General features: G+C 63.3%; 67 protein-coding genes (1 of these 67 only partly in view). 1 reads left to right on the forward strand and 66 read right to left on the reverse strand.

The window, feature by feature from the left end; genetic code table 11:
• Positions 1 to 71: 71 nt before the first annotated feature.
• Genes AAAX35_RS04410 through rpsP form a run of 8 tightly spaced genes read right to left on the reverse strand, consistent with a single transcriptional unit; the run spans position 72 to position 6543 of the window.
• Positions 72 to 947 (reverse strand): pyruvate, water dikinase regulatory protein, encoded by an 876-nt coding sequence (locus AAAX35_RS04410; RefSeq protein ID WP_349116866.1) that lies wholly within the window; start codon positions 945 to 947, stop codon positions 72 to 74.
• A 34-nt stretch (positions 948 to 981) separates the two neighbouring features.
• Entirely contained in the window at positions 982 to 3078 is a 2097-nt protein-coding gene (gene glyS / locus AAAX35_RS04415; RefSeq protein ID WP_349116867.1) for a glycine--tRNA ligase subunit beta, read from the reverse strand.
• Positions 3079 to 3081: 3 nt separating this feature from the next.
• Complete coding sequence (locus AAAX35_RS04420) at positions 3082 to 3993, reverse strand: glycine--tRNA ligase subunit alpha (RefSeq protein ID WP_006236091.1); 912 nt, start codon at positions 3991 to 3993, stop codon at positions 3082 to 3084.
• A gap of 59 nt (positions 3994 to 4052) precedes the next feature.
• Entirely contained in the window at positions 4053 to 4616 is a 564-nt protein-coding gene (gene lepB, locus AAAX35_RS04425; RefSeq protein WP_035138578.1) for a signal peptidase I, read from the reverse strand.
• A 2-nt stretch (positions 4617 to 4618) separates the two neighbouring features.
• Positions 4619 to 5377, reverse strand: a complete 759-nt coding sequence (trmD, locus tag AAAX35_RS04430; protein ID WP_349116868.1) for a tRNA (guanosine(37)-N1)-methyltransferase TrmD — start codon at positions 5375 to 5377, stop codon at positions 4619 to 4621.
• 10 nt (positions 5378 to 5387) lie between these two features.
• Complete coding sequence (gene rimM / locus AAAX35_RS04435; protein WP_271736561.1) at positions 5388 to 5879, reverse strand: ribosome maturation factor RimM; 492 nt, start codon at positions 5877 to 5879, stop codon at positions 5388 to 5390.
• Between the two features lie 34 nt (positions 5880 to 5913).
• The gene (locus AAAX35_RS04440) at positions 5914 to 6159 is read right to left on the reverse strand and encodes a KH domain-containing protein (protein WP_171021534.1); all 246 of its coding nucleotides are present in this window, start codon (positions 6157 to 6159) and stop codon (positions 5914 to 5916) included.
• A gap of 42 nt (positions 6160 to 6201) precedes the next feature.
• Positions 6202 to 6543, reverse strand: a complete 342-nt coding sequence (gene rpsP / locus AAAX35_RS04445; protein WP_022094749.1) for a 30S ribosomal protein S16 — start codon at positions 6541 to 6543, stop codon at positions 6202 to 6204.
• Between the two features lie 240 nt (positions 6544 to 6783).
• Between rpsP and dinB the strand changes: the two genes are divergently transcribed.
• Entirely contained in the window at positions 6784 to 7998 is a 1215-nt protein-coding gene (gene dinB, locus AAAX35_RS04450) for a DNA polymerase IV (RefSeq protein WP_349116869.1), read from the forward strand.
• 93 nt (positions 7999 to 8091) lie between these two features.
• On the opposite strand, the gene rsfS is transcribed toward dinB, so the two are convergent.
• The 58 genes from rsfS to AAAX35_RS04740 form a co-directional block, all read right to left on the reverse strand.
• Complete coding sequence (rsfS, locus tag AAAX35_RS04455; protein ID WP_022094751.1) at positions 8092 to 8547, reverse strand: ribosome silencing factor; 456 nt, start codon at positions 8545 to 8547, stop codon at positions 8092 to 8094.
• 27 nt (positions 8548 to 8574) lie between these two features.
• The gene (yqeK, locus tag AAAX35_RS04460; protein ID WP_193221482.1) at positions 8575 to 9108 is read right to left on the reverse strand and encodes a bis(5'-nucleosyl)-tetraphosphatase (symmetrical) YqeK; all 534 of its coding nucleotides are present in this window, start codon (positions 9106 to 9108) and stop codon (positions 8575 to 8577) included.
• An 87-nt stretch (positions 9109 to 9195) separates the two neighbouring features.
• Positions 9196 to 9873: a nicotinate-nucleotide adenylyltransferase gene (gene nadD, locus AAAX35_RS04465; protein WP_089573445.1), complete on the reverse strand. Its 678-nt coding sequence runs from the start codon at positions 9871 to 9873 to the stop codon at positions 9196 to 9198.
• 3 nt (positions 9874 to 9876) lie between these two features.
• Positions 9877 to 11343 (reverse strand): GTPase ObgE, encoded by a 1467-nt coding sequence (gene obgE / locus AAAX35_RS04470; RefSeq protein WP_022094754.1) that lies wholly within the window; start codon positions 11341 to 11343, stop codon positions 9877 to 9879.
• 85 nt (positions 11344 to 11428) lie between these two features.
• Positions 11429 to 11686: a 50S ribosomal protein L27 gene (rpmA, locus tag AAAX35_RS04475; protein ID WP_006236075.1), complete on the reverse strand. Its 258-nt coding sequence runs from the start codon at positions 11684 to 11686 to the stop codon at positions 11429 to 11431.
• 33 nt (positions 11687 to 11719) lie between these two features.
• A complete protein-coding gene (gene rplU, locus AAAX35_RS04480) occupies positions 11720 to 12094 on the reverse strand; it encodes a 50S ribosomal protein L21 (protein ID WP_035138585.1) in 375 nt (124 codons plus the stop codon).
• Between the two features lie 67 nt (positions 12095 to 12161).
• The gene (locus AAAX35_RS04485) at positions 12162 to 12974 is read right to left on the reverse strand and encodes a TIGR03936 family radical SAM-associated protein (RefSeq protein ID WP_349116870.1); all 813 of its coding nucleotides are present in this window, start codon (positions 12972 to 12974) and stop codon (positions 12162 to 12164) included.
• On the reverse strand, positions 12971 to 14848 hold the full coding sequence (locus AAAX35_RS04490) for a TIGR03960 family B12-binding radical SAM protein (RefSeq protein ID WP_349116871.1): 1878 nt from the start codon (positions 14846 to 14848) through the stop codon (positions 12971 to 12973). Before AAAX35_RS04490 ends, AAAX35_RS04485 begins: the two co-directional genes overlap by 4 nt.
• 10 nt (positions 14849 to 14858) lie before the next feature.
• The gene (locus AAAX35_RS04495) at positions 14859 to 15788 is read right to left on the reverse strand and encodes a hypothetical protein (RefSeq protein ID WP_349116872.1); all 930 of its coding nucleotides are present in this window, start codon (positions 15786 to 15788) and stop codon (positions 14859 to 14861) included.
• A gap of 18 nt (positions 15789 to 15806) precedes the next feature.
• Positions 15807 to 17033: an FtsW/RodA/SpoVE family cell cycle protein gene (locus tag AAAX35_RS04500; protein WP_052044188.1), complete on the reverse strand. Its 1227-nt coding sequence runs from the start codon at positions 17031 to 17033 to the stop codon at positions 15807 to 15809.
• A gap of 9 nt (positions 17034 to 17042) precedes the next feature.
• On the reverse strand, positions 17043 to 19112 hold the full coding sequence (gene mrdA / locus AAAX35_RS04505) for a penicillin-binding protein 2 (RefSeq protein ID WP_349116873.1): 2070 nt from the start codon (positions 19110 to 19112) through the stop codon (positions 17043 to 17045).
• Positions 19113 to 19125: 13 nt separating this feature from the next.
• A complete protein-coding gene (locus AAAX35_RS04510; protein ID WP_022094761.1) occupies positions 19126 to 19692 on the reverse strand; it encodes a rod shape-determining protein MreD in 567 nt (188 codons plus the stop codon).
• 11 nt (positions 19693 to 19703) lie between these two features.
• On the reverse strand, positions 19704 to 20645 hold the full coding sequence (mreC, locus tag AAAX35_RS04515; RefSeq protein ID WP_082421788.1) for a rod shape-determining protein MreC: 942 nt from the start codon (positions 20643 to 20645) through the stop codon (positions 19704 to 19706).
• A 78-nt stretch (positions 20646 to 20723) separates the two neighbouring features.
• Entirely contained in the window at positions 20724 to 21755 is a 1032-nt protein-coding gene (locus AAAX35_RS04520) for a rod shape-determining protein (RefSeq protein WP_006236061.1), read from the reverse strand.
• A 127-nt stretch (positions 21756 to 21882) separates the two neighbouring features.
• Positions 21883 to 23187 (reverse strand): tetratricopeptide repeat protein, encoded by a 1305-nt coding sequence (locus tag AAAX35_RS04525; protein WP_055309859.1) that lies wholly within the window; start codon positions 23185 to 23187, stop codon positions 21883 to 21885.
• Between the two features lie 11 nt (positions 23188 to 23198).
• Positions 23199 to 23741, reverse strand: a complete 543-nt coding sequence (locus tag AAAX35_RS04530; RefSeq protein WP_349110255.1) for a peptidylprolyl isomerase — start codon at positions 23739 to 23741, stop codon at positions 23199 to 23201.
• Between the two features lie 107 nt (positions 23742 to 23848).
• Positions 23849 to 24991 carry a zinc ribbon domain-containing protein gene (locus AAAX35_RS04535; protein WP_349114039.1) on the reverse strand — a complete coding sequence of 381 codons (1143 nt, stop codon included), beginning with the start codon at positions 24989 to 24991 and terminating at the stop codon, positions 23849 to 23851.
• A gap of 103 nt (positions 24992 to 25094) precedes the next feature.
• The gene (locus tag AAAX35_RS04540) at positions 25095 to 27818 is read right to left on the reverse strand and encodes an HAD-IC family P-type ATPase (protein WP_349116874.1); all 2724 of its coding nucleotides are present in this window, start codon (positions 27816 to 27818) and stop codon (positions 25095 to 25097) included.
• A 304-nt stretch (positions 27819 to 28122) separates the two neighbouring features.
• Complete coding sequence (locus AAAX35_RS04545; protein ID WP_349116875.1) at positions 28123 to 29187, reverse strand: peptidoglycan recognition family protein; 1065 nt, start codon at positions 29185 to 29187, stop codon at positions 28123 to 28125.
• Positions 29187 to 29492, reverse strand: a complete 306-nt coding sequence (locus AAAX35_RS04550; protein WP_161160241.1) for a hypothetical protein — start codon at positions 29490 to 29492, stop codon at positions 29187 to 29189. The genes AAAX35_RS04545 and AAAX35_RS04550 overlap by 1 nt, the downstream gene beginning before the upstream one ends.
• Positions 29493 to 29502: 10 nt before the next feature.
• Positions 29503 to 29916 carry a hypothetical protein gene (locus AAAX35_RS04555; protein ID WP_217107474.1) on the reverse strand — a complete coding sequence of 138 codons (414 nt, stop codon included), beginning with the start codon at positions 29914 to 29916 and terminating at the stop codon, positions 29503 to 29505.
• Positions 29917 to 29936: 20 nt separating this feature from the next.
• The gene (locus AAAX35_RS04560) at positions 29937 to 30104 is read right to left on the reverse strand and encodes an XkdX family protein (RefSeq protein WP_349116876.1); all 168 of its coding nucleotides are present in this window, start codon (positions 30102 to 30104) and stop codon (positions 29937 to 29939) included.
• On the reverse strand, positions 30104 to 30430 hold the full coding sequence (locus AAAX35_RS04565) for a hypothetical protein (RefSeq protein WP_349116877.1): 327 nt from the start codon (positions 30428 to 30430) through the stop codon (positions 30104 to 30106). Before AAAX35_RS04565 ends, AAAX35_RS04560 begins: the two co-directional genes overlap by 1 nt.
• 170 nt (positions 30431 to 30600) lie before the next feature.
• Positions 30601 to 31785, reverse strand: a complete 1185-nt coding sequence (locus AAAX35_RS04570; protein ID WP_349116878.1) for an RNA-directed DNA polymerase — start codon at positions 31783 to 31785, stop codon at positions 30601 to 30603.
• A 364-nt stretch (positions 31786 to 32149) separates the two neighbouring features.
• Positions 32150 to 32620 (reverse strand): hypothetical protein, encoded by a 471-nt coding sequence (locus AAAX35_RS04575; RefSeq protein WP_349116879.1) that lies wholly within the window; start codon positions 32618 to 32620, stop codon positions 32150 to 32152.
• A 104-nt stretch (positions 32621 to 32724) separates the two neighbouring features.
• The gene (locus AAAX35_RS04580) at positions 32725 to 33633 is read right to left on the reverse strand and encodes a DUF6273 domain-containing protein (RefSeq protein ID WP_349116880.1); all 909 of its coding nucleotides are present in this window, start codon (positions 33631 to 33633) and stop codon (positions 32725 to 32727) included.
• A gap of 9 nt (positions 33634 to 33642) precedes the next feature.
• A complete protein-coding gene (locus tag AAAX35_RS04585) occupies positions 33643 to 34377 on the reverse strand; it encodes a hypothetical protein (RefSeq protein ID WP_349116881.1) in 735 nt (244 codons plus the stop codon).
• The gene (locus AAAX35_RS04590) at positions 34374 to 34787 is read right to left on the reverse strand and encodes a hypothetical protein (protein WP_349116882.1); all 414 of its coding nucleotides are present in this window, start codon (positions 34785 to 34787) and stop codon (positions 34374 to 34376) included. Before AAAX35_RS04590 ends, AAAX35_RS04585 begins: the two co-directional genes overlap by 4 nt.
• A gap of 3 nt (positions 34788 to 34790) precedes the next feature.
• Entirely contained in the window at positions 34791 to 38045 is a 3255-nt protein-coding gene (locus AAAX35_RS04595; RefSeq protein ID WP_349116883.1) for a phage tail protein, read from the reverse strand.
• A complete protein-coding gene (locus AAAX35_RS04600; protein WP_349116884.1) occupies positions 38046 to 38744 on the reverse strand; it encodes a distal tail protein Dit in 699 nt (232 codons plus the stop codon). It abuts the gene before it with no gap.
• Positions 38741 to 41212 carry a hypothetical protein gene (locus tag AAAX35_RS04605; RefSeq protein ID WP_349116885.1) on the reverse strand — a complete coding sequence of 824 codons (2472 nt, stop codon included), beginning with the start codon at positions 41210 to 41212 and terminating at the stop codon, positions 38741 to 38743. Before AAAX35_RS04605 ends, AAAX35_RS04600 begins: the two co-directional genes overlap by 4 nt.
• Positions 41202 to 41399, reverse strand: coding sequence for a hypothetical protein (locus AAAX35_RS04610; RefSeq protein ID WP_147356477.1), 198 nt, complete (start codon positions 41397 to 41399; stop codon positions 41202 to 41204). The genes AAAX35_RS04605 and AAAX35_RS04610 overlap by 11 nt, the downstream gene beginning before the upstream one ends.
• Before the next feature lie 152 nt (positions 41400 to 41551).
• Positions 41552 to 41845 carry a hypothetical protein gene (locus AAAX35_RS04615; RefSeq protein WP_217107465.1) on the reverse strand — a complete coding sequence of 98 codons (294 nt, stop codon included), beginning with the start codon at positions 41843 to 41845 and terminating at the stop codon, positions 41552 to 41554.
• Positions 41845 to 42423, reverse strand: a complete 579-nt coding sequence (locus AAAX35_RS04620) for a hypothetical protein (protein ID WP_349116886.1) — start codon at positions 42421 to 42423, stop codon at positions 41845 to 41847. Before AAAX35_RS04620 ends, AAAX35_RS04615 begins: the two co-directional genes overlap by 1 nt.
• 9 nt (positions 42424 to 42432) lie before the next feature.
• Complete coding sequence (locus tag AAAX35_RS04625; protein WP_349116887.1) at positions 42433 to 42774, reverse strand: hypothetical protein; 342 nt, start codon at positions 42772 to 42774, stop codon at positions 42433 to 42435.
• On the reverse strand, positions 42774 to 43064 hold the full coding sequence (locus AAAX35_RS04630; protein WP_349116889.1) for a hypothetical protein: 291 nt from the start codon (positions 43062 to 43064) through the stop codon (positions 42774 to 42776). The genes AAAX35_RS04625 and AAAX35_RS04630 overlap by 1 nt, the downstream gene beginning before the upstream one ends.
• Complete coding sequence (locus AAAX35_RS04635) at positions 43057 to 43398, reverse strand: hypothetical protein (RefSeq protein ID WP_349116890.1); 342 nt, start codon at positions 43396 to 43398, stop codon at positions 43057 to 43059. Before AAAX35_RS04635 ends, AAAX35_RS04630 begins: the two co-directional genes overlap by 8 nt.
• Positions 43395 to 43790 carry a Gp19/Gp15/Gp42 family protein gene (locus tag AAAX35_RS04640; RefSeq protein WP_349116891.1) on the reverse strand — a complete coding sequence of 132 codons (396 nt, stop codon included), beginning with the start codon at positions 43788 to 43790 and terminating at the stop codon, positions 43395 to 43397. The genes AAAX35_RS04635 and AAAX35_RS04640 overlap by 4 nt, the downstream gene beginning before the upstream one ends.
• Positions 43791 to 43792: 2 nt before the next feature.
• Positions 43793 to 43990, reverse strand: coding sequence for a hypothetical protein (locus AAAX35_RS04645; protein WP_349116892.1), 198 nt, complete (start codon positions 43988 to 43990; stop codon positions 43793 to 43795).
• Between the two features lie 11 nt (positions 43991 to 44001).
• Complete coding sequence (locus AAAX35_RS04650; RefSeq protein WP_195234083.1) at positions 44002 to 44889, reverse strand: phage major capsid protein; 888 nt, start codon at positions 44887 to 44889, stop codon at positions 44002 to 44004.
• A 25-nt stretch (positions 44890 to 44914) separates the two neighbouring features.
• On the reverse strand, positions 44915 to 45373 hold the full coding sequence (locus AAAX35_RS04655; RefSeq protein WP_271737997.1) for a hypothetical protein: 459 nt from the start codon (positions 45371 to 45373) through the stop codon (positions 44915 to 44917).
• 230 nt (positions 45374 to 45603) lie between these two features.
• Positions 45604 to 46875 carry a hypothetical protein gene (locus AAAX35_RS04660; RefSeq protein WP_349116893.1) on the reverse strand — a complete coding sequence of 424 codons (1272 nt, stop codon included), beginning with the start codon at positions 46873 to 46875 and terminating at the stop codon, positions 45604 to 45606.
• Positions 46856 to 48274: a phage portal protein gene (locus AAAX35_RS04665; RefSeq protein WP_349116895.1), complete on the reverse strand. Its 1419-nt coding sequence runs from the start codon at positions 48272 to 48274 to the stop codon at positions 46856 to 46858. Before AAAX35_RS04665 ends, AAAX35_RS04660 begins: the two co-directional genes overlap by 20 nt.
• Positions 48274 to 49476, reverse strand: coding sequence for a hypothetical protein (locus AAAX35_RS04670; protein ID WP_349116896.1), 1203 nt, complete (start codon positions 49474 to 49476; stop codon positions 48274 to 48276). The genes AAAX35_RS04665 and AAAX35_RS04670 overlap by 1 nt, the downstream gene beginning before the upstream one ends.
• A 218-nt stretch (positions 49477 to 49694) precedes the next feature.
• Positions 49695 to 50126, reverse strand: coding sequence for a P27 family phage terminase small subunit (locus AAAX35_RS04675; protein ID WP_349116897.1), 432 nt, complete (start codon positions 50124 to 50126; stop codon positions 49695 to 49697).
• 246 nt (positions 50127 to 50372) lie between these two features.
• On the reverse strand, positions 50373 to 50654 hold the full coding sequence (locus AAAX35_RS04680; RefSeq protein ID WP_118205783.1) for an HNH endonuclease: 282 nt from the start codon (positions 50652 to 50654) through the stop codon (positions 50373 to 50375).
• Positions 50651 to 50851 (reverse strand): hypothetical protein, encoded by a 201-nt coding sequence (locus AAAX35_RS04685; protein WP_349116898.1) that lies wholly within the window; start codon positions 50849 to 50851, stop codon positions 50651 to 50653. Before AAAX35_RS04685 ends, AAAX35_RS04680 begins: the two co-directional genes overlap by 4 nt.
• Complete coding sequence (locus AAAX35_RS04690) at positions 50848 to 50970, reverse strand: hypothetical protein (RefSeq protein WP_256441494.1); 123 nt, start codon at positions 50968 to 50970, stop codon at positions 50848 to 50850. Before AAAX35_RS04690 ends, AAAX35_RS04685 begins: the two co-directional genes overlap by 4 nt.
• A complete protein-coding gene (locus AAAX35_RS04695; protein ID WP_275689377.1) occupies positions 50971 to 51093 on the reverse strand; it encodes a hypothetical protein in 123 nt (40 codons plus the stop codon). It lies immediately after the preceding gene.
• A complete protein-coding gene (locus AAAX35_RS04700; protein WP_349116899.1) occupies positions 51086 to 51370 on the reverse strand; it encodes a hypothetical protein in 285 nt (94 codons plus the stop codon). The genes AAAX35_RS04695 and AAAX35_RS04700 overlap by 8 nt, the downstream gene beginning before the upstream one ends.
• On the reverse strand, positions 51354 to 51542 hold the full coding sequence (locus AAAX35_RS04705) for a hypothetical protein (RefSeq protein ID WP_217107452.1): 189 nt from the start codon (positions 51540 to 51542) through the stop codon (positions 51354 to 51356). The genes AAAX35_RS04700 and AAAX35_RS04705 overlap by 17 nt, the downstream gene beginning before the upstream one ends.
• On the reverse strand, positions 51539 to 51760 hold the full coding sequence (locus tag AAAX35_RS04710; RefSeq protein ID WP_195234077.1) for a helix-turn-helix transcriptional regulator: 222 nt from the start codon (positions 51758 to 51760) through the stop codon (positions 51539 to 51541). Before AAAX35_RS04710 ends, AAAX35_RS04705 begins: the two co-directional genes overlap by 4 nt.
• The gene (locus tag AAAX35_RS04715) at positions 51760 to 52026 is read right to left on the reverse strand and encodes a hypothetical protein (protein WP_217107451.1); all 267 of its coding nucleotides are present in this window, start codon (positions 52024 to 52026) and stop codon (positions 51760 to 51762) included. Before AAAX35_RS04715 ends, AAAX35_RS04710 begins: the two co-directional genes overlap by 1 nt.
• Positions 52019 to 52363, reverse strand: coding sequence for a hypothetical protein (locus AAAX35_RS04720; protein WP_195234072.1), 345 nt, complete (start codon positions 52361 to 52363; stop codon positions 52019 to 52021). Before AAAX35_RS04720 ends, AAAX35_RS04715 begins: the two co-directional genes overlap by 8 nt.
• A complete protein-coding gene (locus AAAX35_RS04725) occupies positions 52356 to 52631 on the reverse strand; it encodes a hypothetical protein (protein WP_349116900.1) in 276 nt (91 codons plus the stop codon). Before AAAX35_RS04725 ends, AAAX35_RS04720 begins: the two co-directional genes overlap by 8 nt.
• Positions 52618 to 52986 carry a hypothetical protein gene (locus AAAX35_RS04730; protein WP_161160819.1) on the reverse strand — a complete coding sequence of 123 codons (369 nt, stop codon included), beginning with the start codon at positions 52984 to 52986 and terminating at the stop codon, positions 52618 to 52620. Before AAAX35_RS04730 ends, AAAX35_RS04725 begins: the two co-directional genes overlap by 14 nt.
• Complete coding sequence (locus tag AAAX35_RS04735) at positions 52979 to 53179, reverse strand: hypothetical protein (RefSeq protein WP_147356478.1); 201 nt, start codon at positions 53177 to 53179, stop codon at positions 52979 to 52981. Before AAAX35_RS04735 ends, AAAX35_RS04730 begins: the two co-directional genes overlap by 8 nt.
• A protein-coding gene (locus tag AAAX35_RS04740) for a hypothetical protein (protein ID WP_349116901.1) crosses the window boundary here: on the reverse strand, positions 53166 to 53296 show its 3' portion. The gene runs 379 nt beyond the window's last position; 131 of the gene's 510 nt are visible here — the last part of the coding sequence; its start codon lies beyond the right edge, outside the window; the stop codon is at positions 53166 to 53168. The genes AAAX35_RS04735 and AAAX35_RS04740 overlap by 14 nt, the downstream gene beginning before the upstream one ends.

Raw genomic sequence — 53296 nt, forward strand, 5'->3', positions numbered from 1 at the left:
TCGCTTTACCATTATCGTGCATTATTTTTAGTTAGTCTTTTTAGACGGGGCTTTTTAGCTACCCCAATAAGCTAGCTTTGTTGGGCTCGACGGGCGGCGCGGCGGGCGCGGGCTTCTTGGATTTCCTCCAAGTGGCTGATGATCTCGGAGGCGCTCTCCTCGATGGCCTTGCCGTCGGTACGTACCACAAAGCAGCCTAGGCGCTTCATGAGCGCACGGGCTTCCTCGAGCTCGCTGTGCACGCTCTCGGGCTCGGCATAGGAGCCGGCAACGGCACGAGCGTAGTCATCGCCCAAGCGGCTATCGCGAATCTCAGAAATAACGTCGACGGTCGAAATCAGGCCGAACAGGCGCATCGGGTCAACCTCGTAAATCGACTTCGGCGGCTCCATGCCATGGGCCAACGGAACATTGGCAACCTTGTAACCTTGATAGGCCAGATACATCGACAGCGGCGTCTTGGACGTGCGCGATACGCCCAGCAGCACGATATCGGCACCTGACAGATCGTCGCAACCGCGCCCGTCATCGTGCTCAACAAAATACTCCATGGCCTCGATGCGATGGAAGTAGCGGTCATCGGTCTTGTGAATCACGCCGGCAACGCCCTTGGGCGGCACACCGATAAGCGACGATAGCACGGCGAGCGTCGGGCCAATCAGGTCGACTGAACGAATATGCAGCATGCCCAGGTAATCGAGCACACGGGCGCGAAGCGCCGGATCGACAATGGTATGGAACACGGCAATATCGCGATGGTCGGCATCGACGCGCGGCCCCACAAATGACTTGACCTGCTCCACGGAAGTCACCTTGGGCAGACGTAAAACGCGAAAAGCCCCTTCATCAAATTGCCCGGACGCCGCAAGCACCACCTCACAAGCGGTATCGCCGAGCGAGTCGGAGATAACGATAACGGTGGGACGAGCGGTGACCGGGCAATCCATGCGGGGCTCCTTTTGCGCTTACGCGCAGGCTGGCTTACTTTTTGCGGGCAAGCTCACCGATGTTGGCAATGCCGGGGAAAACGGCCTCGAAGCGGTTGAGCAGCTTAAGGCGATTATCGCGGAGCTGCTCGTCCTTGTCCATGACCATAACCTCATCGAAGAAACGGTCGATGGGCGCACGCAGGGCGGCGAGGGCGGCAAATGCGGCCGGGTAATCCTCGGCAGCGAGGGCGGCATCTAGCGCGGTCTGAGCGGCCTCGGAGGCATCGGCAAGCGCGAGCTCGACCTCGCCCATCAGGCTGCGGTCGTACTCCACGCCCAGCTCGGGCTTGGAGATATGCGCGGCACGGGCATAGGCCGTAGCCAGGTTGTCAAAGGTCTCGGCATCGTTCTTGCGGGCCTCGTCGAGCGCGGCGCAGCGGGCGAAGAAGACGGACGGGGCAATGATGTGCACCGCAGAGACGGCGGCAACGGTATCGGCCGGGATCTTTTCGTCGCGGGCCATGCTCACCAGGCGGCCATGGAAGAAGTCGCGAACCTGCTGGGCGACCTCGGCGGCGTCGAACTCAATGCCCTGCTCGCTATAGAGCTCGAGGGCGAAGTCGATGAGCGATGTGGGGTCGATCGGCAGACGGTCGCGCAGGATGTTGATGATGCCGATAGCGGCACGACGCAGCGCGTAGGGGTCGGAGGAGCCGGTCGGGGGCTCGCCAATGGCAAAGATACCAGCGATGGTATCGAGCTTGTCGGCGCAGGCCACGATGCAGCCAGCGGTGCCCTCGGGCAGCTCGTCACCGGCAAAGCGAGGACGATAGTGATCGCGAATAGCATGAGCGACCTCGTCGTTCTCCCCCATCGCGGTCGCGTAATAACCGCCCATCACGCCCTGCTGGCTCGTGAACTCGACGACGGCGTTGGATACCAGGTCGGCCTTGCACAGGTGCGCGGCGCGAGCGGCATCGGCTGCCAGGTGAGCACCCAGGTGTGCCTCACGGGCGATAGCGAGCGCGAGCTGCTCGATGCGCTCGGACTTGGCGAGCACGCTACCGAGCTTCTCCTGGAAGGCAACCTTGGCCAGACGCTCACGGAACTCGTCGAGGGAGATCTTCAAGTCCTCCTCATAGAAGAACTTAGCATCGTCCAGACGGGCGCGCACGACGCGCTCGTTGCCGTCGATCACGCGCTCGGCATTCTCGGGCTTGCTGTTAGAAACGACCACGAACTCACGCGTGAGCTTGCCCTCGCCGTCATAGATCGGGAAGTAGCGCTGGTTGGTGAGCATGGACTCGCAGATAATCTCGTGCGGGACCTTGAGGAACTCCTCATCGAAGGTACCGACGAGCACCGTCGGCCACTCGCAGAGGTTGATGACCTCCTCAAAGACCTTCTTGGGCGTGTCGACATGGCAACCGGGGCGAGCGGCCTCGACCTCGGCGATACCGGCAAGGATGGCCTCGCGACGGCGCTCGGCAGAAAGCACGCCGGCGTCCTCGAGCACCTGCTCGTAGACGGCGGGGCTGGCGACCACATGGTCACCGGGGCCAAGCACGCGATGACCACGCGTGGTGTTGCCACTCGTCACGTCGGCAAACGACACGGGCACAACGTCCTCGCCCAGAAGGCAGCAGATCCAGCGGACCGGACGAACAAAGGTCGCATGCTCGTGACCCCAGCGCTGAGAGCGGTAGTTGGGCCACTGCAGGCCAGCGATAGTCTTCTCGCACAGGGCCGTCAGGATCGGGGTGGCCGGGGCGGAAGGGATGTTCTTCTCGGCAAAGACGTACTCACGGCCGTCGGTGTCCTCGCGACGGACCAGATCCTCGGCAGCCACACCGCACTTGCGGGCGAAGCCCTGGGCGGCCTTGGTGGCGTTACCGTCAGCGTCGAAGGCAATGTTGGCCGCGGGGCCACGCTTGACCTCATGGACCTCATCGGTCGCAGTGGCGACGTCGGCCACGAGCGCAGCCAGACGACGCGGGCTCGAGATCACGCGGACCTCCCCATGGGCCAGACCGGCCTCGTCGAGACCCTTGGCGATCATGGTGCCAAGCTGCTTGACGGCATTGTTCAGCGGTGCGGAGGGCATTTCCTCCGTACCGATCTCAAACAGGAAATCCTTAGCGTCTGCCATGGCTTACGCCACCTCGCCTTCCTGGTCGGCATTCTCGTTGACTCCGGCGACCTCGGCCATGTAGGCCTCGCAGCACGCCTTGGCGACGGCGCGGACGCGCAGGATGTAGTTGGCACGCTCGACCGCGGACAGGGCGCCGCGGGCATCGAGCAGGTTGAAAGCGTGGCTGCACTTCATGACGCAGTCATATGCCGGCAGCGGCAGCTTGCGCTCCAGGCAGGAATGGCACTCGGCCTCGTAGTCATCAAACTTCTGACGCATCATCTCGACGTTTGCGACCTCAAAGTTATAGGCACTGAACTCGCGCTCGTTCTCGAGGAACACGTCGCCATAGGTCATGGGCGTGCCGTCGGGCAGGTAGCTCCACACCAGGTCGTAGACCGAGTTAACGCCCTGGGCGTACATGGCGATACGCTCCAGGCCGTAGGTGATCTCGACGGGCACGGGGTCGACCTCGATGCCGCCCACCTGCTGGAAGTACGTAAACTGCGTGACCTCCATGCCATTGAGCCAGACCTCCCAGCCAAGGCCCCAGGCGCCGAGCGTCGGGCTCTCCCAGTCGTCCTCGACAAAGCGGACGTCATGGTCGTTGGGGTCCAGACCGATAGCGGCAAGAGACCCCAGGTAGAGCTCCTGGGCGTTAACCGGAGAAGGCTTGATGAGCACCTGGAACTGATAGTAATGCTGCATGCGGTTGGGGTTCTCACCGTAGCGGCCGTCGGCGGGACGGCGGCAGGGCTGCGCATAGCAGGTGCGCCACTCGGCGGGACCGAGCGAGCGCAGCGTGGTCGCGGTATGGAAGGTACCGGCACCGACCTCGGAGTCATAGGGCTGCATAATGACGCAGCCCTGCTCGCCCCAGTACTGCTGGAGGCGCAGGATGATGTCTTGGAAGGAAAGCGATGAAGCGTTCATGCCTCTAATATCCCCTCGTCGAAACGATTACACGGTTAGGTACTGTACTATAGCGGTTTTTAGTCGATAGCGCCGATGCGGTTGAGCGGCCAGTAGCGCACAAGCGCCACAGCGATCAAATCAGAGCGATCGACGGGACCAAAGTAGCGTGAGTCGGCAGAGTTTTCGCGGTTGTCGCCCATCACCCACACGCACCCGTCGGGAACGGTGTAGGGATAGCTTACCTGAGCGCCGGGCGCTTGGACTGAAAGTGGCCAGCTCATGCCCGTCGTATAGTCCTCGTCGAGCGCCTGGCCGTCAACAACCACCTTGCCATCCTGCAGGTCGACCGTCTGGCCGGCCGTGGCAATAACACGCTTGACAAGAACATCATGCTCGGAGGTGCCATCGGGGTTGTGAAACACCACGATATCGCCCTGCTTGACGGGCTGACCGAGCTCGAGGCTCACCTTTTGTGCCAGGATCTGGTCGCCAATCTCGATCGTGGACTCCATGGAGCCGGTGGGCACCACAAAGGGCTCGACCACAAACGAGCGAATCAAGAAGGTGGCGACCAATGCGATCGCGATGACCGCGATCCACTCAAAAGCGCCCCTCAACGCGGAATGCTGCGATGGAACCATTCTCACTCCTCGCTCTGCGAATACGAAGCGTCCAAAATCTCCTGCGCGTACGCACGCTCCTGGAGCGTAAGGCGCGCCGTCTCGATCAGATCGGGACGCCAGCGGCAGGTGCGCTCGATGGCGTTCTTGCGACGCCAGGCATCGACCTTGGCGTGATCGCCACTCACGAGCACCGGCGGCACGCCTTCGCCGTTGAACTCGGCGGGACGGGTGTACTGCGCGTACTCGAGCAGGCCTCCGTCCTCGGCGGTCGAGAAGGACTCGTCCACATTGCTCATCTCGTCGCCCAGGGCGCCGGGAATCAGGCGTACGACGGCATCGGCAACGACCATAGCGGGAAGTTCGCCACCCGTAAGCACGTAGTCGCCGATCGACAGACGCTCATCGGCATACGCATACGCACGCTCGTCGACGCCCTCGTAGCGGCTACACACAAACAGCAGGCGCTCACTTTTGAGCAGGCGCTCGGCCACATGCTGCGTAAAGGGCTCGCCACAGGGGGTGAAGAACACTACGGTGGGCTTGGGACCCTCGGAGCTGATGGCCTCGATGGCCTCGGCAATAGGCTCGACCTTCATGAGCATGCCCTGCCCGCCGCCGTACGGCTCGTCATCGACGGTACGATGGCGGTCGTGCGTCCAGTCGCGCAGGTTATACGCCTTAAAATCAAAAAGGCCGGCCTTGCGGGCGCGGCCCAAGATCGATGTGGACATGACGGGCTCAAACATCTCGGGAAAGACCGAAAGGGTCTCGATCAGCATGTTGTCCTCCCTACTTGTCCATATCGATCAGGCCGTCCATCACGTGGACGGAAATTGTTCCTGTGTCGGGAAGATCGAGCACGACCTGCTCGATCACGGGAATCAGTACCTCGCCGTACCGATCGCCCTCAACAACCCAAACATCGTTAGCGGGCGTCGACATGATCTCGACGATCGTGCCGAGTAAACCGAAGCGCTCGTCGACCACCTCGCGACCCATCAGGTCGGTATAGGCAGCGTCGAGCGAATCGAGCTCAAAATCGTCACGATTTGCCAGCACGTAGCATCCCGTGATGCCCTCGGCGGCCGTCAAGTCGTCAATGCCCTCAAACGAGACCAGATCGCCATCGCCCGTATCGGTGACGGACACGACCGTGCAAAAGCGGTCGCGCTTAAGCGCCGGCGGCGTCAGGGCGACGCGCATACCCGGCTCTAATACAGAAGGAAGCCCCCGCAGCGGCTGCGCGAGGACCTCCCCCTTCCTTCCGTGCGGCTTGACCACACGGGCGATGTTTTTGTACTGGGACCTCAAGGTCCTAGCCCAGAACCTCTACCTCGACAGCAGTGTCGAGGCGAGCGGCCAGTGCACGGGCGAGCGTGCGAATGGCCTTGATGGTACGGCCACGACGGCCGATGACCTTAGCGACGTCATCCTCGGCGACCGAAACCTCAATCGTAGAGGCGTCGTCACCATCGATGACCTCAAGGCTCACGGAATCCGGGTCGTCGACGATCTGAACAACGAGATATTCGACGAGATCGGCGATGCGATCTGAGAGCATTGCCTCACCCTCGAGCTGTGCAGCGTCAACCTCAGGCACGATTTACTCCTCGGCGCCCTCAGCGGCCTCAGCGGCAGCCTTAGCGGCCTCGGCCTCTTTGGCGAGCTGCTTCTTGGACTTCTTGACGACGGTCTCGGTCTTCTCGCCCTCGTTGGCGGCCTTGACCAGAGCGGCGACGGCGTCGGTGAGCTGAGCGCCCTTGGACTGCCAGTCGGCGATCTTCTCGAGGTCGAGGTTGATAGTCTTGGGGGCGGTCATCGGGTTGTAGCGGCCAACCTCCTCGATGATACGACCGTCACGCGGGGCGCGGGAATCGGCGACGACGACACGGTAGTACGGACGCTTCTTAGCGCCGTGACGAGCAAGGCGAATCTTGACTGCCAAAGGAAACTCCTCCAACCAAGCAGCTTTAGGCTGCAACTACAAACAAACAGTTGAACATAATACGCCATCGACGCGGGCAGGTGAAGTCCGTGAGACCAACTTCTTCGGTGTAGTCGAGGGCAAATCCATATCTTAGACAAGAATTCGGGATTTGCAAGCACATACACGCACCCCACATGAGCTGCGCGGTATACTCATGACATGGAAAGACGCGAACATACATACGGTTATGAGGATGCCATGGGCGTCACGCCGCCTCCCTGGACGGGTCCGGCGGTGGGCCTGATGGACCTTGATGCGTTTTTTGCGAGCGTGGAAATGCTCGATCATCCCGAATGGCGCGGAAAGCCGCTCATCGTGGGCGGAGACGCCGATTCGCGTGGCGTCGTGTCCACGTGTTCGTATGAGGCACGTCGCTTTGGCGTGCACTCTGCCATGGCCTCGGCCGAGGCGCGGCGCTTGTGCCCGCAAGCCATTTGGACGCACGGGCACTTTGATCGCTACCGCGAGGTGAGCGCGCAGGTCATGGCGATTCTCGCCGACGAGACCCCGCGCGTTGAGCGCGTATCCATCGACGAAGCCTTTATCGATATCACACCGGGTCGTTTTGCGCCCGAAGACCCGCTGCTGGTTGCGCGGCGTATAAGCGACCGCGTGGCAGCGCTGGGAGTGACGTGCTCCATTGGCGTGGGCTGCAACAAGACGGTCGCAAAGATCGCAAGCGAGCGGGATAAGCCGTTTGGGCTGACCATCGTGCGCCCCGGAACGGAACAGCGCTTTTTGGCTGCGCTGCCGGTATCTGCCATGAGCGGCATCGGGCGCTCGGCCGAGGAGCGACTGCGCCGCATGCGCATCTACACCCTCGGCGAGCTATCACGTGCACCGGAATCCACACTGGCTACCATTTTTGGCGTCAACGGCGAACGCATGCGCCAGCGTGCGCTGGGACTCGAAATCTCCGAAGTCACGAGTCTCGATGAAGAGCGCGAGGTCAAGTCGGTCAGCAATGAACGCACCTTTGCGAAAGATTTGACTGAGCGCGGGGATATTGAGGCGGCGATTGCGCTGTTGGGAGAGTCAGTGGGACGCCGTCTGCGCCGTCAGGGGCTGACGGGTGCCACGGTAACGCTCAAGCTTAAGTATTCGTATGGCAGCGGGCGTACGGCACAGCGCCGGCTGCCTCATCCGACCGACGATGAGAACATCTTCGTGGCGGTTGCGCTCGAACTGCTCGACAACATCTGGCAGGAAGGCATGCATGTTCGCTTAGCAGGCATCGGCATGAGCGATTTCGACCACCAAGGCGGGATCCAAACTGACCTGTTCTGCGAGATCGATGACCGCGGAGCCCAATCCAGCGACCGCCGCGACCTATCCGTCGCCATCGACGCCGTCCGAGACAAGTTCGGCGACACCGCCCTATCCTTCGGCCGCCAATCCCGCTTCAACGATTAGTCCCTGAGGCAAAATGAAAGCCGGGCAGGTGCGGAAAACCGCAACTGCCCGGCGATATGCGTGAGGGTAGCTAACCCCGTCTCAAATGAGCTACTAGAGGAGGTTGAGGGGGAGCTGGGGGGCGTCTCCCCAGAGTTTCTCGAGGCGGTAGAAGTCGCGGGCTTCGGGAGTGAAGACGTGGACGACAACCGAACCATAGTCCATGAGCATCCAGGTCTTCTGCTCGCGACCCTCGATGGAGAACGGGTGCTCGCCGCAAGCCTCGGCGACCTTCTCCTCGATCTCGTCGACGATAGAATCGACCTGGCGGTTGTTGGTACCGGTGGCAAGCACAAAGTAGTCGCATACGTCGGAAAGCTCGGTCAGGTCGAGCACCTGAACGTCCTCGCCCTTCTTGTCGTAGGCAGCCTGCGCGGCGGCGCGGGCGACATCCTCGGCGGCGACACCGCTCGCGGACAGCGAGGCGGCAGTGCGGTCGGACGTGGCGGCGAAGCTCTTGTGCTCCACACCTTCAAGAATCTGCTCGTCGGTCATGGTCTCGTCGGCCATGGAATACCTCTTTCTAGACAGCCCAAGCTAGCGCAGCTGGGCGTAATGGTTGTAAATCGTAATAGCCGTGGGATAAAGATAGCGCCCGGACTGGATCACATAGACCAGACCCTGCGCAAAACAGGAGAAGAACAACTCATCGAGCGTCGACTCCCCCACCATCTTGCGCAGCGCATGCGCATAGTCACCGTGGCGGTTGGGCTCGATGGCATCGGCCACAAAGACCACCATATCGAGCGGCGTCATGTCGCAGGCACCCACGGTGTGACGGTCGACAGCCTGGAAAACGGCCGGCGACAGCTCGGGGAAAAGCTGCGGAAGCTCATAGGCGGCAACAGGACCATGCAAAAGCGGCGTCGCGGCGGAAGGAGAGCCGGCAATCTTAATGCCGTAATGCAGAGCGCGCGTGACCAGCTCGTCGTCGGAGAGCACTTTGTCCCAGTCATGGATCAGTCCGGCGGCAGCGGCATCAAAGCGGTCAACGCCGTAGACCTCGGCCAGATGAAGTGCGGTCTCGGCAACACCCAGCGAATGCACATAGCGCTTGCGCTTATCCTTCATGCGAACATCGAGCAGCTCTTGAATGCGCTTGAGCAGCGCGCGCTCATCGCCCTCAAACTGATCCTCTACCGACAACGTAGACCCCCATCACTCAAAATCTTCTTGGCCCAAATCGGCATATAGCCTGCGTTTGCGAATGTAGCCGAGCACGGACTCGCTCGTAAGATAGCGCACGCTCATACCGCGAGCAACTCGCTTACGAATGTTCGTCGAGCTGATCGCCAGCGCCGGAATCTGAATATAGCGCACGTCGAACGGCAGCCCCGACTCTTTGATTCGGGCACGCGCCGTATCGATATCAAAGCCCGGTCGTGTCGCCGCAATAAAGGTAGCAAGCTCAGCGATTCGTTCGGCATCATGCCAGGTAACAATATCGATAATCGCGTCGGCGCCCGTAATAAAGTAGAGCTTTACCTGCGGCGGGTAAAAGTCGCGAAGGGCATGAAGCGTATCGGCCGTATAGGTTACACCCGGACGGTCAATCTCGAACCGACTCGCCAAAAAGGCCGGGTTCGCAGCGGTGGCGAGGACCGTCATGGCATAACGGTCCTCGGCAGGCGTCACCGGCTTGTCAAGCTTAAAGGCAGGCGTGCCCGCCGGCATAAAGAGCACGGCATCCAAGTCGAGGGACTCACGCGCCTGCTCAGCGGTCACCAGGTGCCCGTAATGGATGGGATCAAAGGTGCCACCCATAATGCCGAGCCTAAACTCCTGCCCGTCCTCTAGAGGAAGCTCGGGCAGACCGATTCCACCGCGCAGCGACATGGCTTACTCGCCCTCCGAGGTCTCGGCATCGCCCGCGGCATCCGCCGCATCGACAACCTCGACGCCCTCATCCGCAGCATCGGCCACGTCAATGGCTTCAACGGCAACGTCCTCGCCAGCATCCTCGAGCTCCTCGTACTCCGAGAAGTCCTCGGCACCCTCAAAGTCAAAGGCGCGCTGGCAAATGCGGACCTCGTCGCCCGCACGGCAACCGGCCTTCTCGAGCGCGTCGTCAACACCCATACGCGCAAACTTATGCTGCAGGTAAATGACGGCTTCCTCATTTTCCCAGTCGGTCTGGATGACCATGCGCTCGATGGCGCGACCGACCACGCGGAAGGCACCTGGCTCTTCCTGGACAATGCGGAAACGCTTCTCACGCTGCAGGCGGCGGCGCTCCCACTCATCGTCGCGCAGAACGACCGGCTCATCCGAGACAGCCAACTCGGCGCGCAGCTTGGCCACCTGCTCGCCCACGGCAAGCATCAGCGTGTTGAGACCGGCACCCGTCACGGCGGACACGGCAAAGAACATATGCCCATCGTCGAGCGCTGCGCGCTTAAGGTCGGCAATCTTGTCGGCCGTGCCCGGCGCGTCGCACTTGTTGGCAACGACGATCTGCGGACGCTCCGAGAGCTCGGCGCCATACTGCTCGAGCTCGCGGTTGATGATGTGGTAATCCTCGACCGGATCGCGATCCTCAAAACCACCCGTCATGTCGACGACATGCATGATCAGAGCCGTACGCTCAATGTGGCGCAGGAACTGGTGACCCAGACCCTTGCCCTCGCTCGCGCCTTCGATAAGACCGGGGACGTCGGCAACGACGTAAGAATATTCGCCGGCACGCACCATGCCGAGATTCGGCACGAGCGTGGTAAACGGGTAGTCGGCGATCTTGGGGCGGGCGGCACTCATGCGCGCGATGAGCGATGACTTACCCACCGAGGGAAAGCCCACGAGCGCGGCATCGGCCATAAGCTTCATCTCGAGCTCAATCCAGTGCTCCTCGGCCGGCTCGCCCAGCTGAGCGAACGCGGGCGCGCGGCGCACCGACGTCACAAAGTGCGTGTTGCCCAGGCCGCCGGCACCGCCGGGCGCCACGACAACGCGCTCGCCATCATGCACCAGGTCGGCAATCTCAAACATCGGGGTCTGCGTCTCGGGATCGAGCTCGCGCACCACGGTACCCATAGGGACCTTGAGAATCAGGTCCTCGCCGCTCTTGCCGTTACGACGGGCACCCTGCCCGTGCGTGCCGCGCTCGGCGCGAAAGTGATGCTTAAAGCGGTAATCGATCAGCGAAGACAGCTGAGCATCGGCCTGGATGACGACATTGCCGCCACGACCGCCGTCGCCGCCATCGGGGCCGCCCTTGGGGACAAATGCCTCGCGCCTAAACGACATGCATCCGGCTCCGCCGTCGCCGCCGCACACGTTAATGCGGCTGATATCGGTGAACTGTGACAACAGAATCGCCTCCTACAAAAAAGAGGGAGACCCTTGAATCCTAAAACTCAAGTGCCTCCCACATATGTGCTCTATGAAGGGTGAATTACGCGTTCGCGAGCGGGCGTACGCTGACCCTGTGCTTGATACCCTTGTGGAACTCAACGGTACCGTCGACCAGCGCGAACAGCGTGTCGTCCTTACCACGGCCAACGTTCTCACCCGGGTGGATGTGCGTGCCGTGCTGACGGACGAGAATCGTGCCCGTGGTTACCGTCTGGCCGGCATAGCGCTTCGTGCCAAGGCGCTGACCGCGGGAGTCACGGCCATTACGGGAGGAACCGAGTCCTTTTTTGTGTGCCATTGTGTATACCTACTCTTTCGTTACGAGTGTAATCTACTCGGCGACGGGAGCCTCGGCAACAGCCTCAGCCTCTGCCTTGACAGCCTTCTTGGCGCGGGAGGTAGCCTGAACCTTCACGATCTTCAGCTTGGTGAGCTGCTGACGGTGACCCTTCAGACGACGATAGCGCTTGCGCTTGTGGAACTTGAAGACCAGCTGCTTCTCGCCCTTGAACTGCTCAACGATCTGAGCGGTAACCTTGGCCTTGGCCAGCTTGTCGGGATCGGTGACGATCTTCTTACCATCGTTGAGGAAGATAACCGGCAGGGTGACCTTGTCGCCCTCATTGCCCTCGATCTTCTCGACGGTGATGACATCGTCGGTGGCGACCTTGTACTGCTTGCCGCCCGTGTTAACGATTGCGTACATGTTTACTTGCCCTTCATGCATCAGTTAGTGCAACAGCCGAATATAGTAGCAGGCGAAAATACCCCCGTCAACGAGTATGTGGAGCAAATCCACAAGTTCGCACAGGTATGGGGCTGACGAGTCGGCCCTCGTCGTCCTCGCATGCTTGATTCTGACGCTCGACATCGTAGGAGCAGATGGTCACGAGGTCTTGCATACCGGTGGAAACAATAGGTGCATCCACGCCCGGGGTCAAGCCCTGCAACAAAACATCAGCAGCAGAAAGCAAAATCTCCGGACGCATGGAGCCCTCGTTGTCGGCATGGGTGTCGAGCATGAGCACCAAATGGTCCGGGCGCTCCCCCGCCGTGAGCTCATAGCCCACGAGCGTGTGGTCCAAATCCAAGCGCTTGCTCTTTTTTCCGCGCGCGTAGTCGATGCCGTGACCCGCGCGCAGCGTGTCAATCGCACGACGCACCTCGTCGGCGCTTACGGGCGCCTCGGAATCCAAGTGCAGGTCGATGCGATACGACAGGCGCGTGAGCTGCGCCGTCAACGCCGGCGTGCGCACGTCGATGTACGCCGCCTCAATGGGCGCCAGATCGGCCGGAGACGCCGCAGCCAGACGTCCAAACGCCTCGTCGAGCGCCACGAACTCGGTCATAAATAGGTCATACCACTCGCAGGTCGACGACGTACCCACCGGTAGCGCCGAAGAGAAGCCCACGCGCATGTGCGGAGAGAAGCCCTGCGTGACGGCATAGGGAAGCCCCGCACGGCGCACGATGCGCTCAATGGTATGGATTACTTCGAGATGGCCCAGGTACTTAAGGCGATCGCGCTTGCCATAGCGAACACGAAGCCTAAAGAGCGAGGGGTTGTCGGTCAGGCGCTCACTCATGCGCGATCACCCATCAATACATTCTTGGCGTGGAGCGTGGGGCAGATCCCGCAGCCGGTGCACGACGTGCGGGTGCAGTCGGAAGTCGTGACGCCCTCGAGCGAGCGACGGTACTCGCGCTCGAGGAAGCCGCGCGTGCAGCCGGGGCTCACGTGCTCCCACGGCAGGCGCCAGTCCAACTCGTAGGGCAGGTGCACGAGCTCATTGAGGTCGATGCCGTTTTTGGCAGCAGCTTCCTTCCAGTTATCGAGCGAGAAATGCTCTACCCAGGCGTCAAAGCGAGAGCCCGAGCGCCAAGCATCGATGATGACGGGCGTCATGTCACGACCGGCGCGGGACAGCGCGGCCTCGATGAGCGAGGTCTCGGCATCGTGGTAATGAACGCGGACGGCACGGTTGCGAACGCTCGTGACGAGCAGCTTCTGGCGACGCTTGACGTCGTCGTAGTCGAGCTGCGGGCACCACTGGAACGGCGTGGCAGCCTTGGGGATAAAGACCGAAACCGAGATCGACACCGAGATCGAGCCGCGACGAGCCTTGGGCACCACGGAACGACCGAGCTCCAGCACGTGATCGGCCAGATTGGCGATGGCCACGATGTCCTCGTCGCGCTCGCCGGGAAGGCCCATCATAAAGTAGAGCTTCATGCGGTTCCAGCCGGCCTCGAAGGCCGCCTTGGCCGCACGGTCCAGGTCCTCCTCGGTCACGTTCTTGTTAATGATGTCGCGCATGCGCTGGCTGCCGGCCTCGGGCGCGAACGTCAGGCCGCCCTTCTTTTCGCCAGCAACCGACTCGGCCATATCCACGCCAAACGAATCCAGGCGCTGCGACGGAATAGACACGCGAATACCCGTATCCTCCAGGCGACGGTTGAGCCTGCCGAGCACGTCGCGAATGCAGGAGTGGTCGGTCGTGGAAAGCGAGGTCAGCGACACCTCGTCGTAGCCGGTCTTTTCCAGACCCTGAATCACCGACGAGACGATCTGGTCGGCAGAGCGCTCGCGCACCGGGCGATACGTCATGCCGGCCTGGCAAAAACGACAGCCGCGGGCGCAGCCGCGCAGGATCTCGATAGACAGGCGGTCGTGGACCAGCTGCGCATAGGGCACGCACGACTGCGACAGCGGATTCGTGGCGCCGAAATCCTCGACGACGCGCTTGTAGACCACGGTCGGCGCATCCTTGCCCTCACGCGGCACGGTGTAGCCATGCGGCGAGCAGGGCTCGTCGTGACGAACCTCATAGAGCGACGGCACGTAGTTGCCGGCAATGGATGCAAGCTGCTCAACAATCTGCGCGCGCGGGACTCCTTCGTCACGCAGGCGGCGATGCAGCTGACAGGTCTCGAGCAGCGATTCCTCACCCTCACCGATGAGGATGGCATCGAAGAAGGCCGCGTACGGCTCGGGGTTGTACACCGAGGGACCGCCGGCGATGATAATGGGGTCGTCTTCACCTCGGTCGGTCGCCAACAGCGGAATGCCAGCGAGGTCGAGAGCCTCGAGGAAGTTCGTCACCGCCATCTCGTGCGGCACATGCAGGCCGACGATATCGAACGAAGCGACCGGCGCTGCACCCTCGAGCGAGAGCAGCGGAATGCCTGCCTCGCGCATGGCATCACCCATATCGGGCCACGGCACATAGCCACGTTCGCAGGAGATGCCCTCGGCCTGGTTAAGGATGTTGTAGAGGATGGCGATGCCCTGGTTGGGCAGACCGACCTCGTACACATCCGGGTAGATCAGGCAGCAACGGTAGTCGGCATCGGCCTTGGAAAGCGTGCCCCACTCGTGATCGATATAGCGACTCGGCTTCTCGACCTTGGCGAGCAACGGCTCAATTAAATGAAAACAGTCTTGGTATGCAACGCGCAACGGAAAACCCCTAAGCAGCGAGATCTGATGCGTCCTGATAGGACGCCATAGGACGGGTAGCGCCCGCGACGGTGGACACCAGATCGCGAACGCGGGAGAACGTGGCAGTGACCACCTCGTTGGCACGGCTGTAGTCGACATCGCGCTCGTAGAGCGAAACGAGCGCACGGCCCATGCCATAGGTGCCCGCGGCAGCAGTGAGCGCCTTGACGGCAAACCCAATATGCGGCGTCTGCTTGACAAGTGCGCGGGTGACCGCTCGGATCACAAGACCGCCGGCAAGCACGCCCGCGACCTCGTAGCCGCGCTCGGGCTTAATGCCGCGTCCAAAGACGGCAGCGAGCTCAAAGAGCATGCCCACCTGCGCCAGCGCCATAACGGGATAATCGGCACCCGGCAAAAACACCAGCGCACCGGTCGCCATATTGGTGAGCGCACACGAGGTGATAATACGATTGGCCGCCGCGATGCGCATGAAGGCAAAGTTCGCCGCAAAAGCCGTTTCCTTGTCGGTGCGATCGAGAATCCAGCGGGCAAGCGTCTCGAGCAGATACGTCTTATCGGTTGCCGCTACCACGCCGAGCATGGGCGTGGACTCCTCGATAAACGGCACCTCCACAGCAGACTCGGCAAGCACGCACACGGGCGCGCCGGCGATCACGAGCTCCTGCACGGCACTCTCCAAGCGGTCGGAACCACACGAGAGCACCAGTACCACATCGGTATCGGTCTTTGGAGCAATTCGCTCCTCCCCCAGACGCTCGACGCGCACAATGCCCGAGGTCGTCTGCGGCACAAAGGCGTCACGCACCGTCTCGGCCAGAAAGCGCGAGGCGGACGAATCCAGATAGACCGAGACGCGCACCGGCGTATCGGAATCCTTCTTAACGGACGCGCCCATCTTAAAAGCGCGGGTCAGCTTATCTACGGGAATTTTCATAGCAAACCCCTCCAGCGGTTACGCGGCGCCCGAACGATGCCGCCATATGGATTGTACGATACCCACCGTCAACAGCTGAATCATCATCGAAGACGAACCAAAGCTAATAAACGGTAGCGGAATACCGGTAATCGGCATCATGCCGATGCACATGCCGATGTTCTCGAAGGTCTGGAATGCCCACATGCCGACGATACCCACACACGACAGACGCAGGAACAGCGACTCACACTTAAAGGCGACGCGAATCGTCGAAAAGATCAGCAGCACGTAGAGGCACAAGAGAAAAAAGGAACCGCAAAAACCAAAGGTCTCGGACAGGAAGGCGAAGACGAAGTCGGTGTGGAACTCAGGCAGAAAGCCGCCGGCTGACTGCGTCGCATGGCCCAAACCCTTACCAAAGAAGCCGCCCGAGCCAACGGCGATAAGCGACTGCTGCAGGTTGTAGGCATCGTCCGAATCGGCATTATCGGGGTCGATAAAGACCGTCAGACGGTTCATCTGATACTGCTTGATGAGCACATCGTGGCCGAGCAACGAATCAAAGACCGAATCGAGCGCCAGAACGAGGGCCACCAGGCCCACGAGCAGGGCCAGGGTCGACAGCACCCATTCGCGGCGTGCACCGCTCATACAAATGACGATGGCGCCCGAAACCAGCACGACCAGGCCCGAGCCCAGGTCGCCCATGGCAACGACGGCCAAAAACGGAATGGACAGCATGCCGCAGAGCTTGACGTAGTCGCGAACGGTATCGATGCGACCGTTATACTGCGAGCCAAGCGTAGCAATAAAGAAGATGGTGATGAGCTTGGCAAGCTCAACCGGCTGGAATGTCAAGCCGATACCGGGAATCTTGATCCAGCCCGTCATGCCCAGACCGCCCGTATAGGACAGACCCGGAATCTTGGGCGAGAGGATCACGATCAGGTCGATGACGAGCAACGCCGTCGAGAAATTGGAAATACCGCGCAGATCGGTACGCCAGACCAGCACCGCCAGCACCGTACCGATTCCAATTCCCAGCAGATGGCGTGAGAACGAGGCATCGGCCTTAAACTGCGAAGCCGACCAGATAATGATGGCACCGTAGGCGACGAGCGCCACTGTAGCCACGAGCACACCGATATGCACCTTTTGGCGAAACGTGCCGCGCGAGGCCGAAAGTTGCTTGTTGACGCGGTCCAGGCTGCTGCGAGAGCCGGTCTTGGTTGAACGGAACAGATCCGCCGGAGAAAAATCCATCGCAACCTCCTATCGAACCGAAGAATCGCCCGAGGCCGAAGAGGTATCGGGCTCGTCATAAATCACGCCGAGCACGTCGCGCACGACATGCATCGCGGTATCTGAGCCACCGCCGCCCTGCTCCAGGACGGTAGCGATGACATACTTGGGGTCATCGGCCGGTGCATAGGCGCAGAACCACGCGTATTCATCCTCGCCACTTTTCTCGCCCGTGCCCGACTTGCCGTATACCTGCGGCGTCAGGGTGCCAAAGTGCGCCGCCAGGGACGTCGATGCCGTGTAAATCACGTCGTGCATGCCGTTGCGAACAAGAGCCAAATCCGAATCGCTGTTGATCTTGGCCTCCAGGCGCTTCTTCTTGCCCTTGCCATTGTACTTATAGGCATCGCCGTCGCCATCGCGCGACACGGCAGACAAAAATACGTGAGGCACGTACTGTTTGCCGCCGTTGGCAAGACCCATATAGGCGCACGCCATCTGCAGGGGCGTCACCAGGATGTCGCCCTGGCCGATGGCAATGTTGGTCATATCGCCGGCATTCCACTTGCGGTCCTCGGCAGAGGCGTCGGTGAAGTATGACTCTTTCCACTCGGCATCGGGAATACGACCCGCGCCCTCACTCGGCAGATCGATACCGCAGGTCTTGCCTAGGCCCCAGCGACGAAAGACCTCCTGCAGGCCCTCGGGATGTTGCTCGTCATAAAAGAACGCCTTGCCCATGTCGTAGAAGACGGGGTCGCACGAGTTGGCGATACCCGACTGCAGCGTCATGGTGCCGTGGCCAGACGTCAGCCAGCAGCGCTTGCCCCAAGCCTTGCCCAGACCCGTCCAATAACCCGTGCAGTTGGTTGTCTGCGTTGAAGTGTAGGTTCCAAACTCAAGACCGGCCAGTGCCGAGAGCGGCTTGATGGTCGAGGCCGACATGTACTGTCCGCTAATGGCGCGGTTGAGCAGCGGGTGCGAACCCTTGTCATCATTGAGCTCGGTCCACACGTCATTTGAGACGCCGCCGATAAAGACGGACGGATCGAACTTGGGCTGGCTCGCCATGCCCAGGATCTCGCCATTGTTGGGATCGAGACACACCACAGCGCCGTTGCCGGCATTGCTGTAGCCAGTGGTCTTGGCAAGCTCGATAGCGCTCGCCAGCGCCGTCTCACAGGCCTGTTGGATCTTAAGGTCGAGCGTGAGCTTAATGTCGGAGCCGGCCTTCGCGGGCACGGCGCCGGCCTGACCGGTCACATTGCCCGAGGCATCGACCTTGACGGTCTGCTCGCCACGAATACCCTGCAGCAGGTTTTCGTAGTAGCTCTCAACGCCCGCCTGGCCCACGATATCGCCCGACTGGTACGTAATCTTGCCAGCAGAAGCATCATCATCGCCAGAGGTTTTCTTATTCTGGGCCTCGAGCTGCTCGGAGGTAATGGTGCCGGTATAGCCCAAGATATGGCATGCCGTCTCGCCATATGGATACTGACGCTCGGTACGCTCGGCAATCTTGACGCCCGGGAACTCGCCGGCGTGTTCCTTGATATAGGCAACCGTGGAGCGACGGACGTCCGTCGCGATGGTATGCAGGCTCTGAGCGCCCTCTGTATTGTCCTGAATATTGCGAAGGACCGCCACGTAAGGCATTCCAAGCACGTTGGCAAGATGGCGAACCAGAACCTCATCCTCGGCAAGGTCGCGGTAGGCCACGACAGCAAGTGAGGGACGGTTCTGGACAAGCGCCACGCCATTGCGGTCGAGGATGCGGCCGCGCACAGCGGGTGTGGTAACGGTGCGAGTCTGATTACTATTGGCCTGCTTCTCGTAATAGTCCGACGAGACCATCTGCATGCCCCACAGCTTGACGGCGAGCGCCGCAAACATCGCGCCCACACCCGTGGTGAGGATGGAAAAGCGGCCCTTAAAGGCGGTCACCGCGGTATTGCCCTCGCCCTCAGTGGCGCGCGGGGCCGTTCCATGTTGCGTATCGTAGGTAAAACGGGAATCGCCGCGACGCATGATAACCAGCGCGACCACGATGGCCACAACCAGCACGATACCGGCGATAATAACCGTCATCTGGGAAGACATCTACGGGCCTCCCCTATTTGAGCTTGCGGGTCTTGGGCTTAAAGCGCATACCCGTCTGGCGTCCGCCACGTGCGGAGAATCCATAGCCGGACTGCGGCACGACGCCGGACATCAAAAACGGAATGGCAACCAGACCCGTCAGGATCGAGGACGGCAGCGCATGGCCGAAGATCGCCACGACAAAGCTCGTCTCCAAACCCATAAACAGCAAGATGATGCTGTAGATCACATTAATGACGAGCGCAAAGGCGCCCACAGTGACGCCGCGCGCACTCGGGGTACCGCCCGTCTGACCGACGGCGCTGTGCACCAGGGCAAAAGAACCCACGGTCAGCAGGAGCGACATAACGCCCACCGGCACGGCAGCGGACAGGTCATAGAACAAGCCGCTGCAAAAACCGCACACGACGGCACGGGTCGGGTCGCCCGAGAACACGCTTAGGCACACCAGGATAATCATGAAGTTGACGCGACCGCCCGCAATGGAGATCTGCGGTGCCAGGCCTGCCTGCAGCAGCACGCACACGATGGCGGCGATCACAAACGTGCGGGAGCTCATCCCCTGCTCGTGTAGATCCATGGACATGCCCCCTATTCGCTCGAGCCGGAATCGGTCGTCTCGGACGTGTCGGAACTGTCATCCGAGCTCTCGTCCTTCGTCTTGGTCGCAGCGTCGCGCGACGTTCCCTGCGGCGTGCTGTTGGCCGTGCTCACGTCCTCGTCCGAGGCCGACTGTTCGTCGGTCAGCGAGGTGATGACCAGCACTTCCTCGTTGTTCTCGGCCGTCGTCTGGGCGCGCACCACAATGGTGTAGTACACGTCGTTTGCCGATTTCTCAACCGACGAGACGGTGCCGAGCGGTAGACCCTTGGGGAACACGCCGCCAATGCCCGAGGTCACGATGATGTCGCCAACCTTAACATCGGAGTCGACGCTCACGTACTCAAGACGCAGCGTGCCGTCAGCCTGACCCTGCAGCATGCCCTGGGCGCGCGTGTCCTGCACCATGGCGGACACACCCGAGTTCTCGTCGCCAATCAGGCGCACGGTAGAGGTCTTGGCCGATACCTCGATAATCTGGCCGATGACACCGGCAGAACTCGTCACGGGCATGTTGATGGTAAGGCCGTCGGCAGAGCCCTTGTCGATGGTAACGGTCGAGGTCCAAGCATCGCCGGAGGCACCGACAATACGAGCTGCGGTCGATTTAAGGTTGTAGGTCGACTGCAGGCCGACCAGCCCTTCCAGACGCTCAGCGGTCTTTTGAGCCTCGGAGAGCTCGGCAACCTTAGAGGTCAGTTCCTCGTTTTGCTTCTTAAGCTCGTCAAGCGTGTCCTGCGACGCCGTAAGGTTAGAGAACACGTTGCCAATCGCATTGAAGGGAGCCGCCACAGCCGAACCCACAAAGCGCACCGGCGAGGTAATCGTCGTTACGCCCGAACGCACGGCATGAATCGGTCCTGCCTCGCCCTCGCGGATGTAAAACGTGAGCAGCAACACCGAAATCAGGCTGAAAACAATCAACGGGCGCATACCCGTTGATTGTCGCTTGGTATTCAGATTTGTGGAGAAACCCGAAGATCGTGCCAAATGGAATCCACCTTTTGGAAATTAAGCATTGGTCTGGACGAAGCCGCCATCAAACGCATTGGCCTCGAGCACGCGGGCACAGCCGTTAACGACATTATCGAGCGCCGTGGGGCTGACGTTGACCGAAACACCGGTCTCATCGCGCAGGCGCACGTCGAGACCGCGCAGCAGCGCGCCGCCACCAGTCAGCAAAATGCCGTAGTACATAAGGTCCGAGGCGAGATCGGGAGGCGTAGCGTCGAGTGCGTCTTTAACGGCCTTGGCCATCTCGTCGAGCGGCTTGTTGAGTGCGCGACGAATCTCCTCGCTCTCGATGCGTACGGTCTTGGGCAGACCGGTGATCACGTCGCGGCCGTTGACCTCGACGTCGAGCTCGTCCTTGAGCGGCACGGCGGAACCGACCTTGATCTTGATGTCCTCTGCCGTACGCTCGCCGATGGCCAGGTTGTAGGCATCGCGAACGTGCGTGAGGATGGCCTGATCGAACTCGTCACCGGCAATACGGATGGACTGCGAGACGACGATGCCGCCCATGGCGATAACGGCGACCTCGGTAGTACCGCCACCGATGTCGATGACCATGGAGCCGGTGGGCTCCTCGACGGGCAGGTCGGCGCCGATAGCGGCAGCCATGGGCTCCTCGATCAGGTAGGCCTGGCGAGCGCCGGCCTGGATCGTGGCCTCAAATACGGCACGCTTCTCGACCGACGTGACGCCGGAGGGAACGCAGACGACAACACGCGGACGCGGGGTCCACGGATAGCGCTTCTCGGAAGCCTTGTCGATAAAGTAGCGGAGCATGGCCTCGGTAACGTCGAAGTCGGCGATGACGCCGTCCTTCAGGGGACGAACGGCCACGATGTTGCCGGGAGTACGGCCGAGCATGCGCTTTGCCTCGATACCGACCGCGAGGATGCGCTCGTCGTTCTTGTCGATGGCGACGACGGAGGGCTCGCGGATGACGATGCCCTTGCCGCGCACGGAGACAAGCGTATTTGCGGTGCCGAGGTCGATGGCAAGATCGCCCGCATAGCTACCGAAGAACATATCCATCAAAGAAAACAACGCAACTCCTGATGTGTTGGATGATTGCTGGAAAACTACTAGCTCATCATACTAGCGCAAGCCCGGCACCTCACTTGCGGTGAAGCGCCGGGCAAAGCTAAATCCCATAAGGTCACTACTGGTTGTCAGCAGCCGAGAAATCCATATCGAGCGAGGAAACGGCCCAGCCGATATGGTTATCGGAGCGCACGAATTTGACGGTGTACTCCTGCTCGCCGCCCTTGGACAGCGAAGCCTTAACCTTGGCGGTCGTCTCGGTCATGGACTGATCCATGCCCTCGACGGACACGGTGGCACCCTGCGGAATCGAGGAGATGATCATCGACTTGGCGTCCTCGGACAGGCTCGAGGCCAGGCAAGACTCGGCCTTTGCGGTGTCACCGTCGCCGGCAGCCTGGAACAGATCGGTAACGACAGACTCCTGGGACGGGAAGCCAAAGCCGCGCGTGTAGGCAAAGCCCAGACCGCCCGCGGCGATCAAAATGAGCAGAAGCAGCACGATGAAGACTTTGAGACCCGTGTGGCGATGACGACGACGGACCTTGGCCTGCTTACGATCCTGACGGTCCTGCTGGACCATCTCGGACTCGGACAGCGTAAAGAAGCCGGTATCCGAGGGATCGGGCATAAACTGGCCGGTCGCGCCCGTAGGATCGAGCGGATCGACGGCAGGAGCGTCCATCGCGGGCGCCGGAGCCGTGGCCATAGCCGTCTGGGCAGACAGCGCGGCAAGCGAATCGTGCACGCGGGCAAGCTCATCGGCCTGCTCGGAGGTGAGCTGGTAGATGCCATCGGCAGTAGCGGCGTTAAAGGCGTCGAGTGCGTCGGAGGGACGGCCGGCGGCAGAAAGCGCCTGACCCATGCCGGCGTTGAGCGCACGCGTGTCGTCGCGGGGGCCGGCAAAGTCGATAGCCGTGCGGTAGGTCTCCACGGCATCCGCCGGACGGCCGAGCTTAATGAAGCAACGACCGAGCTCGCCGAGTGCGGCGGCAGGGGCCGGATTGGCGCCGTCGATGGCAGCCTGACGGAAGGCAGTACCCGCGTTGGCATAGTCGCCCGACTGGAACAGCGCATTGCCCAGGCCCAGATAGGCCTTGAACGGCGTGGCATAGGAAGCGTCCTGCGTAGCGGCAGAAAACGCCTGGGCGGCCGTCGTGTAGTCGCCCACGGCGGCGAGTGCCTTGCCGCGGTTGGTGAGCAGCGCGCCGCGCTTGCCATAGGTGCCGTCGTTGAGGGCGGCGGCATAGGCCTCGGCGGCCTCGGCATACATGCCCAGGTGCATCAAGGCGTTGCCACGAAGGTGATCGGCCTCGCCCATAATCTCATCGGGAGTTTTTGCCGCCCCAAGCATCTGGGCTGCAGCGGAAAAATCACCCGCGCGGTAAGCGGCGCGGCCCTGTTGGATCAGCTGGCTATTCAAGGAAGTCCCCTTTACTCGTGAACGATCTCGACATGGACGATCTCGTCGCCGGCACGCAGCTGCGAAATCACATCGAGACCCTCGACCGTTGTACCAAAGACGGTGTAACCGGAATCGAGGTTATGCTGGGCACCCAGGCAGAAGTAGAACTGCGAACCCGCGGAATCGGGGTCCATGGAGCGTGCCATGGCAAGGGCACCATCGACATGGCTGTTGCGCGGATTGGTGGCAAACTCGCCCTTGATGCAGTAGCCGGGACCACCGGTACCGGGCATGCCGTCGGGGCCCTCAAGACCGGCAGCGACGTCGGCGCCGGACATATCGCGGGTATTGGGGTCGCCGCCCTGAATGACAAAGCCGGGCACATAGCGATGGAACTTAAGGCCATCATAGAAACCCATCGTGGAAAGCTCGCAGAAGTTCGCGACATGAATGGGAGCGCCCTCGCCGTCAAACTTAACCTTGATGGTACCCTTCGACGTCTCGATAACGGCGCACTCGTCGCCGGTAAGCTGATACTCGGGCGTGTAGAGCTCTTTCTTAAAACCAAACATGTGGTTCCTTCCTCGTGCGTTTAAAGCATATTTGTACGAATTGTAGCAATAAGCATGCGCTTACATCAATTGCGCACGTAGGTTATGCCGACTATGGCGAACTAATTTTAGGAACGCTGCTGCGGCTTCCAGGAGCCCACGTTGGCGTCGTACTGGTTCAGTGCGCTGTTGCCGCCCTGCGCGATGGGCGCCAGGATATCGCTTTGGTGGGAACTCATCGACTCACCATCAGGAATGGCCAGCGAGATGTCCCAGCTCTGACAGATCACGTCGACACGCTCGTACATCCACTCGGCAAGCTGCTTTAAGTGGGCGATGTCATCCGCATAGACCGTATCGTCCTGATACTTAAGGTTGTTAAGCTCATCTTGCGTCTTTTTGATCTGGTCGCGCAGGGCGTAGGCACTCTGCGACAGCTCCTGACGGGTGGACAGCGGCGTTCGGAGATAACCGTTGTTAAAGGAATCGATGACCTCGCCGATCTGGTCCTCGTCACCGTAGGACACGATGGTCTGATACAGACCGTCGAGCCTGGTATAGAGCTGATCATCGGTGAGCACGGTTTCTTCCTGGACCACCTCGGCAGAATCGTCCTGCTTGGTATCGTCCTCAGTCGCCTCGCCCTTTTGGCGCGTAGGGAAGGTCGTCTGCGCGGCCTGGCCAAACTGGTCATAGAAGCCAGGCATGACACCCATGGGATCGGTCGTCACGAACCAATAGGCACCGCCGCAAAGGACGGCAAGGACCGCGATGACGATGAGCGGCTTGGGGATATGACGCTTGTGCTTGTGATAGGCGTCCTCGTCGGGGTGCACCTTGCGCTTGGTTTTTTGAGCATCGTCATGCAGGGAAACGGGCGTGGGAATATCGACCTTGGGGATACCGAAATCCTTATCGAAAGCAGGCAGCACGCAGGTCTCATTGGGGTCGGCGGCGTCTGAGAGCACCGCAGCGGCAGAGGCTGGCGCATGCGGCACCTCGGTATCGATCTGCTCTTGCGTTAGGCGCGGAAAGCCCGCCGTGCGGCCCGCTGCCAGGTCGGATGCGGCCGCGTCCTCGGAGAGGATACCCGGAGCGGGGCGTCCGCATTTGGGGCACGTGCGATCATGCGGAGAAAGACGGGCACCGCAGCCCTCGCAGAACACGAACTCGGTGTGCTCGGGACCGTCGCCCGGACCCACATAGGCGTTGCAGTAGGGGCAGAACGAGGCGCCGTCCTCGATAGTCTTAAGGCAATGCGGGCAGATCACGGCATCCTCTTTTCGAAGCAATTCAAACAATCGAGGTTAGAGCATAACATCGCCACGGCCCCACAGGAACAAGGCACCAATTCAACATCGCCAGGGCGCGTAGCTACTTCTTCTTTTTGCTTGGCATCGAGACTTTGATGCCTTGGGCGGACTTGGTCACGCGAGAGCGCTTGGCTCCGGCACTCCTCTTTTTCTTGGGCTGGGCCTGGGCCACGCCCTCGAGCGCGCGGGCCTCGGCCTCGCGAACGGTGCGATCTTCGCGGCGCTGCGCCATGTCGGCGGCGACGCGCTTGGCAAAACGCTCGGCCGTCGAACCCGTCGAGCTCACCTTGCCGCCACCGCGACCCAGGCGGACGCGCACACCGCGGCCAAAACCAGTTGCGGCATGACGACGACGCGGCTTGAGCGAATCCATCATCGTGGCGAGCTTAAAGAACACCGAGCAGGTAAAGATCACGATGACAGCCAAGATAACCATCTGGCCCATCGACAGGTTGGCAATAGACAGCAGCTCCGGGAATCCGATAGCGCCCACTAGGATGCCGGCGACTACAAACACAAAAAGCACCACACGTAAGGGCGTGAGAGGCTGCGAGATGCGCCAGATCAGGCTGACGCTCGCCGCGCAGGACGTAAGCAGGCACATCGTAGACAGCGTGAGCTGGCTAAAGCCAAACACGCGCGCCACAAAGATATCGAGCGCCGCAGCCAAAATGACCGCAATCGACGCCGGCAGTGCACGCTTGAGCACATTGGTCAAAAATGACCCCTTCACGCGAGCATTGTTGGGCTCCAAACCCAGCACAAAGCCCGGCGCGCCGATGCAGAAGAAGTTGATGAGCGTCATCTGGATGGGGTCGAAGGGGTACGGCGGCAGCGCGATACACAGCGCCGCCAGGCCCATCGAGAACAGCGTCTTGGTCAGGAACAGTGAGGCCGAACGCTGCAGGTTGTTGATGGAGCGACGGCCCTCGGCCACCACGGCGGGCATCGAGGCAAAGTCGTTGTCGACGAGTACGATCTCGGCCACGTTACGCGCGGCATCGGAGCCGGCCGCCATGGCGACGGAGCAGTCGGCCTCCTTGAGCGCCAGCACGTCGTTGACGCCGTCGCCCGTCATGGCCACGGTGTGCTCGCGGCGCTTGAGCGCCTGCACGAGCTCGCGCTTCTGCTGCGGAGTCACACGACCAAAGACATGGTAGCGGTCCACTGCGGCATCGAGCTTGGCCGGCGTATCGAGCGTCGTAGCGTCCACATAAGCGTCCGCCCCTGGCACGCCCACCACGCGCGCGATCGACGACACCGTACGCGGGTCGTCACCACTGATCACGTTGAGGGTCACGCCCTGCTCGTTAAAGTAGCCGATGGTCTCGGCCGCCGAGGTACGAATCTCGTCGCGGATGGTCACAAAGCCCACGGGCTCGGCCTCGCCCACCATATCCCCATCGGGTGTAAAGCCGTCCACGCGCGCCACCACGAGCACGCGGCAGGTATCGGCAAGCTCGGCGACACGGTTCTCGACCTGCGAAAACACACGATCAGAGAGCACAAACTGCGCGGCACCCATCACATAGGAGCCCTGCGCAAAAGAAGCGCCACTCCATTTTTTAGACGACGAGAACGGAATGACCGACAGCGGCTCAAACACCTCGACCGGGCGATCGGCGTAATAGTTGAGCAGCGCCTGGCAGGTCTCGTTGGCATCGGCCGAAGTCGCACGCGCGACGTTAGCCAGCGCAAAATCGAGCACTGTGGTATCGACGGGAACAGCCGCCTCCTCCGAGTCCACGCCAAAGCCAACACCCTCAACAGGCAGCGGGTAGGTGCCCTCGACCTCCATACGACCCGACGTGATGGTGCCCGTCTTGTCCAGGCACAGCACGTCGACGCGCGCGAGCGTCTCGATGCAGTAGAGCTGCTGCGCCAGCACCTTGCGGCGGGCCAGGCGCACCGTGGCGATGGCGAGCACCGACGAGGTCAGCAGCACCAGGCCTTGCGGGATCATGCCCAGCAGGGCGCCCACCGTGGACAGCAGCGCCGACGAAGGCACATGACCAGCCAACAGCTCGGAGAAGCACCACGAAAGCGCGCTATCGCCCGGGGTTCCCGCGGCATCCCACAGCCCACTTACACTCGAGGCGAACAGAGCCAGGCCAAGCGGAATCATGATGATGCTCGCAAAGCGCACGATGGCGTTAAGCGCGTTCATGATCTCGGAATTGACCTTTTTGACGTACTTGGCCTCGTTATTAATTTTGGCCACGTAGTTGTCGGCGCCGACATGGATCACGCGGGCGCGCAGCAGGCCCGAGTCGATAAAGCTGCCGCTCATGAGCTCGGAACCGGGCTGTTTCTTAATAAGGTCGCTCTCGCCCGTCAGCAGGCTCTCGTTCACGAGCGCCTCGCCCGAAACCACCACGGCGTCAGCGGGAATCTGGTCGCCGCGCCCCAGGCGGATGATGTCGTCGAGCACGATCTGGTCCAGGTCGAGCTCCACCTCGGCGCCATCGCGCACCGCGATGGCCTTCTTGGAGGTCAGCAGCGTGAGCTTATCGACCATCTTCTTGGAACGCATGGACTGAATGACGCCAATAGCGGTATTGAGGAACACCACGAACAGGAACGTCAGATTCTTAAACGAACCGGTCAAAATGACCAGGAACGCCAAGATCACGTTGATCAAATTGAACAGCGTGCAGAGGTTCTCGATGATGAGCTCTTTGACCGACTTGGTCTTGAGTTCCATGTTGCGGTTGATTTTACCGGCGGCGATACGCTCCTCGACCTCGGCGGTTGAGAGTCCGCGCTCGATATCCGTTGCTGCCATACCACGTCCCATCACGTCGCGTCGGTATAAGAAAAACCGCCCGGACCATGCGAGGTTCGGACGGTCTTACGTTCGATGGTGCCCCGTCTGCATAGATTCTAGAACCGAGATCTGCGCCGTTGGGACCGTCGTGCTGCTCAGGATACCACGGGCGGCGTAGCGACACCTTTTCTCGAGAAAAAACCCGCCCGGGAAAACCCGAGCGGGCTGCGGCTAATGCCGGTTGATGCTCACGATGCAGAGCCCGATTGTCGCCACGGTGCCGCCGAAGAGCGAGCCGAGCACGAATGCCAACGCGATCATGCTAGTACGGGTTGCCGTCGGTGACGCGCACCTGCAAGCGGTCGAGCGGCTCACCATAGAAACCGGCGTAGTCGTCGCCGCCGTAGGTGGAGCCGTCGTCGCACACGGTATCGAGCCATCCGGCGCGTGCGGTGGTCTGCGAGCGGTACCACGCCTGCTTGTATTCCTCGCCGCCCGGGGTCACGTAGTACATGCGCACGCCGTCGATGGTATGACCGACGATACCCGCGCAGCCGTTCACGGTGTCGTTGCGGTCGCCCTTGGAAACGTAATCGAGCCAGCCGTCCTCGATGGTATGCACCTGATACTTGAGCGTGCCGCGGTCGACGCGTGCGCACAGCAGGTCGTGCTGTCGACACGGATACCCTGCAAAGCCGTTGTCCCCGGCGCCGAAGTCGGTCACCTCGTCCAGCCAGCCGCCGCCCTTGAGGTGGAGGGAGTAGTGGACGGGGACACGCTTGCCAGATGCCTTCGAGAAGCCGCCGGATGCCGCCTGAGCGGGCTTTGCCGCGGCAGGCTTAGCGGCGGTGGAGGGGGCTGGTGCCTTGCCGCCCTTCATGGCGTCATACCACGCCTGGGCGCGCTGCATGTAATGGTCGCGCTGGGAGCCCGCAAGCTCGCCGGGGCAGGCCGTGGCGCTCCAATAGCGGTGCGGGAAGACGTTCTTGCACCACTCGGGACGACCGAGGCCGTAGTACAGGCACAGGGCTGCGACCAGATGCGCGCCGCTTTCGATTGCCTTCTCGTGCACCGTCCATGGGTTTGAGCCGCTGTTGGCGTGCTCAATCGAGATAGTCGTGTCGTTGCCGCGTCCGGTGCCGATTCCGTCGCCGCAGGCGTAGGCGCGGTCGGTGTCGTTGACGTGCTGCACGATGTAGCCGTTGCGGTCAACCGAGTAGTGCGCCGAGCAGCCGTTGGCACCCCAAATGCCGTTGCACTGGCTGGCGTTGAGGTCGCCGGCCATGTGGTGGATGGTCACGCCCCTGATGCCGAACGGGCGGCCTGCGGAGAAGTTGCGCCCCAGAAGCTTGTACTCGTCCGGTTGGACGTTTGCGAAGTCTGCCATTAGTCCTCCTTGATGTCGCCGAGCGCCAGCAGGGCGTCCAGCCATTTGTCCGTGATGCCGACTGATTTGAAGGCCGCATAGGCCACCTGCACGCCGCCGACTGCGGCGAAGATGGACGTCACCCACGCCGAGGGTTCGGTCGGGACGCCGCCCGACATGGCCGTGAGGGCGCCGCATCCCGCCGAGACGGCGATGGCCGTCCAGCGGGCGACATTGCCCGTCATCGCCTTCGTCTTGATGGCCTGCACGATGTACGGCACGACCAGCACCGTGCACACCGTGAGGCCCGCCTGGATCTCATTCATTCGATTGCTCCTATCTGTCGGATTCCTTGCTGTAGATCAGGTCGACGCGGTCGCAGATGTGGTCGACCTTCTCCGCCATGCCCTGGCTCCTCGCCTGGCTGTGCGCCAAGTCGGCGTGCAGCACCTCGTTCGACGTGACGACTGACTCCATGAGCGTCTTCATCGCCTCCATGAGGCTGTTGCTGCGCTCCATCTGCGCGGCGATGCGGCCCTCCATCTCGGACCGCTCGCGGTCGCGCTGCGCGCGCTCGTCGACCTCCGCCTGCTTGCGCTCCTCGCGCTTCAGGTCGATGCCGGCCTTGCGTTCGTTCTGCCTTTTGTATTCATCCAAAAACTGGCGGCCGAAGTAGAACGCTATGAGGCCGAGAAGGACGCCACCGAGCCATCCCGGCCCATATGGCGCAAAGAGCTTGAGCACTTCCATCCTGAGCGCCCTCCTTCCGCCTATTCGGCCGTGTACTCCTCGCCGGTGATGTCCTTGTACTCGTCGGCGGTAATCCACTTGCACTCGACTGCCTTATGCACTCGTACCTTGCTCCAAAGAGGTCGGTCGTAGTACTTCTTGACGAGCGCGAAGTGCTTGGAGTGCTCGTCGGTCTTCTTCGTCGGCATTACTGGTCACCTCCGACCGTCATGAGCAGGTAGTCGATGTTTGCCGTGTTCTGCTCGGTCTGCGTCGGCTGCGACGCCTGCTCGCGCATCTGGTCGAGCAGCGCCGACACGTCGGGCGTCTCGCCGCTGTCGTAGGCGGCGAGCGCCGCGGTGTAGGCGAGCTTTCGCGCCTTCCGCTCAGCGTACTCGTCATCGTCGATAACGCCCGCGTCGTGCGCCGCGTCGTGGTCGCCGATCTGCGACAGCAGATCGCGCAGGGCGTTGACCTCGGCCATGGTGCCATCTTGAAGCTCGCTGGGGCGCGGCATGTCTTCCTCAGTGTCCATGCGGACTCCTCTCTTGTCGGGGAATGTGCCGCCATCGTATTAGCGCCGTGAGATTGCCGAGCCGCTTTGATGGGCGCAAAGGAAGAAGGCGCGCCGCAGCACGCCTTCGATGCTTCTGTTATTTCGCAGCCGCTTCGCTTAGGCCGCTGCTTTGAGTTGCCGGTTCTCCGCTATTGCGAGGGCTTGCTTCCGCTTGAATCGTCCCTCTGGTTGGCCTGCATTGAGCACCCCCCCCCCTGCGCGAGATTTCCGAACAGGCTGCGGTACAGCGCGTCCATGGCCTGCACGCTGCGGTGCGCGTCCAGCCGCTTCATGCCTCCGCGCCAGCTCTGGTAGCTCTGCTCCACCTGCTCGGGGGTCATGATGCCATCGGCGACCATGCGGGCCATCTTCTTGAGCTTGCGGCGCTCCCGCGTTATGGAGTCTCGGCACGGCTTCACGACTATGCGGCCCGTCTCCGTGTAGAAGATGCGCTTCTTCAGCCACATGAACCCGCGCGTGAGCTTCACCACGCGCGTCTTGCGCGGGTTCAGCTCGATGCCCAGCTCGGCGCATTTGCCCTCTATCAGCAGCAGGCACACCTGCAAGTAGTCCTTGGACTCGTGTATCAGGTAGAAGTCGTCCATGTAGCGCCCGTAAGACTCGGGGCGCAGCATCTCGGTCACATAGTGGTCGATGCGGTTGGGGTGTGCCACCGCGCATATCTGGTTCGGCTCGCTGCCCAGCCCCAGGCCCACCTCGCCCTGCGCGTCAATCAGGCGGTGCTCAAGGTCGATTACTCGCGGATCGAGCAGCGCGGCAGCCACCTGCTCCTTGACGGGGCCGTGCGCTATGCGGGCGAAGTAGTCGGAAAAGTCGCCGAGCAGTATGTAGCCATCGCCGCCGTGCCTCCTCCAGTTGTCGGCCAGGTGGCGCTTGAGCAGCTTCAGGGCGTAGTCGGTGCCGCGCCCCTTTATGTTCGCGGAGTTGGCGGCTATGAGAGTGGGGACTATGGCGGGAACGAGCGCGTTTTGTGCCAGGGACTTCTGTACCACGCGCTCGGGGAAGTGTACGGCGCTGATATGGCGCAGCTTTCCGCGCTCCCACAGGTCGAACCGTATGAAGCCCCGGCATATGTCGCGCCCCTCCAAAAGGTCGCGGCGGGACAGGACGGCGTTGCGCAGGTAGCTTTTCATGTATCGCTGCGTGGATGCCTTCCACATCACGCCGCGCGCGGCCTGCTTCGATGCCTTGCACAGGCTGTTGAGGTCGGCCACGGTATCAAGCGTGCACGCCTTGACGCGCTCGGCCTTGGCCTGCGCGCGCTTCTCCTCGCGGCGCTTGCGGCGCGCCACCCGCCTTTGCTCGGAGTTCACAGGAGGCACCCCGCGCGGCTTGCAATGTGGCTCTGGCAGCCGCTTGAGGTATGGCCATGAAACGCGGCGAAGCCACGGAGCGCCGCGCCATGCAAGCAGCGTCCGGCCACCCTCGCGGGGTGCGTATTTACGGGCGCATGCCCGACGGTCGCGCCTTCCTTCCTCTTCGCGCTCTGCTTTCGGCTCTGGGGCCTACTCGGTCTGGCAATAAGGGAATCCGGGGCGGGGGCGAACCCAGACGTTCGTCGCCGAGTTGTAGTTGGCATTGCCGTTGTTGTTGACATAGCACACGTTGGACGCGGAGCCCGACGCAACGGAACGCAGCCACCAATTGTACCGATAGACAAGGCGCGACCGCCGTCCATTATAGCGAACGCAGGCGCTCTAGCTCGGCCTCGGCCTCGGCTATGCGCTCCTCGGTGGACTTCTTGCCGGTGACGCGCACGTTCTTGCGCGCGCCCTTTAGCAGCTTGATCTCCTCCTCGACCATGGCCGCCAGCCCCTCGAAGCGGTTGGCGTTCACGGGCAGGCCGATATCCATGAGGCACTGCATGTCCAGCATAAGCTGCTCGCAGTCCGCTATGGCCAGCGTCAGGTAGCGTTTCCTCTCCAGCGCGTTGAACGAGCTGTTGGGATAGAAGCAGTCGGCGCGGTTGACGTTGTACACGATGCTGCGCGCCGTCTCCACGGTCGGCACCGCGTTCAGCAGCCTGTAGGCCTTGGGCACTACTGAGGAGGACGCCATCAGCTTATTAACCTCCACGCGGATGGCGATGGCCTGTGTGAAGAACTTGTACTCGGACACCTCGCGGTTGCGCTGGTAGACGCCGCTCACGTGCACCTCCTGGGGAAACTGGCGAAAAAAACGGCCCGCTTCGCGGGCAGGAGGCGACCGCGCAAGGCGGTCGCCTAAAAGCAGAGTATAGAGCACTCGGCTGGCTAGCCGACGAGGAAGCCGGGGCGGGGGCGAACCCAGACGCCCGTCGCCGAGGCGTAGTCGGCACCGCCGTCGTTGGAGACATAGCACACGTAGGACGCGGAGCCCGACGCAACGGAACGCAGCCACCAATGGTACCGATTTCCGTTGACTCGGTGCGCCGTGTCTCGGAACAGGTCAAACTGGCAGTCGAAGCCCACGCTGTAGCCTTTCGTCCCCCACACGGGGCAGCCGTACACCTCCATCTCCGACAGCGAGAACACCTTGCCGATATCCTGCCAGCTCCACGAGTTGGAGTCGTTGAGCGCGCCGCTGGCGCTGTACCGCTCCTCAAGCAGCACGCGCTGGGTAAGCAGGTACTTGGTCAGCCCCTCGGGCAGGCACGCCTCGAAGGCCGTCTCCCACGCCTTGAGGTTGCTGTTGGGGTAGGGGCATTTCCGATCGGCGGTGCCCTGGTTCGTGTTGGTGGTGTTCCACATCAGGAAGCTGTCGTTTGCCACGCCGGTCACGGTCTTGGCTACGGGCACGGGAGCGGACGCCACGAACGCGATATGGTGTCCCTTGCTGTTGTCGCCGCAGTAAAGGTACGGGTCGATGTGGGCAAGCAGGAACCGCACAGATTGCTGTGTGGTGACGGCGGATGCGCTCACAAGCGGCACGTCCAGGTAGTCGCCCACGCGAAGTCCTGCGAAGTTCGCGGCGGCGATGCGCTTATGCAGCGCGTCGTACACGCTGCCGCTGCCGATTTCTCCCGCCAGGATGGTGGCGATGTTCTGCCCGCCGTACTTGCCGATGAGGCTCTGGCGGTTGTACTCGGCGTTGTTGAGCGCCGTCTGCGCGTTGCTGCGCGCGGTATCGTCGATGACGTTGAGCGGCTGGCCGCCTACGACCAGCGTCTTTGCATTTGCCATTTATCCTCCTTAGGAAAGGGTTACCGTGCTGCCCGATACCGAGCACGTGCTGCCGAACGTCACCGTGCCCCCGGATACCGACGCCTTGCCGGCAGGGCAGTAGACCGTGCCGTCCATGTAGATGAACTTGTCTGTCGCGTCGGCGAGCATCGTCGCGAGCTGGCCGTTCTGGCGGCGCAGCTCGGCGATGTCGGACTCGCCGGCGGCGCCCTGCGCCGCCGCGTTCGCGATCTGCAATGCCGCGCTTGCCGCCGCATCGGCCCTCGACGCCGCACCGCTAGCGGCGGATGCCGCATCGAACGCGGATTGACCGAGCCGAGAAAGCTCAGTGCTCCACTTCCTGTAGAGCTCGTCGAGCTCCTGGTCGTAGCTGACGGCAGGCCCTGTTGTCCCGTCCACATTTCCCAGGATGACGAGCGCGAAGTCCTCGGTCGTCTCGGAGGCCCCGTTGGCGTAGAACTCGAAGTACGCAAGACGGCACTTCCCCACCCCGTTGACGGCCTCCGGCGCCAGCGTGGCGCTCACCGATGCCGTGCCGACGGTGGCGGCGCAGCGAGCCCACGTTCCATCGGCGTGGAGCACGCACAGGCGCGCGGACTGGTAGGTCGGCGTGTAGGCGGCGCCGTCCACGGTGAGCGACGCCGTTATCTTCTGGGTCTGCGTCTCGCCCCTGCGCACGGTGACGCGCTGCGGGACTGTGCCCGGGCGCTTGCGCATGTCGAGCGCAATAGCGTGGTTGATCATTTGGCCCCCAGCGCCTTGAGCGCGGCGAGCGCGGCCCTGAAGGCCTCGACCGGGTCGACGGCCTCGGTTCCCTCCCCCGTCTCGTCGGCCGTGGCCGGCTGCGGGTCGACGATGGCCGAGATCGCGTCGAACACGGCGACCGTGGCGGCGGTGCGCTCATCGACGTACCCGGCGGTCGCCAGCGGGATGCCGTTGACCGTGGGGTCAGGCTTGCGGACGTCCGCGGCCTTGACGACCTCGCGCGAGCCGTCGTCGTACTGGGCGACGAAAACGAGGCCGCCGTCCTCGGCGCGCTGGAGCACCTCCGGATCGTACTCCGTCAGGCACTGCTCGTTATTGCCGATGATGTCGTGGACCGCGTAGCCCACGACGATCTTCTTGCTTGCTTCCATTCCTTCTTGTCCTTTCATCTCTTATCCGCTCCACCCGGACGGCATTGTCGACACGCCGATCAGCAGGCCGTTCCTGAACTCGAGCACCGACGATGTCTGGGACTGGTCGTTGAAATATTTCTTGCCGTTCTCCGTGTAAAGCGGGTGGTATGCCGCTCCGACCTTGGTCGTCAGGCCTGACCACGTCGTGACGCTCGTGTCGGCACTGCCGCTCACGCTGAGCCTCGGGGTCGAGACTCGCACGACGCCCTGTCCCTGCAGCTGCAGTCCGTGGTAGATAATCGACGGATTGTCGATGTCATGTGACGTTGAGGAGCATTCGATGTAGCCGTACTGCGTGCCGTCCTTGAATCCCGCCAGCTTCCCGCTCGAGTCGAGCTCCATGGCGTACCCGCTGCTGCGGTTTCCCCCGGTGAAGCTGCCGGTTGCCGTGATGTTCTTCGCCGTCATGTAGTTGGTCGTCAGCACGCCTTCCTTGAGGTTCCACGAGTTGCGCCCCTTTGCGTCCGCGAGAGTCCCGGTTGCGATGTATGTCGCGTTGACGTAGACCCTGTTGTTGCTCATGTAGAGCCCCTGGTCTGCGCCGCCGTTCGTCAGGCGGTCGAAGATGGCCTTCTGGTCCATCTGCTCGTCGTAGGCGCTCAGGATGCCATCGGCGTAATCCGATGCGTCCTTCTGCTCGATGGCGTGGCGCGCCCCGGTCGCGGCATCGGCGTAGTCCTTGACCGCGCTCGAGTAGGCGCCGTAGGCCGCGTCGTACTCGTCCATCGACGCCTTGAGCTCCTCAGCTGTCTTGCACTTGAGCACCTTGTCGACCTTGTCGGCGTAGGCGCCGTACGTGCCGCCCTCATCGGTCGTGCCGAAGGCCTTGGTGTAGCGCGGGCCGAGGACGGACGAGAGGAACTGGGCGCTGAGGGCCTTGTTCGACTTCAGCGCGTTGTACTGGCTCGTGAGCTCCTCGCGCTCCTTTTCGACGTCCTGCTTGGCCTTCTTGACCGCGGCCTTCTCCGCTTCGGTCACCACACCGTCTTTGGCGAGGTCCTGCACCGTCGTGTCGAGGCCGTTGAGCGAGCCCGTGAGGTCGTGCGCGCTCTGGTAGGCCTTGTTGTACGCGGCCTCCAGCACCGGCGCCGTGTGGGTCACTGAGCCGTCCCCGTAGGTGACGCGCTCCATCGACCAGACGAAGTATCCGTTCGACCATTGTGGGAGGTCCTCGGACCATCCCAGCTCTGGGTTCTGCGCATTGATCGGCGGCACGCTGTCCGATTGATTCTTGGCGTAGAGCTTCACGCGCGCCGCGATGGCGCTGCCGGCCATCTGGTTGCTGCCGTTGATGGCCTTAGCGAGGCACGGCGCGGTGTAGGTGACCGAACCGTCCGTCCACGTGACCTTGCTCCTCGTCCAGATGTACTTGCCCTTCGCCCACGCGGGCTGAGCCTCCGACCAGCTGCCGCCGGACTGCGCCGTGGAGCTCGTGGACAGGTAGTACTGTTCGACGATGCCGCGCACGCCGGTACCGGTCGAGCCCTTGTCGCCCTTGGCGCCATCGATGCCGCTGATGCACACGGGCTCGCTGTACTCGATGTCACCGGACTGCATGGTGGTCTTGGTGCGCGTCCAGATGTACTTGCCCGACACCCATTGCGGCGCCGTTGTCTGCCATCCGCCCTGCGGCTCGGTGACACGCGACGTTCCCTGGGCGTACTCGACGTCCACCGACGCTATCACGGCATCGGCGACGGCGATGTCCTTGCCGTCGAGCTTGGCGCCGGGGCCTAGATGGACCTCGCTCTCGTCGAGGTTCCAGTAGTTCTTGCCGCTCCTGTCTTGGATGGTTCCGGCCTTGATCAGATCGCCCATGAGCGTGCCGACCGTGATGAGGTCGGCGGTGAAGCCCGCGCCGGTGCCGAAGGTGCACCAGTCCCACGAGCCGTCGGCCTTGCAGCCGGAGGCGATGCGGAAGCCCTGGGAGCACAGCTGCATGGCCATGCCGTCGCCGGTCGTCGAGCGGCCGTCCGCGTCGAGGGGCACGGAGCCGAAGATCAGGCCGCGCTCGAAGCTCGTGTGGACGTAGCTGTTGCCCGCGAGGTTGAACTGCGTATTCATGCTGTCCATGACCTGCTGGAGGTACGATGGCGGCGTCGATGCCGCCACGTCCCAGTTGGACGAGCGCTTCGACAGGCTGGACACTTTCTGCTGCTGCGCCAGCAACATGTCCGTGATTGTCTCGGTCACGTTCCCGAGCGTCACGCGCATGGAGCCGCCAAGCTCGTCGGTCACGAGCTTGGTCACGCGGCCCTCACAGCGCAGCGCCGGGCTGAAGCACGTGTCGACGATCTGGACGTCGTCGCCCACGGCGACGCCCTCCCAATCTCGACCGAACTGCACGAGGTCGACGGCGTCGGCCTCGTAGGTCATGCCGGGCTCCTTGCGGGAGTCGAAGTACGCGTGGGTCTCGGCGAGCAGGGTCGCCGCGTCCTCGCAGTTCGAGTTTTCATATTGCCCGAACACGTGGGCGTGCCCGCCCCTGCCGTCGGGTCGCCCGTACAGCTTGAGCGCGGTCGCGTCCTCCACGTAGTTCTTGCCGTTGTTGATGTCGCCGAACGTCAGCTTGCGCCCGTAGCCGCCCGTGTCGGTCTCGATGCCCTTTCCATACCCGTAGCAGGCAGTGATCGCCCCGTAGTGCTCGGTGCGTGATACCGATGTCAGGTCCTTGGTGTAGGTGAACCGGCGGTGGCCGCCCTTCGCGCCTCGATGCGAGCGGATGCCCACCCTGCGAGAGGTCACCCTGCCGCCGGATACGGTGATTTCAGTCTCAAGCTCACCGCCGCATTTCAAGATTGACTGGAGCGCCTCGCGCGCCGAGGTGTGGTAGAAGGTCAGGCCCTTGTCGACGGTGCCGGTCTGGTCGACCGTTCCGGCGGTCCAGCGGGTCGGCCCAAGGCAGACATTCAGCGCCCGCAAGAAGCCGTAGCCGTAGGGGCGCTTGTCCTCGATATAGTCGCCGTACGTCTCGCAGATTGAGTTGATCGCCGTGTCCGTGTAGACCGTATCGCCTCCGGCGTGGAGGCCCTTGGGGTCTTGGCAGACGTGCTCGTGGACCTTGCCGAGGCGGTCGACCCACACGAGGCGGTAGCCCTGCTTGAGCGCGAAGGTCGTGACGATGTCCACGCTATCCTCACCGTTGAGCTCGTCGGTATGGATGAGGGAGAGCAGCTCCTCGGGGCCGATTGTCGATACGTAGGCGTCTTGCCACGTGTATACGTCAATTCGCACCTAGAGCCACCTCTCCTCCCATTCGAGCGTCGCGGTGCCGCCGCTCGTCTTGATCTGCTGCACGCTGTCGAGCGAGAAGAAGTCGCTCGCGACGGTCACGGGCCAGTCCGCGCCGTTGACCGTGCAGCGCTCGGCGCGCATGTCCAGCACGACGGTCTGTGCGCCCGTGAACGACGCCTCGACGCGGACGAACCGCCCGGTCGAGACGTTGGTGATTGTCCAGCTCGAGCCTGCCGGGGGCTTGCACGTGACCGTAGGGTAGGCCCTGTAGTTGCCCCCGGCGGCGACGGCGCGCTGGGATGCCGTCACCTGCTCGGAGCGCCGCTGCCCGTAGGCGGCGGGGTCTGCACAGTAGAACCCGAGCGTGAGATTCGGCATGTGTGCGTTGCGCCCCTGCTCCGCCCCTCCCCTGTAGCGCGCGAGCATGTAGCGCTCGGGAGCGTCGTCGAGCACGAGGGCCTTCTCGCCACCGGACAGCGCCGAGGCGAGCACGGCCCTTGCCTCGGCAACCTCGTCGAGGGAGCCGCCGACGATGTTGCAGTCGACCGCTATCTCGACGGGCTCGAGGCCCTTGGCGCGGACGTGCGTGCCGTCCATGCCGGGGACCTCGGTCTCATCGAGCCGCACCTTGGGAACAATCGGTCTCGTGACCTTGGTCACCAGCAGATACGGCGTTAGGTCGATTCCGCCGAATATCATGCGAACCCCCTTGCGGCGAGCGTGTGCCTGCCGCGCATCGCGATGGCGGAGGAGACGCGCTCCGAGTCGATGTACAGGTTTCCGTCCTTGTCCCTGATCTGCTCGAGGACGGACAGGATGCCGGCGAGGGCGTCGTCGGAATCCTCCTCGGGACGCGCCGGAGTGTAGACAGCGGACGGCGCGACGGTCAGGCCCGTCGAGAGCATCCCCTGCGCGGTGTCCATGGCGCCGCTGATGGCGGAGACCACGGCGCCGGTGCCGGTGCCGATGCCCTGCGCCCAGCCCTGCATGAGGGCCTTGCCCGAGAAGGTCGTGTAGCCGTGCCCGGAGAAGGGGCCGACCTTTGCCGGCGAGAACGGGAAGAAGGAGCGGATTCTGGAGACTGCGCCGGAGACCGCCGAGGTCACCGAGCCGATAGCGGACATGATGCCGTCCTTCAGGCCGTTGAGTATCGACTTGCCGGAGTTAAAGAGCCAATTGCGCGCACCCGAGAAGAATCCGGTGATCTTGCCCTTGATGCTCGTGACGGTCCTGTAGACGGAGTTGATTCCGTTGGACGCCGCGCTCTTGATGCCCTCCCAGATGGACGAGCAGGCGCTCTTGATGCTCCCCCACATGCTCGACCACGTGGAGCTGATGCTGTTGAGCACGGAGCTGATCACGCCGCTGACCTGATTTATCGCCGAGTTGACGGCGAACTTGATGCGTCCCCAGACCACCTCGGCGAAATCGCGGACGGTGTCCCACACGCTCGACCAAACCGAGCTGATTCCATCGAGCGTGGACGTTATCACGGACTCGACGACCCCGATGGCCGCTCGCACGGCGAACTCTATCTGAGACCAGACGAGCTCGGCTACCGACTTGATGGTGTTCCAGACCGTATCCCAGTCTCCGCTTATCGCGGCGGTGACCGTGGAGATGACCGTCTGCACCACGGCCATCGCGACCTGGACGGCAGTGGAGATTGCATCCATCACGCCGGTCAGGACAGCAGAGATCACCGGCCAGACCGCGTTCCAGACGGCGGAGATGATGCCCATCGCCACCTGAATCGCGCCCTGGATGAGCGGCATCGCCGCAAGCACGGCGGACAGCACGGACTGCACGGCGGGCATGGCGATGGCGACGAGCTGCGAGACGGTCGTCATTACGTCCGCGATGACGGTGACCAGGAAGCCGATGACCGGCGACAGCGCCTGCACGATGCCGAGCACCACCTGTATGCCGGTGGAGAGCACCGGCAGCACGGCCTGCGCGATATTGAGCAGCGCCGTGCCGATTGGCGCGATGAGCGGCGCGATAAACCCGATTGCCGCCTTGATGCCGTTACCGACGGACGTGGCCACACCAAGGATGGCCTGAAGCGCCGAGCAGATCTGCGAGGAGTCCACCTTCGGCAGCTTGATTCCGATGCCGGCGAGCGCCCCGACGGCGATGTTCCACGCCGTGGCGAGCGCCTCGGACACGATGGGCGTGAGCACCGACGCGATGCCTGAGAGCGCCGCGGGGAGCGCCTTGATGATGCCCTGCCCGATCTGCGCGACGCGCGGCGCGATGTTCTTGGCCACGGCGCCGACGGACGTGAGCAGCTGCTCGGTGAGCTGCGAGAAGTCCACGTCGTCTCGGCCCAGACCGGTGAGGAAGTTCTCCCATGATGCCTTGGCCATGCCGATGGAGCCGGAGATGGTCGTCGCGGCCTCCTTGGAGGTCGTGCCGGTGATGCCCATCTCGGACTGCACCGTGTGGATGGCCTCGACCACGTCGGCGTAGCTGTCGATGGTGAGGTCGGCGGTCTTGCCCTGCGCCGCGCGCAGCTTGTTGGCGTCCGCGATGAGTCGCTCCATCTCGGACTTCGTGCCGCCGTAGCCCAGCTTCAGGTTGTCCAGCATCGTGTAGTTTTGCTTGGCAAAACCTTGGTAGGCGTTCTTGACGTCGGCCATGTCCGAGCCCATCTTGTTGACGTTGTCCGCCATGTCGCCCATCGCCGTGTTGGCGGACTCGGCGGCCTTCGCCACGTCGCCGCCGCACGAGCTCACGAGCGATGCGGCGAAGCTGGTCGCCTGGGTCATGTATTGGTTTGCGCTCATGCCGCACGTCTTGTACGCATCCGCGGCGTATCCCTGCAGTTTGCCGGACGCGGAGCCGAAGAGCGTATCGACGCCACCGACCAGCTGCTCGTAGTCGGCGTATGCGGATACCGCAGCGCCGCCGATTGCGGTCACCGCCGTGGTGAGCGCGCCCATGCCAGTCGCGGCGACGGTGCCCACGCCCCTTGCGACGGTGCCGAGCCCGCTCAGCAGCCCGCCCGAGCGCTTGACCCCGCCGTCCACGCCGGAGGTCATCGAGTCGCCGAATGACTTTCCGGCCTTGGAGCCCGTGTCGCCGAACTCCGAGCAGATGCTGCCGGCGAAGCCCTTCATGGACGGCATGAGCGTGATGCATGCCGAGCCTACGCTAGTCGCCATCCCGTCCTCCTAATCCTAGAATCTCGTCGATTTCCGCCCTGTTCGCGAGGGCGTTGCGCTGGTGCCTCTTGAGCTCCGCGAGCTGCCCGGGCGTCTTGAGCGGCTGCGGTTCCTGCGGCGGCCGGTGCTTCTTGTCGCTCAGCCCCCACGCGAGGCTCCTGAGCTGGTGCTCGATGCGCCAGAGCATGTACGTCTCCTCGCTCCACTTGAGCTCCGGGTACATGCGGCGCGCGCACCTCGACTCCTCCGGCAGCTGCTCCCACAGGAGGGCGGCGCGCCGGAGGTCGTCCGGTCCGCCCTCGAGCGGGAGGTCGATGCCGTAGTACTGGCGGAAATCCGCTACGACTTCTGCACGGTGCCCTTCGAGCTCGAGGACGAATCCTGGGAGTTTTTTGCCTTCGCCGCCTCGAATGCGGCCTGCATGAGCACGCCCGTGGACTCGACGGAGCCGCCGAGGCGCTCCATGTACTCCTCGTCGCGGCCCGCGAAGACGCGCTCGAAGGCCTCGAACATCCCGCCCGGCTCGGTCTCGCTCTTGGCGAACTGCTTGTTCGTCTTGTAGCTGAGCAGCTCGTCGAGGTCGGCGGTGAACTCGCCGTCGATACCGGGGATGGTGAACGTGAGCTCGGTCATTACTTGCCCTCCGAGGTCTCGGTGGACTGGATGTAGTCGTAGCAGGTGTTGCCGGCATCGTCGGTGAGGTACTTGACCGTGAGGGCGCGCGCGGCGAGCTCGCCCACGGCGAGGGTGAGGTCGTCCAGCTCGGAGGACTGGGCGAGCGGCACGACCTTGCGCCAGCGGCGGCCGTCCTTGAGCACGAGCTCGAGCACGGCGGGCCATGTCTCAGTGGAGTCGCCGTTGTGCTTGACGGTGATCATGCCGGCCTCGTCCTTGACGTTGCCGGAGCCGTACATGACCTTGAGGGTCGCGGCCTTGATCTCGGCGAGCGTGAGCTGCGCGCTCTCGACGCGGGAGGTCTGCGGCGACGCCATGAGGTCGCCGTTCATGTCCTTGATGTCCTCGGAGTCGCTGTCGAGCGTCTCGACGTAGCCGTCCTCGCTGATGTAGCCGAGGCATTTCCACGCCTCGGGCAGCGCGGTCCTGTAGTCGGTCGGCAGCGCCGTTCCGGCGGGCGCGGTGAAGATGTAGCCGCCCTTTACTCCCTTGGCGCTGGAGACGTTGGCGACGTTGTTCTTGTTGCTTTCTGCCATGATTGCTCCTTATTCGCAGATGGTCAGGTTGATGTTCGTCTGGTATCTGGGAGTCCCCGTGTCGGGGTCGTCCCATCGGTACGTGCCGTCGGGCACGGCCGAGAACACGTTCGGCTCGTCCTCGATAGCGGAGCACGCCCGCTCGACGGCCTCGGCGATCTCGCGTGCGCGCCTGCGGGTCTTCGCCCACGACGTGGCGAGCACGCGCGGGGACTGGATGAACCGTGTCGCGCTCGTGGCGGCGAGGGTGACCTGGACGAACTCATCGGGTCTCTCGCGCGGCACGTCGGGCACGCACTTGATGCCGGTCGCGTCCATGAGCCGCTTGGCGACAACCCTCTCGATGTCCATCAGTCACCTCCAAAGACGGATTGCAGGCGGTTGTGCTTGCGCTCGCTCACGTTGGCGTGCTTGCTGTCCGTGTAGACGACGCGGCCCCTCGCAAGCGAACCGCCTGCGATCGCGGTGCTATAGCCGCTCTCGCCGTACTTCGACGTGAACGTGGAGTTGCATGCGGCCGCGACGGCGTTGGCCTTCTCGGTGAGCATGGCCTGCACGCCCCCGCCGTTCATGACCTCGGCGTATCCGCCGCGGTTCCAGCCCTTCCACTTGATCTTGACCTCGCACTTCGCCTTAGCCATCGGTTCGGGTCACCTCGCAGGTGAGGTCCCAGGGGCCGGGCGTATTGGCCGCGGTGTATCGCTTGGGGTCGCCGACCACCTTGTAGTCGGTGCCGCGCACCGTGACCGTCGCGTCCCTGAGGTCAACGTCCGCGCCCTTCGGGAAGCAAAGCGTGTAGGCGACCGTCACGCCGTTCGGGCGCGTCGAGTCGAGGTCGGCGGTCGCGCCGGGGCACACCACGACGTTGTCGACCGCCTCCTCGGACACCGTCTCGCCGGCAGGCTCGCCAAGCTCGTCGTATGACTGGGCCGCATTGCGCACGGTCACGGTCTCGCCGGAGATGAGGCACATCATTCGGCCGCCCCTCCCCTCTCCAGCGGCGTGAGCGACCCGAGCGCCTGACCGGTGAGGCCGAGGCGCCTGAGGTCGCTCTTGCCTAGGTACATATCGCCGAGCGCCGAGCCGTAGGTCACCGATGCCGTATAGATGCCCGCCCCCTGGCTGTACTGCGTGGCGCCGGCCATCGCGGACGGTGCCGAAAGCACGCGGTTGACGAGCAGGCAGCACACGGCGGGGGCCGCTCGGTCGAATGCCGGGCACGCCCCCTCGGTGTACTCGCCGATTCGGTCCTCGAATGCCGCGAGCATCAGGTCTGATGCGTCCTGCAGCAGCACCTCGGTGCGCGCCGAGTCCGCGGGCTCGCCGTAGCGGGCCTTGTAGTCGTCGACGCTGGCGAGCGCGGCCATCGCTACTCGGCCTCCATGATCCCGGCGTCGACGAGGGCCTGCACGACCTTCGCGACGGTCGGGCTGGCGCCGGGGTTGGCGACCTTCTTTGGCGCGACGAGCGGCTTGCCGTCGGGCGAGACGAGCGTCACGTGCTGCGGGAGGATGCTGGACGCCTTGCCCACGTCCTCCACGATGAATTTCTGGACTAGCTGAGCCATCTCGGTACCCTCTAGGCGCTCTTGAGGACGGCGAAGGCCTTCGGGTCGAGTACCGCGTATGCCAGGACGGCCTCGGTGCGGTAGGCGATCTGGTTGTAGCCCTTCAGGTCCTGACCGGTGTTGTCGGGGTCGCCGTACTCGATGACCTCGGCGGTGATGTCGCGGACCATGCCCCACTTGATTGCGGAGAAGTCGCCCATGATCGCGGAGACCTTGGTCGGGGTCTTGGCGAGACGGCCGTTCACGGTGCCGGACACGGAGGCGGGGATGCCGTCGAGGTTGCCCACGTTGAGGGAAAGCGGCACCTCGGGGTACAGGCGCTGCCCGGTGGCGGGCACGCGCAGCTTGCGCAGCTCGGAGGCGAACTGGCGGCTCATGGCGATGCCGTTGATGCCGTAGTCGAGCAGGGCGTCGGAGAGGGAGTCGATGTCGTCGACCGGGGAGTCGGTCTTGGCGACGCTGTGGACGTCCTTGTCAGCGGTCAGGGCGGTGTAGCCCGTGAGGCCGAGGCCGGTCTTGGGGTTGATGGCGTGGTAGACGATGTAGTCGAGCGCGCGGCCCGCGGCGGCGGTCTGGTCGGCGATGATGTTGGAGATGATCTCCAGCTGGTTGTCCTCGTCGGCCCACTTCAGCTCGTCGGAGACGCGCGTGGTCGTGACGATCTTGGCGCGCTTTGCGACCACGGGGTCGGTGGAGATCTCGGAGCCGGACTTCTTGCCGCCCTCGGCGACGACCTCGGCCTCTGCGGTCGGGTTGAACACGAGGTAGGTCGTGTCCGCGAACTTCTGCGGGGTGCTGGGGCTCAGCGTGGCGATGGTGGAGGTGTCCTTCACCTTGCCGATGATGGTGGATACCACGCTGGACGGCAGCTTGATTTTCTGGGTGTCGTTTGCAGCCATTTCTGTGCCTTTCTTCGGGTTTGGCTTACTTCAGGAGGCGCTTGGCGAAGTCTCGCAGCGCCTCGTCCCCGCCCTTGCCGCCCTTGTCGAAGCTGCCGGGCTTCTCCACTCGCGGCGCGGGCTTTGTCTTGAATGCGGCGAGCATCTTGTCGCACCATGCGGCCATGCTCTCCTCGTCCTCGCCGACGATGAGCTCGGCGGGGACTCCCTTCTCCTGCGCGACCTTGGCGGCGGTCTTGGCTCGTGCCTCGGCCTTCTCCTTGGCGTCGAGTCGCTTCTCGAGCTCCGCGACCTTCTCGTCGGCGGTCTTCTTCGCCTGGTTGGCCTCGTCGAGTGCGCTTGCCGCGCTCTTGTTGGCCTTGGCCTGCTTCTCCCACTTGCGGGAGTGCGCCTTCTCGGCCTCGTAGAGCGCCTTGTAGTCGGGCTCCTCGCCCCCGGTCGGCTCCGTACCGCCCGTGGGCTCCGTGTTGGTCTCTGCTGCCATGTCGCGTCCTTTCCCGGACCGTGCGGCCCGTCGGGCCAGCCGTGCGGCCGAGCCCCTTAGATGTGCGTTTCGGGCCGTGCGGCCCTGTCGCGCGGCAGTGTCCTACGGGCGTGAGATTTGGCCTGTTTGGCGTTTTTCGGCATGAAAAAAGCCGCCCGTGGGCGGCCATGCGGTATGATGGGGTTAGGCGGAAGCTGTTTGACTCACCTATTGAGACATGCAGCTCCCGCCTATTTTTTTATCGTTTGGAGCGACCCGTCGTGCCCCAGCATCCGCACCTCAGAGATTCCGTACCTCTTCATGTACTTGCGTATCCACGCTTCGGCTTGGCTGTCGGTGACCGACTTGTTCTCGCTGACGTCGAAGACGGCGAACCGCACCCCGCTCTTGTTGGCCACGGACTTCATGTGCGACTTGAACGTGTTCTCCGATTTCGACGTGTAAACGGTCTTGATTTCGATGCCCGTGGACAGGTCGGCGCGGCTTACGGTCGTTTTTCCCTGCGCGTTCTCGCTCTTTAGGTGCACCTCGTCTTCCCAGAACTCGGTCTTGTAGCCCAGTGCCGCCAGCTTCTCTGCGGTTCTCCTCTCTCCGGGGTCTACCCTCCACCTCTTCACCTTGTCGCGCCTCACCGCATCGTCCGTGAACGTTATGCCCTTATGCTCGCCGCCGGCGTACCAAGACGGATCGCGCAGCTCTATCTCGGATGCGACGCGGTTGTTGAGGTAGGCGGTGTACGCCTTCCCCTCCTTGTTGCCGTGGCACCTCACGAGCGCTTCGCGTTCGTCCTCCGGCATTGCGTACCAATCGGAGGCGATGCCGTCGCGGCCTCCGAGCGAGGCCAGGCAGTCGTTATACCTCTCGTACATCCCGTCAGGGTCGTACCCCTTGACCGTCGTCACCCCGTCGAAGCCGGGAACGATTCGGCAGTCGCAGTGCGCGTGCGAGTGCTCGGCCGCCTCCTCGGTCTTGGCGTAGAAGCCGAACGACGCGAGCATGAGGCAGAACCCGCACGTCTCGCCACGGGGAACGCGGGCGTACCACGGCTTTGCCGGGTCTTTGCGCGCGTTATGGGCGACGCACCTGTTGGCGGCGCGCCTGATCTCCTCGTCGACCCTCGTGACGCACCGCGAGACAAAGACCTCGGGGGCGCCCTCGACGACCTTGCCGATGAAATACCTAACCGCGCCGAGCGTGTCGTCCGGGTCTCGCATGGACTCGGCGACCGCCCGATACTTCCCGGGAAAGCCCTGCGACGCCCTGACCGCGTCGTAGTATTCGGCTGCCCTGGCGGCGGCGCACGTGTCGGCGTAGTACCCGAGCACCGCCTCGATCGTCTCGTACGCCCTCTCGCGGAGAGCGGCGACATCGCCGCCCCCGCCGCGCTCCCAGCTCGACAGCAGGGACTCGAGCGCCGGCCTCACCTTCGCCTGGGCGTCTGCCGACAGCGCGTTCACCTCATCGGTCAGCTCGTCCAGCAGGCTAGTCGGCACCGCCGCCATTCTCGCCCTCCTTCGGCTCGAACAGCGATGCGATAGCCGCGCCCGCCTGCGCCTTCTTGGCATCCGACTCGATGCGCTGGATCTGCTCGTCCGTGTAGTCGAGCATCTCGTAGGCGACCGTGGAGTTGGCGAGCTTCGGGAGCGCCTGCACCTGCTTGAGCAGCGCGTCGGACAGGCTCACCGTGGACGGGTACGCCGGGGACAGGAATCGTGGGTTGATCTCATGCCCCGCGTCGCGCTCGGTGGCGAAATCGGTGCCGTTCGCCACGGCGAGCGCCATGTAGGCCACGTTGCGCAGCGCCGTGCCGTTGTCGCGGTTGAGGTTCTTGGCGTCGATGACAAGAGGCTCGAGGGACGCGGCGATGGCGTCCGAGGAGGACGGGTTGTCGTTGGACACTCCGAAGAAGCTCGCCGGCACGTTGGTTACGGCGGACATCTGGCAGGCGAGCTGGCGAAGGTACTCGGTAAGCGGGGCCATCTGCAGCTGCGCGGACTGCCAGACCGTGGGCTTGTCGCCGTCGGGGTCTTTGGTGATCTCGTTGACAGCGCCCATGCTCGCGTCGTACTTGTTGCCATCGTTGAGCATCTTCTTGTAGGTTCCCAGAAGCCACGTCTGCGGCAGGGTCGCGGCCTCGGCGGCGACCTCCATGCGGGCGCGCTGTCGGATGGCGTCGTCGGTGATGCTCATCACGGAGCAGCTGATGCGCGAGGTGCCGAAGGGGCGCTCGAGCGTCGCGCCGTGTGCCATCGGCTCCATGAGGCAGCGCCCCATCGAGTGCTCGCGGTACTCGGCTACCCACGAGCCGCCGTCGCGCGTGAGCACCACGAGGCTGTAGTCGGTGAGCAGGTGCACCACGGTCGGCACGCGCTCGGTGTCGCCGGGCATCTTCTTGGACTCAGCCACGACGAGGCCAGCCCTGATGGCCTTGCGCGCGTCGTCCCAGAGCGCCGCCGCCGCGGTGGCGGGGTACGCCGAGATGACCGGGTAGCCGCCGCCGTCCGTCACGGTCCAGAAGCCGCAGCAGTGCTTCAGCTCGCCGATGAGGTTCTTGCGGTAGAGGCGCTCCAGCTGGTTCGACTCGCAGATGGCGCGGAGGGCCTTGCTCGTCTGCTCGTCCGCGCACGTGTAACCGTTGAAGATTGAGCGGTCGGCGAGCGCATGCACGGCCTTGCGGGGCCAGTCCACCCGCGGGTTGATCTTCTTGGCGAGGCTCGCCGGCATGGCGATGCCGAGGTCCTTCACCGACACGTGACCGAGGTAGTAGTCCTCGCGCTCGAGGTTGCTCGTTCTGTGCTCGCGCCAGACGGTCATGAGCTCGCGGACGAGCGCCGCGTCCCCCGGCTCCAAGCCTGCGGCGGATGCTACCTGCCCCGCCAGTTCCATGTTCACTGCTGCCATCAGAAGCTGGCCTCCTGTTCCCTTCGCGGGTCTCGTTTCGTTGTTCTAGCCGCCCAGAGGGCGAGCGATGCGGACTCGATGGGTGCGGCGATAGAGTCGGGGCCGTCCGCGAAGCCCCATCCGTCCCTGCCTATGTCGCGCTTGAGCGACTTGCGCGCCGAGTCGTCGAGCGCCGGCGACTCGATGTGCGACAGCGTGCCCGAGTCGACCTCGTCCTTGAGCATCGAAGCTGCAGCCTGCACGATTGCGGGCGTGCCCATCACGAGCGCGCACTTGCTGAAGCCGCCGTCGAGCATCCGCCGCTTGAGCGCGTCCGCTCCGGACTTGCCGTCGATGCAGGCGCACGCAATCTCGTCTCGGTTGCGCAGGAGCATGTCCGAGATCGCGACCGTTCCGCCCGAAGCGCCCATCACGTCGTACAGCTCGACGTAGGACGGTCCGTCCCTGTCGGCGAGCGCCCAGGACACCGCGGCGTTGGAGCCGTCTGCGGAGAACTTCACGCCGAAGGCGAGCTTTCCGTCAGTGGGCGCTGAGCCGCGTCGGCACCCGTCCCACTTCTTGGAGGACAGGGCGTAGAGGAGCGAGCCTCCCGTCTTCGCCCACCACCCGAGGCGCTCGCGCGCGAACACGTCGGGCTGCATCTGCTCGGACTCGCCCTTGACGGCCTCGTAGTTGAGCACGGTGCCCATGGACGGGTTGTACTCGTACCAGCGGGACTCGTCGTGGACGTCGCCTATCTCGTCCGCGCCCCACTCGATCCACGCCATCTCGGACTCGCCGTCGTGCACGTCGTCGTGGAGGTCGCGGAACACCGTGCCGACGTTGTCGGGGCCTGGCGGCGTTCCGAGGTAGATGGTCTGCGGGTTGTGCATCGCGCTCGCCGAGATTGCCGGCAGGGACGCCGCCTGCTGCGTGTCCGTGAGCTCCTGCGCCTCGTCGTAGATGAGCACGTCGTAGGTCTTGCCTCGCGCCAGCGAGTTGGTGCGGGTGGTGAAGCGGATGAGTCCGCCGTTCTTGAGGCTGATGGCCTGCTGCCCGTTCGTCTTGCGCACGGCGAGCAGGAGGTTGCGCAGATCGGTCTCGTCCTCGTCCTCGAATGGCTGGGATAGCTCCTTGAACATCTGGTCGGATGTGTCGCCGTGCTGGCAGGTGTACAGGATCTTCTCGCCGTTGAGCGCGCCGTAGAAGCACCTTGCTCGCACGACCCAGCTCTTTCCGTTCTGGCGCGGGATGGAGATGCCCAGCGTGCGCAGCAGGTACTTGTCGCGCGCGTCGCGGGCCAGCATCGCGTCGAGCAGGTGCGGCTGCCACGGGAGCGGGTCGCCGAAGTAGGCGGTCGCGAGCTCGCACGCCATCCCGCCGTCGCCGCTGAGGTCCTCCGGGACGTTCGCCTCGTATGTCGGCGTCTGCCTGGGCTCCATCAGGCGCCCGCCGCCTTGGCCTTGCGCTCGCGGTCGGCGAACATGAGGCTCAGCACCCTAGCGCCATCGCTCTGCGGACGCGCCTGCTGCACCTGGATGGGCACCGCCTTGCGCGACAGCCCGAGCAGCTCGTTGAGCGCGCGTATCTCGGCGGTCGCCTGCTTGAGCACGGACACGGCGGGGTGCGGGCGCTCCATGATGGCGTGCCTGCCGTTCTTCGCCTTGACGGGCTTGTAGCCGACGGGGTCGAGCACCTTCACGGACTTGCCCTTGCTCATGGCATCCTCCGCGGCCTTCGCCACGGCGTGCCAGTAGCACAGCAGCGCGAGGTTCGGCGCGTCCTCGTCGGAGAAGCGCCCCGATGCGGTGACGCTCGCCCAGATCTGCGATTGGTAGTCATCGGATGCGACCGATTCCGGCATCTTCGGCATCCCGGCCTCCTTTCTCGTGCCCGCATTGTGCGATGCGGGTGAGATTCGCGGCCTACCCCCGCCCTGAGGTCATGGGGCGGGGGGAAATCGGCACTGGCAGCGATGGGTGTCCGTGCACCCCCGGGGAGGGGCAATGCCCCCGCCATCGGCGGCTCAGCGCCACAAAAAGCAGTGAGGCGCAGCCGAGCAAACGACCGCGCCTCCAGTTAGGCTTTTCAGCCCCGCCTATTCAGTTGTCTCGAGCCTTCAGAACAGCCTCGTGCGCCTTATCTCGACGGGCCTCGCGTCGCCCGGCATGTGCTTGCCCTTCCTCTGGTTGCAGATGCGGTGCGCCGCGTCGAGGTTCGCGTAGTCCAGCACCGCGCCGCCCCTCGCCCTCGGCACCACGTGGTCGGCCTCGAAGCTCCACGGCGTGCCGGGCGGCAGGCTGTAGTCTATGGGCTGTCCGCATATGTGGCACGGCCTGCCCTCGGCGCGGAGCCTCGCCTTGAGCTTGCGCTCGGCGTTGCCGTTGGAGCTCCACGTCATGCCAGGCGCTTCCTCGCGAGGTAGTCCTTCTTCACCGACAGGGTCGGGGTCTCGTCGGTGCTTCCTATCTTGATGGTGAGCGTTATGGGCGGCAGCACGAACCTCTCGTCGATGTCCCCCGCCACGTCTTCCGCCATGGACTCCAGCAGGGCCGCGGCGTCGCGGAGCTGCCGCACCACCCTCTCGCCCGCACTCATGCGACCAGCCCCACGACCAGCTGCATGCACCACAGCACTGCGGCGACGCACAGCAACACGAGCACCGTCATGATGAGGCACCCGATGAGCCTGCCGATCAGCCTTCCAATCTCGTCCATTCAATCCTCCAATCTCACCCGCACGCCATGCGCACGAGAACGGTCAGAACCACGGCGAGCGCCCATGCGGACCTCGCCGCCCACGCCAGCAGCGCGGTGAGCGCCGCCAGCGGCATCAGCCACAGAACATGGCGCACGCTTCCTCCTGCATGTCCCTCATGTGGTCCGCTATCCACGGGAGCGCCCAATAGGCGACGTCGCCCGGCTCCGCGTCCGCCCCGTCGAACTTCTCCCGGAAGGCGTCGTCGAACTCCACCTCGCAGATGCCGTAGTCGCAGCAGCACTCGTACATCTTGATGCACTCGGCGCAAGTGAGCTTGCCCTCGCCGAAGTGCCTGTCGATTGCCGCGCCGGTGCATCCGTCCGGGAGGTTGTAGCCCGGATCACAGCTTGCCCCCAAGGCGGATCACCTCCTCGCGGTACATCTCGTACCGTTCGATGAACCTGTGCGGGTTCTCCGCGATGACGTCGAGAACCTCAACGAGCGCCATCTTGCCCAAGGGGCGCTCGCCGTCCGTGAGCTCGCTGTCAGGCACGTCGATGATGTGGCGCTCGATTATCTCGAATCTCATCTCTCCACCTTCTTCCTCACGATGTCGCGCGGGTCTTCGCCCATCGCCTCCGCCAGATTGAGCAGCAGGTTCATCTTCACTTCCCTGCCGTTGCTGATGGCATGGCTCAGGCTGCTGAGGTTCACCCCGGCGGCGCGCGCCAGCTGCTTCAGCGGGACGTGGTTGTCGATGCGCCAATGGGCGATCTTGTCGGCGTCCAGAACGTACTCGGTCGCCATCACCTGCACCTCCCCTCGCGCTTGAGCGTCTCCACGTTGCGGCGGGACCTCTTGAGCGCGCGAATCCGGGCGCGCCTCCATTTCGGGTCGAGCCTCTTGCAGAGCGCCCTCGCCTCGCGCCTCACGCCGCGCAGCACGGGCACGAGGGCCTCGTTGAAGCTCGCCACCGCGTTGGCCATGATGGCGGCCGCGGCCCTCGCGGCGGGGCCATCCGGTCTCCGCAGGTCGACGGACGGCGACGGCGCCGGCCTCATCTCGTCAGCCATGCCGCACCTTCCTCCCGCACTGCGGGCAATAGTTCCAGACGCCGCTCACGCGGTAGTGCTCCTCGTCCTCGACCTTGCAGCCGCAGACCGAGCACAGGAAGCCGTTGTCGCACGAGTCCTGGACGCTCCCGTCGTAGACGTTCTCGCACTCGCCGCGGTCGACGAGGTCGGCGAGATAGTCGAATACGTTGCCCTCCGTATAGCCGACGCACTCGAGCACGCGCTCGAAGATGTCGAATATGAACGGCTCGAGGACGGTCCTCGGCAGGCTGTTGAAGAAGCCCCTCGACCCGCGCAGGCTCGCCGCCGCCTCGCGGCGCTGCTCGTCGCTAATCATCAGTCAAATCCTCCCCACACCACGGGCAATACCGTGGGACAGTCTCGAACTCGGTCCAGCTCGTGATGTACGTGTCGTCATGCTCGTAATGCACGACGCCGAAGACGAGGTCGCACCTAGGGCAGTGGACGGCGTCGACTGGGTCGACGTCCCCTATCGCGACCGTCTCGTTGGTGTAGACCAGCTTGCGCGGCTTCCACTTCTGGTGCGACGGGGTCGCACCGCACGTCGGGCAATCGACCGGCCTTGCGAACTTAATACGCTTCATCTTCCACCACCACCGCCCCGCAGACCGGGCATGAGTACCAGTCGACTGGGAACGCCTCGGAGGTCACGACGAGCACACCGTCCGGCCTGTCGCCGGGCACCAGCACGCGGCACCCGCACTCTGAGCACTTGAATGATTCCTTGGTGTAGTCGGCGACGTTGTGACATGTCGGACGGTCGATTAGGTCTGCAAGGGCCGCGTACGTCTCGTTCTCAACCTCGTGAATGAACTTGCCGTCCACCTCGACGCCGATTGAGTTTGCAATCACGTCGAGTGAATCAACGTGGCGGTATGCCCCGGTCGATGCTTCGCGCAACTCAGCCACCGCTCGCTTGCGCTCCTCGTCGTTAATCATCGTCTCCCCCTTCCGGGTCAATGAGATCAGCGAGCTTATCGAGGACAACATCGAAGTCATGGTAGTCCTCGAAGCCGACCACCACCTCGGCAAGCTCGTCGAAGAACTGCTCCTTGTACTGGATGGAGTGGCCGATGGTCAGGTGTCGCAGGTTCTCAGCCATCTCGCGTCGCTCTTCGCTAGTGAATGTCATCGAAACCAGCTCCAAACATACAGTCGTAGTCGCACTCCCAGGTCTCTCCGTCGCGGCTCATGGTCGCCCCGTACCTCGGAGTACCGCCGGTATCGTCGCCCCAGAAGTGGAAGTGCC

Source organism: Collinsella sp. CLA-ER-H11 (assembly GCF_040092445.1).
Taxonomy (GTDB): Bacteria; Actinomycetota; Coriobacteriia; order Coriobacteriales; family Coriobacteriaceae; genus Collinsella.

Bases quoted from the DNA above. Each gene is read 5' to 3' on its own strand.
- AAAX35_RS04410 (WP_349116866.1), bottom strand. From the start codon at position 947: ATGGATTGCCCGGTCACCGCTCGTCCCACCGTTATCGTTATCTCCGAC.
- glyS (WP_349116867.1), bottom strand. From the start codon at position 3,078: ATGGCAGACGCTAAGGATTTCCTGTTTGAGATCGGTACGGAGGAAATG.
- AAAX35_RS04420 (WP_006236091.1), bottom strand. From the start codon at position 3,993: ATGAACGCTTCATCGCTTTCCTTCCAAGACATCATCCTGCGCCTCCAG.
- lepB (WP_035138578.1), bottom strand. From the start codon at position 4,616: ATGGTTCCATCGCAGCATTCCGCGTTGAGGGGCGCTTTTGAGTGGATC.
- trmD (WP_349116868.1), bottom strand. From the start codon at position 5,377: ATGCTGATCGAGACCCTTTCGGTCTTTCCCGAGATGTTTGAGCCCGTC.
- AAAX35_RS04440 (WP_171021534.1), bottom strand. From the start codon at position 6,159: ATGCTCTCAGATCGCATCGCCGATCTCGTCGAATATCTCGTTGTTCAG.
- dinB (WP_349116869.1), top strand. From the start codon at position 6,784: ATGGGCGTCACGCCGCCTCCCTGGACGGGTCCGGCGGTGGGCCTGATG.
- rsfS (WP_022094751.1), bottom strand. From the start codon at position 8,547: ATGGCCGACGAGACCATGACCGACGAGCAGATTCTTGAAGGTGTGGAG.
- yqeK (WP_193221482.1), bottom strand. From the start codon at position 9,108: ATGAAGGATAAGCGCAAGCGCTATGTGCATTCGCTGGGTGTTGCCGAG.
- nadD (WP_089573445.1), bottom strand. From the start codon at position 9,873: ATGTCGCTGCGCGGTGGAATCGGTCTGCCCGAGCTTCCTCTAGAGGAC.
- rpmA (WP_006236075.1), bottom strand. From the start codon at position 11,686: ATGGCACACAAAAAAGGACTCGGTTCCTCCCGTAATGGCCGTGACTCC.
- rplU (WP_035138585.1), bottom strand. From the start codon at position 12,094: ATGTACGCAATCGTTAACACGGGCGGCAAGCAGTACAAGGTCGCCACC.
- AAAX35_RS04485 (WP_349116870.1), bottom strand. From the start codon at position 12,974: ATGAGTGAGCGCCTGACCGACAACCCCTCGCTCTTTAGGCTTCGTGTT.
- AAAX35_RS04495 (WP_349116872.1), bottom strand. From the start codon at position 15,788: ATGAAAATTCCCGTAGATAAGCTGACCCGCGCTTTTAAGATGGGCGCG.
- AAAX35_RS04500 (WP_052044188.1), bottom strand. From the start codon at position 17,033: ATGGATTTTTCTCCGGCGGATCTGTTCCGTTCAACCAAGACCGGCTCT.
- mrdA (WP_349116873.1), bottom strand. From the start codon at position 19,112: ATGTCTTCCCAGATGACGGTTATTATCGCCGGTATCGTGCTGGTTGTG.
- AAAX35_RS04510 (WP_022094761.1), bottom strand. From the start codon at position 19,692: ATGGATCTACACGAGCAGGGGATGAGCTCCCGCACGTTTGTGATCGCC.
- mreC (WP_082421788.1), bottom strand. From the start codon at position 20,645: ATGCGCCCGTTGATTGTTTTCAGCCTGATTTCGGTGTTGCTGCTCACG.
- AAAX35_RS04520 (WP_006236061.1), bottom strand. From the start codon at position 21,755: ATGGATATGTTCTTCGGTAGCTATGCGGGCGATCTTGCCATCGACCTC.
- AAAX35_RS04530 (WP_349110255.1), bottom strand. From the start codon at position 23,741: ATGTTTGGTTTTAAGAAAGAGCTCTACACGCCCGAGTATCAGCTTACC.
- AAAX35_RS04540 (WP_349116874.1), bottom strand. From the start codon at position 27,818: ATGGCAGCAACGGATATCGAGCGCGGACTCTCAACCGCCGAGGTCGAG.
- AAAX35_RS04545 (WP_349116875.1), bottom strand. From the start codon at position 29,187: ATGGCAGACTTCGCAAACGTCCAACCGGACGAGTACAAGCTTCTGGGG.
- AAAX35_RS04550 (WP_161160241.1), bottom strand. From the start codon at position 29,492: ATGAATGAGATCCAGGCGGGCCTCACGGTGTGCACGGTGCTGGTCGTG.
- AAAX35_RS04555 (WP_217107474.1), bottom strand. From the start codon at position 29,916: ATGGAAGTGCTCAAGCTCTTTGCGCCATATGGGCCGGGATGGCTCGGT.
- AAAX35_RS04560 (WP_349116876.1), bottom strand. From the start codon at position 30,104: ATGCCGACGAAGAAGACCGACGAGCACTCCAAGCACTTCGCGCTCGTC.
- AAAX35_RS04565 (WP_349116877.1), bottom strand. From the start codon at position 30,430: ATGGACACTGAGGAAGACATGCCGCGCCCCAGCGAGCTTCAAGATGGC.
- AAAX35_RS04580 (WP_349116880.1), bottom strand. From the start codon at position 33,633: ATGGCAAATGCAAAGACGCTGGTCGTAGGCGGCCAGCCGCTCAACGTC.
- AAAX35_RS04585 (WP_349116881.1), bottom strand. From the start codon at position 34,377: ATGATCAACCACGCTATTGCGCTCGACATGCGCAAGCGCCCGGGCACA.
- AAAX35_RS04590 (WP_349116882.1), bottom strand. From the start codon at position 34,787: ATGAAAGGACAAGAAGGAATGGAAGCAAGCAAGAAGATCGTCGTGGGC.
- AAAX35_RS04600 (WP_349116884.1), bottom strand. From the start codon at position 38,744: ATGATATTCGGCGGAATCGACCTAACGCCGTATCTGCTGGTGACCAAG.
- AAAX35_RS04605 (WP_349116885.1), bottom strand. From the start codon at position 41,212: ATGGCGACTAGCGTAGGCTCGGCATGCATCACGCTCATGCCGTCCATG.
- AAAX35_RS04610 (WP_147356477.1), bottom strand. From the start codon at position 41,399: ATGCTCTGGCGCATCGAGCACCAGCTCAGGAGCCTCGCGTGGGGGCTG.
- AAAX35_RS04615 (WP_217107465.1), bottom strand. From the start codon at position 41,845: ATGACCGAGCTCACGTTCACCATCCCCGGTATCGACGGCGAGTTCACC.
- AAAX35_RS04620 (WP_349116886.1), bottom strand. From the start codon at position 42,423: ATGGCAGAAAGCAACAAGAACAACGTCGCCAACGTCTCCAGCGCCAAG.
- AAAX35_RS04625 (WP_349116887.1), bottom strand. From the start codon at position 42,774: ATGGACATCGAGAGGGTTGTCGCCAAGCGGCTCATGGACGCGACCGGC.
- AAAX35_RS04630 (WP_349116889.1), bottom strand. From the start codon at position 43,064: ATGGCTAAGGCGAAGTGCGAGGTCAAGATCAAGTGGAAGGGCTGGAAC.
- AAAX35_RS04635 (WP_349116890.1), bottom strand. From the start codon at position 43,398: ATGATGTGCCTCATCTCCGGCGAGACCGTGACCGTGCGCAATGCGGCC.
- AAAX35_RS04640 (WP_349116891.1), bottom strand. From the start codon at position 43,790: ATGGCCGCGCTCGCCAGCGTCGACGACTACAAGGCCCGCTACGGCGAG.
- AAAX35_RS04645 (WP_349116892.1), bottom strand. From the start codon at position 43,990: ATGGCTCAGCTAGTCCAGAAATTCATCGTGGAGGACGTGGGCAAGGCG.
- AAAX35_RS04650 (WP_195234083.1), bottom strand. From the start codon at position 44,889: ATGGCTGCAAACGACACCCAGAAAATCAAGCTGCCGTCCAGCGTGGTA.
- AAAX35_RS04655 (WP_271737997.1), bottom strand. From the start codon at position 45,373: ATGGCAGCAGAGACCAACACGGAGCCCACGGGCGGTACGGAGCCGACC.
- AAAX35_RS04660 (WP_349116893.1), bottom strand. From the start codon at position 46,875: ATGGCGGCGGTGCCGACTAGCCTGCTGGACGAGCTGACCGATGAGGTG.
- AAAX35_RS04665 (WP_349116895.1), bottom strand. From the start codon at position 48,274: ATGGCAGCAGTGAACATGGAACTGGCGGGGCAGGTAGCATCCGCCGCA.
- AAAX35_RS04675 (WP_349116897.1), bottom strand. From the start codon at position 50,126: ATGCCGAAGATGCCGGAATCGGTCGCATCCGATGACTACCAATCGCAG.
- AAAX35_RS04680 (WP_118205783.1), bottom strand. From the start codon at position 50,654: ATGACGTGGAGCTCCAACGGCAACGCCGAGCGCAAGCTCAAGGCGAGG.
- AAAX35_RS04685 (WP_349116898.1), bottom strand. From the start codon at position 50,851: ATGAGTGCGGGCGAGAGGGTGGTGCGGCAGCTCCGCGACGCCGCGGCC.
- AAAX35_RS04690 (WP_256441494.1), bottom strand. From the start codon at position 50,970: ATGGACGAGATTGGAAGGCTGATCGGCAGGCTCATCGGGTGCCTCATC.
- AAAX35_RS04705 (WP_217107452.1), bottom strand. From the start codon at position 51,542: ATGAGATTCGAGATAATCGAGCGCCACATCATCGACGTGCCTGACAGC.
- AAAX35_RS04710 (WP_195234077.1), bottom strand. From the start codon at position 51,760: ATGGCGACCGAGTACGTTCTGGACGCCGACAAGATCGCCCATTGGCGC.
- AAAX35_RS04715 (WP_217107451.1), bottom strand. From the start codon at position 52,026: ATGGCTGACGAGATGAGGCCGGCGCCGTCGCCGTCCGTCGACCTGCGG.
- AAAX35_RS04720 (WP_195234072.1), bottom strand. From the start codon at position 52,363: ATGATTAGCGACGAGCAGCGCCGCGAGGCGGCGGCGAGCCTGCGCGGG.
- AAAX35_RS04725 (WP_349116900.1), bottom strand. From the start codon at position 52,631: ATGAAGCGTATTAAGTTCGCAAGGCCGGTCGATTGCCCGACGTGCGGT.
- AAAX35_RS04730 (WP_161160819.1), bottom strand. From the start codon at position 52,986: ATGATTAACGACGAGGAGCGCAAGCGAGCGGTGGCTGAGTTGCGCGAA.
- AAAX35_RS04735 (WP_147356478.1), bottom strand. From the start codon at position 53,179: ATGACATTCACTAGCGAAGAGCGACGCGAGATGGCTGAGAACCTGCGA.